We start from the raw sequence: 57,671 nt of genomic DNA, 5'->3' as shown, positions 1-57,671 counted from the left end.
GCTGTGAAAAAATTCTTTACAGCAAATCCCTCTGCCAGCGACCCGCGTAAATATATGACTCCGGGAAAAGAAGCTATGGCGAAGATTGCAGCACATAAAATAAAAGTGTGCGGCAGTGAAAATCGTTATTGAAACGAGAGGAATATATTTATGATACTTGTCATCAACCTTAACCCATCATTGGATAAAATTTATACTATAGAAAAACTGCAATATGGACAGGCTATGCGCACCTCACAAGTACAAAATACTGCCGGCGGAAAGGGTACTCATGTAGCAAATATCATTAATATTCTTGGTGAAAAATGTATGGTGTCTGGTTTTTTAGGCGGATATATTGGTGATTTTATTGCCGGTAAACTCAGGAAGGATAATATTCGCAACGAATGTATCCGCATCCAGTCTGAAACCCGCAGCTGCTTGAATATCGCAACATCAGATGGCAGGCAGACTGAAATCTTAGAGCCCGGGCCATCAGTTACCCCGGATGAACGTGATGCTTTTCTTTTTCACTATAAAAAATTACTGCAGGAAGCTTCGCTTGTTGTGGCTTCCGGTAGTTTACCGCAGAATCTTGGTGATGATTTTTACTGCCTGCTTATTAATTTGGCACATGATGCCGATAAACGTTTTTTACTGGATACCAGCGGTTCTGCTCTTAAAAAGGGGCTTTGCGCAAGGCCGTTTTTTATCAAGCCAAACAAAGATGAGATCGAAGCTCTTACCGGCAGGAAAATTAATAATCTGGAAGATGCCGTATGCGAATTAAAGAATTTTCTTGAGGCGGGAATAACTATGCCGGTTATCTCACTTGGCAAACAAGGCTCTGTTCTGGCATATAAAGACAAAATATATCATGCCGTCCCCCCGGTATTAAATGTCACTAATGCCGTCGGATCCGGTGATTCATATGTGGCCGGACTTGCGGTATCGCTTAACAATAAGATGCCAATTGAAGAAACTATCCGATTTGCTTCTGCGTGTGGAACGGCCAATGTTCTTGAACCGGAAAGCGGTTTCATCAGAAAAGAAAATGTTATGAATATTAAACAGCTTATAAAAATAGATTATTTATAACGGAGGCTTGCCTAAAATATTTTATATGTCAAAAAATGATATCATTCGCATCACTGTGAGGTCATAGTGCAGAACTCAGAGCTATAACCCAAAATCTGATAAGACAGACTATCTCAGGAATTTTTAGTCTATCTATATTATATAAAGTGATTTGTAGTTAATAAATTTAAGAAACCCCGTAGCGAATCTGCGGGGTTTCTTAGCATGATATCGACATAAGGCAGCGAGGCTCCTCATGCCATACTCTTCTTTAAAACAGTTTCTGAATTTTATGGTAAGCATTCAAAAAAACACGCTGCATAAAATCTCCGTATTATTATAAACGAAATTTAGCTATTTGTGTTTTCAGTTCTTCGGCTAATTTTGCAAGGGTTTGGCTGGAACTGGCTATTTCTTCCATTGAGGCAAGCTGTTCCTGTGTGGCGGCGGAAATGCCTTGTGTTCCGTCAGCCAGTTCTTTGCTGTTGAGATCGATCTTTTCAAAGGCTTTGGCAATATGGCCGCTGTCAGAGAGCATTTTCTGTATTTCTGAAGATATTTCTTTCATTTGGTCGGAGACATTTTCCACTGAAGTTATGATTTCTTTGAAGGCAGTGCCTGCCAGGTCTACTACTTCAGCTCCTGTTTGTACTTCCTGAGTGCCGGACTGCATTACAGATACGGCTTTTTCTGTGTCTGACTGGATTTCCCCGACCAGCTGGGCGATTTTCTTGGCTTCGTTTTCTGACTGCTCCGCCAGTTTTCTGACTTCTTCGGCAACAACGGCGAAGCCTTTGCCTTGTTCACCGGCCCGTGCGGCTTCGATCGCGGCATTAAGCGCCAGCAGGTTTGTCTGTCCGGCAATTCCGGAAATGGCGTCCACTATAATGCTTATTTCTTTTGATCGGGTTCCAAGTTTTGCTACCGCCTGTGAGGATTCATTGACAGCTGCGGCTATCTGATTCATTTGCAGGACGGCTTTGTCTGCTGATTGACCGCCGTTTTTGGCTTTTTCCGAAGCGTTGGCAGATTGTTCGGCGATATGGCCGGCATTGTCAGCGATTTTTTTTATTCTTGCTAATAGCTGATCAACGGTTTTAGTGGTGTCATTTACTTCTTTTGTCTGAACAGATGCGTTGTTTGCGATTTCAGCTACCAAAGACGCAACCTGATCGGCAGCCTGCGCCGACTGGCCGGAACTGGCAGTCAGCTGTTCGCTTGAAGCCGCGGCCGACTGCGAGGTGTCAGCTACACGGGAAATAACGCTGCGCAGGTCTTCTGTCATACGGCTGAGACTTTTGCCCAATCTTCCCATTTCATCTTCTGATTTTATATTTATTTTTGTTGATAGATCTCCTCCGGCTATCTGTTCCGCACAATGCATCAGATATTCGATCGGTCTGCCGATCTTTCTGTTGAAAATCATGATTATGAAGCTTACCAGCAGCAGGACAACTGCGATAAAGATAATTATGCTTATGATCATTACTTTGTTGACATTCTGATAGGCTTCCGCAGTAGGATATACCAGTACCATATGCATTCCTGTTTCGGCGATCGGTGCGGCTATGACAAAGCTGTTTTCGCCAAAGGCTGAGGATTCGGTCAAAAATGTATCTGCCGATTTTAAGATTTCCGTTCCAAGCTGCTGTACTGCGGGATTTTGGTCATCTACGATTTTTTCCTTAAGATTTTTATTGTCATCCTTGTCACCAAGATAATATCCCTGAGGACTTATAACAAAAGCATATCCGGTCTGGCCTATTTTTATATTGCGGACGAAGTCTATAAACGCTCTCAAGTCTATATCCACCGTAGTTACACCAATAATTTTATCATCTTTTTTTATAGGACAGCTTACCGTGATCATTGCGACCTTGCTTACAGCATCTTCATAAGGTTCACTCCAATAACCGCTGTTTTTTGCTTTCACCCCATCTTTATACCAATCATATTTGAAATAGTCATCAACACCATTGCTGTAATCCCAGCTCACATCAATTTTGCCGTCATTTTTGAATACATATGGTCCGTAATTTGTTATACCCTGCTGATATATATTTGGCTCAAGCCAAAAACCACTGCCAGCAATAAGCACCTCTGATGAAATATATTTATTCATAGTATTCAGCAATAAATCAGTATCGATATGTGACATAGTGCTGACATTATACGACAAAAGCTCCGCATATTTGGCTGTCGCTGCCAACGGAATTGATAAACTGTTTGTTATTTCGCCAGACTGATATCGCAAATTATTCTGAACTTCACTTTCCATATTCTGCTTAAACTGATAAATGCTATAGGCGCTTTGAATACCACTGACCAGAATTACCATTCCTACTGTTCCAATAATAAAAAGTGTCTTAATGCTCTTTGTGATGCCCTTCATTTTCATTTCCCCCTCCGTGGAATATGTTTCATAAGACACAATCGAATCAAAAAATATTTATACGTTCAGTTTAACATTCCATGATGCAGTATATATTATTTTAATGTTACGTTTATGTTAAGGAGCATCTCTTCAGATAGCAGAATTAAACACAACTATCCTGCGCTGCACCTTGGCAAACCTTTCTCATTAAGACCGTTACCCCATCTAATACACTATCATAAAAAAATTTGGTGTTAAATTTATTATAAGGCTGTTACTATTTTCAAAAAGGATTTATAATATCCTTGTTATGTTTATCGGCATGGATCATTTCAAAATACAAGTTATTATATGATATGAGGTTATTATGAAAAAAATTATTTTTTACACACTTATGCTCTCTTTTATAATTATTTCTTTGACAGGTATTTGCCTTTCACTGAAAGTTTATCGCCTTTTCAACTACAAGATAATTCACGAAATCTTCAGCTATATTTTTCTGATAAGCAGTATATTCCATATATACGTCAATAGAAACAGTATCTCGCATTATTTAAAAAACAAATAGTATAAATGATAAAATAAGCCTGCCGCCAAAGAGCTGACAGCATATACCACACCGCAAATAAAATTTGATGGTGCAAAAGCGGAAGACAAATAAATAAATATCAAGTATATTTAAAATACGGATAAGTTCTCTTGTAAAACTGCAGCCGTTTTTTATTACGATCAGGGGATTTTACCGCAAAATCCACCGAGGGGAGGAAAAACCTATGAAATATACGTATTTTATTGAAACAGAGTTAGGAACAATAGGAATATCTGAAACTGACGGTTCTATTACAGAACTTTTTCTTACAAAAAATCGGCAAAAAACAACAGGCGGATCACAAACGCCTATGCTAAAAGAAGCCGAAAAACAGATCACAGAATATTTATCAGGGCAGCGCAGAGAATTTGATCTACCGCTTGCCGCTGAAGGAACAGCCTTTCAAAAAAGTGTATGGGCCGCCCTGCGTAAAATCCCGTATGGAGAAACACGCAGCTATAAGCAAATAGCGGAAATGATCGGTAATCCCAACGCTTCCCGTGCTGTGGGAATGGCAAACAATAAAAATCCTCTCCTGATCGTGACACCATGTCACCGAGTCATTGGTGCGGACGGAAAACTGGTTGGCTATGCGGCTGGTCTTGCGATCAAGGAAAGGTTATTGAAACTGGAACGAGCCAATAAGGAAGAAAAAACGGATGCAAGATAAAATCAGACACCAACTTGAAGCACTGGCAGAAGAAAACTATCGTATTTTTTCTTCAGGACTACTTCCGCATACGAAACATATTCTCGGAGTGCGTCTTCCCTTGCTTCGCAAAATGGCAAAACAGCTTACACGGTCAGACTGGCATCGATATCTGAAAACAGCGCAGGATTCTTCCTTTGAGGAAATCATGCTGCAGGGAATAGTGATAGGTGCTGTAAACTGCCCGCCGGAAGAACGATTTTCCTATATACAGTCATTTATCCCTAAAATCAGCAACTGGTCGGTGTGTGACAGTTTTTGCACCGGCCTTAAGTTTACAAAAGAATGCCCGGTGCAGATGTGGCATTTTTTACAGCCGTATTTAAAATCAAATGAAGAGTTTCAGATTCGCTTCGCGGTAGTCATGTTAATTTTTTACTACATTGATAAAACTCACATTGCAGAAATCATTCATCAGCTTGATATGGTGCGGCATGACGGGTATTATGCAAAGATGGCAGTTGCATGGGCAATTTCCATCTGTTATATTCAGTTCCCTGAAATTACTTTTCAGTATCTGCAGAAGAATTGTTTAGACGATTTTACCTATAATAAGGCTTTGCAGAAGATTACGGAATCATTAAAGGTAGATAAAGATATAAAAAAACAGATACGCGCTATGAAAAGGCATTGACTAAAAAGGTAAAAATTGACGGAAGGACAATCCATGACAGAAGAGGAAAAATGGGAAGCGGTACTAGCTTGTGATGCTTCGTATAATAACAAATTTTTCTACGGTGTAAAAACAACAGGAATTTTTTGCCGTCCCTCTTGTAAATCCAAAAATCCCAAACGAGAAAATATAATTTTCTTTACTGCGGAAGAACAGGCCAGAAAGAGCGGATTTCGCCCTTGCAAGCGATGCCGTCCTGACTTATTGGAATTCCGGCCACATCGAGAGAACGCCGAAAAAATAAGATTGACCTATGATCGTTATTTTGGGGATCATGTTCAATTAAAAAAAGAATTAGAGAAGCTGTGTCTTGGCAGAAATCAAATTATTCAGTTATTTCAACACCATTATAAAAAAACTCCGGTAAAATATTTAAAAGAGCTGCGCATAGCCAATGCAAAAATCTTACTCTCCGATACACAAGATACTATTTTGCAGGTCGCCTTACAAAGCGGATTTAATAGTATTTCCACTTTTTACGCGCAATTTGATCGGTTAGTGGGAATTTCACCGAATGCATATCGAAAAAAATTTTCTGTGAGGAGATAAACCTATGATCGTGAGTGCCAGCCGTCGTACGGATATTCCTGCTTTTTATTCTTCGTGGCTGCTCAATCGTCTGCGGGAAGGATATGTATTAGTTCCCAATCCAAGAAATCTTCTAAACTACAGCCGAGTGGAGCTGCGGCCGGAGACTGTTGACTGCTTTGTCTTTTGGACAAAGAATCCTGCGCCGATGCTTCCGAAATTAAATGAAATTGCTGCGATGGGATATCCGTTTTACTTCCAGTTTACTTTAACACCGTATGATCGGGAAATAGAAAAATATTTGCCGTCTAAAACCATATTGATACAAACTTTTCGTGATCTTAGCAGGCTGATCGGTGCCGAAAAAGTAATATGGCGGTATGATCCCATTATATGCACAAAGCAGATTGATTCCAGCTGGCATTTAGAACAATTTAATAAAATGGCTGCTGCTTTGGAAGGATATACGAGTAGATGTATTTTCAGTTTTTTGGATTTTTATGCAAAAATACGTAAAAACCTGCAAAATGCCGCACTGATTCAAATGCAGGAATCAGCTATGCTGCGAATCGCGGAAGGTTTTTCCAAAATTGCCCGCAAACACAAGATACAGCTGGCAACCTGCTGTGAAGCAATAGAATTGCAGCAGTATGGAATAGAACATGCCGCATGCATTGATGCAAAACTAATTGAAAATATTCTCGGCTGCTCTGTCCGTTCAAAAAAAGATACAAATCAGCGTCCCGGCTGCGGTTGTATGGAAAGTGTGGAAATTGGCACATATGATTCCTGTCCACATGGCTGCATATATTGTTACGCTGCTTCTTCCACGCAAAGCGGACAGTATCGTGCAGCCTTTCATGCCCTAACAGCACCGGTTCTGCTTGGACCTATACCCAAAGCAGCCGTTATCACTAAAAAGAAAATGCTTTCGGTAAAGGAACAATGCCAACGGTTATTTTTCATACCGTGATGTGCAGCAGCTCTGTTACAAAGGCCTGTCCGCCCACTAAAATTTTCCTGATACAATTATCGGCAGCTATGATTTTAGTGATAATCTCCGAAGGCTTATTCATTACGTAGCCCTGCTCAAATTTTAGAATATTATTGCTGAGAGGAACAATCTTATTTCGGTAAAGATAACATGCGAGCGCCCCGTTAGATGTTCCTGTGGCCGACTCTTCCGGAATATCATATAAAGGAGCAAAATTCCGGCAGTGTGCTGTTCCTTCATGCAATGTATCAAGCGTAAACGCATGAATACCAACAGTGCCGTATTTTTCACTGATTTTCTTTATTAACTCAAAATTTGGTTTTACAGAAAGCAGGCTACCCAGATTTTTTATGGGAACTAAAATATCCTTTAGTCCTGTCGAAACGATTTGAATCGGTAAATTATTGAAAATATCATCTTCCGATACATTTAGGCAGGGAGCTATTTCTTTTCTGCAAGGGGCATGTTCATAAAAAACAGGAAGCGCCTGTTCCATAAATACGGTACTTTTTTCGATATGTACTGTCAGCATACCGGCAAGTGTTTTCTGACAGATAACTTTATCATACGGAATTATATTCTTCTCGCGCAGCAAAGTAAATGCAGCAATTGTTGCATGTCCGCAGAGTGATACTTCTTTGTTTGGCGTAAAAAAGCGTGTTCCATAATTTTCAGAAGAAAATTTTCGCAAAAAAGCTGTCTCGGAAAAATTAATTTTTGCAGCAATTTTCAACATACTTTCTTCCGATACCCCATTGCTGTCCAACATAACCGCAGCCGCATTTCCTCCTGTGTCTTTTATGGAAAATGCATTTAATGCATAGAGATCATAAGTATATTGCACGAATAGCATCCTTTCTCCATTATCTAACTATAAGTGATTCAGTATTATTAACTGAATTTCTTCAGCAGCCTTGATTAAGTATAGCATAAGTATATTTACAGAAAAATGAACTTATGCTATACTTGTATTGTTTCCAAGGAAACAATACAACAGGGAGAAATGATATATGGACACAACCATGCAGATCATAAAATCTCTTACAAAATTTCAGGAACGCCCTGACATTTTAAAACAATGCCATGAAAAAATATTTGAAGGTATCCATTTGGCGGAGGCCCACTGTATAGATAATATAGGTAAGACAAAAGATGCTAATGTAACAAAAATAGCCGCTTCTATGAAAATGACCAGAGGAGCAATAAGCAAAATTTGTAAAAAATTGCTGAGAAAAAAATTAATTGACTGTCACAAAAAAGTGGAAAATAATAAAGAGCTGTATTTTTATTTAACAGACACAGGAAAAGAAATTTACGTAACACACAGAATATACCATGATAAGGCTATGCAAAATAAATTAGCACTTTTAAAGGCTTATACATCGGCAGAACAAAATGTCATCTTAAAATTTTTGGAAGATATAAATATTATGTATGATAAGCATTCAAAAGAAATTTTAAAATAGAAAAACGGAGGACTTTTTATGACGCAAAAATACGTGTATGCATTATCTGCCGGACATTTCTTCAATGATATAGGCATGGGTATCTTACCTGCTGTACTGCCTTTTTTCATTGCGAATTATGGCATGAATTATAAGGATGTATCAGGGCTGATGTTTGCGGCATGCTTCTTGTCATCTATCGTTCAGCCTACTTTCGGCTGGCTGGCAGACAGGATTTCCAAAGTGTGGATAATGTCATTAGGGATCTGCCTTTCGGGTGTGGCAATGGGTGCCATTGGTCTTTTTGAAGATTATTGGATTATTTTTGCGGTAGTGACTGTAAGCGGAATCGGCAGTGCTATATTCCATCCAGAGGCAGCGCGCATGGTCAATAAGATCTCGGGTGAAAAAAAAGGAACTGCATTAAGTATCTTTTCTATGGGCGGAAACGCCGGATTTGCTTTTGGACCCGTAATTGTAGTGGCCTTTATAAGTGCTTTTGGCATGAAAGGCACATTAGTTTTCAGTATACTTGCACTGGTGATGTCTATTATCTTATTGTTTATTGTGCCCAATATAAAAAAAGAAATAGAAGCAACCAGTACAAATTTTGAAAAAAGAAATAATAATTCAACGATACCCGACAGAGAAAATCATTGGAGTGCTTTTTCGAGGCTTACTATGCTGATCGTTTGCAGTTCACTTGTTATTTGCGGGTTGAGAAGCTTTATTCCTTTATATCTTGTAGCTCAGATGGGACTTTCTGAGGCTGCAGCTAGTTCTGCGCTGACCATCTTGTTTATGTTCGGCATTGTTACGACGATGATCGGGGGAATGATGGCCGACAAATTTGGCTATTTGAAAATAGTGCAAATAAGCTATGCGCTTCTCGTTCCTATGGTCTTTCTGCTGTCGCGTACGGAAAATGCCGTTATTGGCTATGTACTGATGATACCGATCGGTTTTGCCATCTTCTCTCCATTCAGTTCCATTGTTGTCCTGGGTCAAAATTATTTGGCACGCAGTGTAGGTTTTGCATCCGGTGTCACATTGGGCCTTTACTTCAGTGTAGGCGGTATGGTCATTCCTTTGATGGGTATATTCGCAGACAAGTACGGTCTGACTGCGACCATGGAATTATTGACAGTATTTGCCTTACTGGCGGCAATATGCTCTTTTATTTTAGTGAAACCCTTTGAAGAAAAAACAGATAAGCAAAGTCTGACTGCATAAAAAAAAGAGGCTCCTGTCCGCAGGAACCTCAAAATCCATTGGTATAATAATTATTCTCCCATAATTATTATCTTACATTTTCTGGTGCGTTGTCTGGCTCTGTCGAAATCCACAAAATAAATATAGCCTGTAGTACCGACCCCTAAAGTTCCTTCTTCAACATCGAATATCTGGCTTGATCCTATAAGAGTAGCTTTTAAATGCGCATCGCAGTTTAAGAGTGCATCGCGGTCTCCCCCCGGGAGATAAAATTCTGCTTCAGGCCAGGATTCCACTTCCTGATAATGCTTTTCGCCGGGATAATTATATTGTCCCTGGGCGGTATTATCAGGAATTATTTTTTTCAAAACATTGTTTAAGTCCGTTTGAAGAAATTCATCTCCATTTTTATCGCGATCATGAACAAATTCTTCAAAAAAAACAGCGCAGGTTGTATGCGGTGATATTACGGTGCATATGCCGTTTCGAATATTGCTTTTCGCGATAGTCTCTTTCACCTGAGTTGTTATGTCAATAAATGTCGGCCTCTGTCCGTGAGATTGCAAAGAAATGGTTTCTTTATATACAGTCATTTTTTTGACCTCCTGTTATTATGCTTTTTCTTTGTATGCTTTTAACATGGCATCTGCCATTTCCTGAACGCGGACAACGGGATCCGGTGCTTTCAAAATACCGTTGGTGCCGCCGGTACCGTCAGCACCGAGACGGATAACATTGTAGACATCCTCAGCTGTAGTTATGCCTGATGCAACCATCACAGCAATATCCGGATCAACAGCTTTGATCTGTGACGTGGTCTCTAAAATATAGCTGTTATCAGCTACCTGTCCTGTCCCAATCAAATCAGTGGGTTCACATAATAAAATATCCGGGGAAAACCGGGCAATGGACAATGCTTCCGATAATGAATCCGCACAAGCTATAGTTATCATCGAAAGTTTTTTCGCACGGTCAATAGTCTTGGAAAGTTCGGATAAGGTCAGCTGATTTTCGGCATGATTCAGGAAAACGGCTCCCGCTCCGGCATCCTTTAATGATTCAGGAAGTATATGCCCCATTCCGCGTCCCGGTTTCAATGATTCCATATGCTGTGCCGTAACGACAATGCAGCCGGTGTTTTCTCTGACGTAACGAATATCAGCAAAAGGACAGGTAAAAAAAATCTGCAGACCACTTTCTTGAGCTATTTTATCGACTGCCTGCGCTAACTCGAGAGATTTTTTACCATACAAATACGATTTAGGATTGACAACTAAGAAGGGACTTCTTACTTTTCCCATTTCAATACCTCCAAACTATATATTATTACCATCGGTTATAATATATATTACCATCGGTAATATATATTATCAAGACATAATATTAAAAATATTTTTATTTTTTTAATATATCTATATATCTTATTCTGTCCTGAAATAAATATCTTTGCTTTTATTTCAGTTGATAATGTCTATAGTTTATAATAGAATATAAATTACAAGGTTATAAATAACGGAGAAAATAAATGGAAAATGAAAAAACAAGTCCCTTGCACTTAAAGGTACAGCAGGCTCTTTTAGCCAGTTTTAACGATATGGCTTACTTTTCGCCATTGTCCGGTGAACGTGAATTATGTCAGCAATTTAATGTCAGCCGTCCTACTATACGCAAAGCCCTTGAAAATCTGGAACGGGAAAAAATCATAACAAAAATTCAGGGACGTGGTTCTTTTTATATCGGCAACAAAGTGCCGATTGATTATTCTAATACCAGTGGTCATGGATTGGGGCTTTTCCAGGTTTTAAGTTCTGCCGGTAAATTTACAAAAAGTTACGTTTTGCAACAGGATATTGAATTCCCGCATACTGATATTGCCGCCTCTTTGAATTTAAAAAAGGAAGAGATGGTTTTTCATCTAAAAAGATTGCGCTACGTAAATAACGAACTTTATTCCTTAGCTGACGATTATATTCCGCTGAACATCTGCCCGCATCTTTTGGAAACAGATTTTGCAAATGCTTCTTTATTTAAAACGTTGGAGGAAAATAATGTCATTCCTTATAAAGAGGACAAAACCATAGAAGTGAAACGTTCCGATATGCAGGAGGCTACACACTTAAATTTGAAAAAAGGTGATCCTCTTTCTGTTACCAGAATATTGACATATGACAAAGATTCCAATATTATTCAATATGCAACCTCTAAGGCAGATGCTTACAAAAGCCGTTTCAGAATAATATCGAGTATACAAAATGAAAGGATGTTTGAAAATGCTCAGAGAAATGAGAAGAAAAGACAGGCAGATATCTGACGCAGATGCCGAAAATGTTCTGCAAAAAGCGCAGTTTGCTACCTTATCAATGATTAATGAGGAAAACAAACCTTACGCTATACCGATAAGCTTCGTTTATGAAGACAATACCATATATCTGCACTGCGCTTCAGCAGGTTATAAATTGGAAAATATAGCACGCAATGCAAATGTCTGCCTATCTGCTGTCATAGATATACAGCTCATGCCGCAAAAATTTTCTACCAAATTCAAATCAGCCATTGTTTTCGGTAAAATCACAATGGTCAATGACGAAACAGATAAAAAAAGGGGGCTTTCCGCTCTAATAAAAAAATACAGTCCTGATTTTTACGATGAAGGTCTGAAATATATAGAAAGAGCATTAGCCAAAACAACCGTACTGAAAATAGAAATATCCGCTATTACAGGCAAAGAACACGAATAAATTCCCAGCAAAAAACAGGTCAGCGCATAAAAATAACAGGAAGCTCATTAAAACAAGAGCTTCCTGTTACAAAAGCGCACTTTATCCGATAACCGCAGTCATCTTCATTCATGGATTATTATCCTTTTTACGTTCGTCCTCCGACAGCAGCTTTCGAACAATTAACGCAGCAAACTGTCAGTATAAAATCCCATTACAGCACTTTCATCCGGAGCAATAAGACTTGTATTTATGTTTTTTGCCTTTAGAGCTATCTGTGTATATTTTTGCAATTCGCTTACAGTAAAATCTTCTTTCTTTCCAAGAATTTGATCGATATATTGTCTGAATTGTTCGATATTATTAAATTGCATCGCCGACAGAATAGATGAAACTTTTTCCGGAGCACCGGCTGCAATGAAATGGAGATAACTGGCAATGGTAAGTGCATTGGCCCGCCCGTGATCTATATTACGGAAATATGTAAGAGAATAACCCAGCGAATGAACGATATTGGTTCCCGTATGGGCTATGCAAAGCCCTCCTGCCAAAGAACCATACATAAGTTTAGCACGTATTTCTTCGGTAAATCCGCCTTCTGCCAAAGCAGGCAGGCATTCACCAATCTGCTTGATACCGCTTTGCGCTATCTGGCCAATCAAAGGGTTAATTTTTATTGACAACGCACTTTCGATATTATGAGAAAGCGCATCAAGTGCCGTATTGACTGTTATACTAACAGGCAAATTTTTTTGATAAGCTGGGTCCAACAATGCATATGCCGGAAAAATCAAAGGAGTCGCAATTGTACTTTTGGTCTGCGCCAAATGATTGGATAGAATAGAATAAGGCGTTACTTCACTTCCCGTGCCTGAAGTGGTCGGAATATGTATCATCGGCAGCACTTTTTCGGCATAAGTGCCGGAAAATAAATCATTTTCGGCAATATCCTGACACGCAAGCAATGCGATTCCCTTTGCCGCATCCATAGGTGATCCTCCCCCTATGGCAATAATGAAATCAGCGCCTTCTGCCTTGGCTGCCGCCGCACCCTTGTATACAGTAGGAATATCTGGATTGCTGTCAACTTCGTTAAACACAGCATACGGTATATGATTGCCGCGTAAAACCGCTTCAACATCATCCTGCGAACCGTTTATTTTAGCTGAATGACGTCCCGTTACCAACAGAGCCTTTTTCCCCAGTGTAAAAATATCATGATGTTCTCTTATGCAATTTTTCCCAAAAAATATTTTCGTCGGCATAGCAAATTTCATTGTCTGCATTAAAATGACCTCTTTTTTCGAATTTGCCACTAAGTATAAATGGTATATATTTAATGTCAATAGATATTGAATATATCTGTAACTTTTGCCAAATACCATAGTCTATTTTCGTTAAAATGCACTATGGATATAAAAAAAACAAGAAAAAAATATATACATGTGGTAAAATTTTAAGTGGGAGGAGGAATTCTCATGCCTATTACTTGCAGAAAATTGTTAAGTCTTTCCTTTCTTGATCGCAAAATAAGCTTAAGCGGCGGCAGCGAAGGACTTGACCGTGTAATTCGCTGGTTTCACGCCATAGAAGGAGTAGAAGAAATACAATTTTTGCAGAATAATGAATTGGTGCTGATGACAGGAATATCAATAGGTTCTGATGATAAAAAAATACTGGCAATGCTTAAAGGAATATATGAAAAGCATGGCGCAGGGCTTATCATCAATACAGGACGGTATATTCACAACATCCCCAAAGATGTTATAGACTATGCAAATATGGTGAAAATCCCTGTCTTTTCCGTGCCATGGGATATAAAACTTGGCAATATGACACGCAAGATAGGCGAACTCATATTGGCAGAGCGTTCAAAATATAAAAATGTTCAGGGACTCGTAAAAAAGATGCTTTTTTCTGATACCGGTACCGGAGAGAAAATATTTGACACAGCTTTATTTGACGATCATAAATTGCAGGGTGTAAAGCAGGTCATGCTGGTAGAATTTAAAACAAACCAGTTGGATTGTATTGATGAGCCGGAAGAAAAGCTGTCGGTTCTTTTTCAGGAAATAACTGCGGAATATGGGCAGCCGTGCTTTTTTACATGGAATGGCAATGAAGCTGCATTTATCATAGGAGAATACAGCAAATCCCGGCAATTTCCTTCTGCTCTGCATGAAAAGTTATTTAACAGATTTTCCCTTAATGTATTTATTGGCATTGGCGGATCATATCAGGACTTTTCTGATATGCGCAAAAGTCATAAAGAGGCGCATTTTGCTCTTAATATAGCTAAAAAAAGCAGTGATCGGACATATGTCGCATATAAGGATACAAATATTTTCCGCCTGTTTTATTATATCGACGATGCCGTTTTTATAAAAAATTATTATGAAGAAGTATTGGGCGATCTTTTGCGATATGATAAAAAAAACAGTTCCGAATTCACAAGAACTCTTGAAATCTATCTGGAAGAAAATGAAGATGCTGCGGCAACGATAAAAAGACTTTTCATCCATCGCAACACCCTTACTTACCGCTTGAAAAGGATAGAAGAAATAACAGGCTGCCGCATGGACGATTCTGAAACAAGACTCAACTTTCGCATAGCATTTAAAATGAAAACTTTTCTTAATTTTATTCAATGACTTATGCAGTTTGAATAAATGGGGCAGCGTTTTTTTGTATAAAGGCCACATAGACAATCCCCGCTGGAATGGCGTAAACTTAAGCACGTTAAAGTCTTATAAACAAAGCAATGAAGCTTGCGGCAGGATATCTTTCTTGTGCAGCTTTTTTTGTTTGCCAATTTTGGGGAGGAATATAAATGTCTATATCGGAAGAAATCAAAAAAAAGTCATTGCGCTATAGTATTCAGTCGTGGTCCAAACAGGGAAATCTCAATCCTGTGGTCGCGGAAAAAAGCGATAATATATATTATTGGGATTATGAGGGTAACCGCTATACGGATATGTCCTCTCAACTTGTAAATATGAATCTTGGACATGGGAATCGGGAAATAGCTGCTGCTATAAAAAAACAGGCCGATGAATTTTGTTTTTTATCTCCTGCTATAGCTGTAAAGAGCAGGGCTGATTTGGCAGAAATGATTGTAAAATTGCTGCCCGATAATTTTGGTAAAATCTTTTTTACTAACGCCGGAGCTGACGCAAATGAAAACGCTATAAAAATAGCCAGACTATATACGGGCCGGAAAAAGATATTCAGCCGTTACCGCAGTTATCACGGCTCATCTTTTGGTGCAGGCAATCTTACCGGTGAACCGCGCCGCTATCCTCTTGAGCCGGGTATACCCGGTTTTGTAAAATTTTTTGATCCGTATGTCTATCAGGAAAAAATCAAATTTGCTTCATCAAAAGAAGCCGCTGATTTTTACGTAAGTAAACTGCGTGAACAAATAATCTACGAAAACCCCAATGATGTCGCAGCTATAGTTATGGAAACGATCACCGGATCAAATGGTGTTATAATACCGCCTGATGGATATTTACAGGGTGTGCGGGCGATCTGCGATGAATTTGGTATCATGATGATATGTGATGAAGTTATGGCAGGTTTTGGCAGAACAGGAAAAATGTTTGCGTTTGAACACTGGGGCATAAAACCTGATCTTGTCACTTTTGCCAAAGGAGTTACCTGCGGCTATACACAGTTGGGCGGAGTGGGGATATCCAGTCGTATTGCCGAATATTTCGATGAACATTTTCTTTCTTGCGGACTCACTTACAGCGGACATCCTCTGTCTTGTGCCGCAGGTGTCGCCTGCGTCCAGTACTATCAAGAGCATCATGTGCTTGACAATGTTCAAAAGGTCGGTAAAGTCCTGGGCACTATTTTGGAGAATCTGAAAGAAAAACATCCCTGCGTGGGTGATGTCCGTTATATAGGTCTTTTTTCAGCTATTGAGCTTGTAAAGGACAAGATGACGAGAAAACCGCTTGTCGACTACGGAACTGATCCTAAAGGCATCATGGCATCAATCATCGGTCAGCTGAAAAAGAAATTTTTCATGACCTACTCCCATGAAAATATGCTTCTCGTGGCTCCTCCGCTGATCATAACCGAGGTCCAGCTCGAAGAAGAAATGCAAAAAATGGATGCTGTCCTTTCATGGGTCGATGCGCAGTATATGTAGGCTAATGTCATACTTAACAAATCCACTCAGTCCTTTTTGTTAGTTTTATACATATACAATAAGAAAAATATTTAGTATACTATGACCTGTAATTAAATCAGTGTTGAGCAAAGATGCTTATTCGATTTTATCGGATAGGCATCTTTTTTTATAAGGAGAGATAAGACAAAAATGACACAGCCAGCATGGAAAGATTCGGCAAAAGACGTCATAAAAGACCTGCGGGAATTGGCATCATTGACTTCAGATGCAGATGGTGCGCATCGGGTTGCATGGACACCAACATGGGATAAAGCACAGGATTGGTTCAAGAAGAAAATGAAACTTGAAGGTGCTGAAATAAGTGTTGATTCAGCCAATAATGTTTGGGCAAAAATACAAGGAGAAATAAACGAAGCGATACTGATCGGCAGCCACTTGGATTGTGTCCCAAACGGTGGATGGCTTGATGGTGCTCTAGGTGTAGTAGCAGGCATGGGTGGAATAAAACGTTATGGCAAAAATGGCAAAAAACCCAAAAAGACGTTGTATGTTGTCAGCTGGGCCGATGAAGAGGGTGCACGATTCGGTAGAAGCTGTATAGGTTCTTCAGCAGTGAGCGGTGCACTCGATATAAATGAAGCAGCAAAGCTTAAAGATAATAACGGTATAGCATTTACCGATGCACTGAAAAGATATAATTTAAATATTGAAGCTTTTCCTAATGCACGTAAGGAATTCATGGACAAACATATCAAAAGTTATTTAGAACTGCATATTGAACAGGCTCCCGTATTGGAGAGTCAGGGAAAATCAGCAGCTTGTGTTTACGGAATCACAGGATGTGAACGTCAGTATATTACCTTCAAAGGCCAGCCGGCGCATTCCGGTGCACCGATTTCTATGCGCCGCGATGCATTTTTGGCAGCTGCGCAGGCATCCTTGGCTTTTCGTGAAATAGGACTTAAGCACAATGCCTACTGTACAGTGGGAAAAGTAAAAGTTTTCCCGGATATAGTTACTATCTTTCCCGGAGAATGCATGATATCACTTGACCAACGTTCAATAGATGCAAACATACTCGAAAAAATTTATGAAGAAGCGCGAATCGCTTGTATGAAGGCAGCTGCTGATAATAAAGTAGACGTAGTATTTGAGCCTGTCTGGAGCATTCCTCCAACAATTTTTGATACACACTTGACCGAATTGTGCAGGGAAGCGGTAAAAGAAGAAACAGGAGAAGCTACATCTATTTTTTCAGGTCCACTTCATGATGCTGCCGAAATGGCTAAAATATTGCCATCCATTATGATGTTTACTATGTCTGCAAGCGGATTATCACACTGCAAGGAAGAGAATACTCCTGATAAAGATTTGGAGACAGCCATAGCTGCATTCCTGCGTCTTACAGAAAAAACGATCAACGAATAAGAATATTTTTATTCCAATTATTCTCATCGATCAAGACGGCTGCTTACGGCAGTTGGCAATTTGGGAGGGAACAGACAATGGAGCTGTTAGTATCACAGATAATAAACGGACTTACAAATACGGCTGTTTTATTTTTAGCGGCCAGTGGTCTAGTAATTATATTCGGCCTTTTGGATGTAGTTAATATGGCACATGGAGAATTCATCATGCTGGGAGCTTACAGTGCCTGTGTCTCTATAAATCAATTTCATTTTCCTTTTATAATCGCTGTTCTGACAGCGGCGGTTTTTACAGGAATCATCGGTGCAATTACCGAGAAATTCATCATCAGACGATTATACGGCAGAGTGGCCGAAACACTATTGGCTACTTTCGCTTTAAGTTATATCTTTCAGCAGACCATACGTTCTATCTTCGGCCCGGAAGATCAGTTGATGGCACTTCCTATAAATGCCGCTTTGAATATGGGAAACATAGTTATTCCCATATATAATCTCCTTTTAATTGTTGTATCCATTTTGATATTAGCAGGAACAATGCTAATGCTGACCAAAACAAAATTTGGCATGCAGATCAGAGCCAATGTGCAAAACCGTACTATGGTGCAATGTCTGGGAGTCGATTCGCAAAAAATAGATAATATAACATTTACCTATGGCAGCATGTTAGCCGGTATTGCCGGAGCGCTGATAGCTCCTATTAAAAGTGTGACACCGGATATGGGATTATCTTATATCGTCGATAGTTTCCTTGTTGTTGTTCTTGGAGGATTGAATTCCATATTTGGCAGTTTTTTAGGTTCCTTCGTTATCAGTGAATCTTCAACTGTAATGGCTGGATATATGAGTGAAATAACAGCTAAACTGCTGATTTTCATAATAATAATCATCATTATACGTTTCAAACCGCAGGGACTGTTTTTTGCCAAGGATAAACGTTGAGGAGAAAGAATAATGAGTAAGTTAAAAAATATTACTGTTGATAAATATATAGCTCTGGCAATTTTCATAATGCTGTTGATTATTCCTTTTGTATCATCTTTATACAGTGTGCAAATTTTCGGGAAGTTTATTACATATATTATCCTTGCATTGGGCCTTGATATACTTTGGGGGGAAGCTGGGCTTATGAATCTTGGTTTTGCAATATTCTTTGGCATAGGAAGTTACATCTTCGGCATATCAATGGCTATACAAAAAGGTCTCCCTGCATTTATGTCATTTGGTGGCATAACAGAGCTTCCATGGTTTTTTGCTCCTTTACAAAATCCTGCCTCAGCCATAATTCTCAGTGTGGCTGTTCCCATAATTATAGCGCTGCTGCTGGGTTATTTTATATTCAAAAGTCAAATAAAAGGTGTATTTTACAATATAATTACATTGGCATTTGTAGCCCTTTTTGAACTATTCATAGTCAATCAGCAGACATACACCGGCGGTGCCAGCGGCATTAATGGTATAGCTACAGGTGTTATGACCCTGCGGCTTTTCGGCAGTAAAATCACTATTATTGACTGGTACTATATAGCATTTATTTCACTGATTTTTATCTATTTATTTTGTCTCTGGCTCCATAAAATACGTTTTGGCCAAATTATCCATGCTATCCGGGACAATGAACCTCGAGTACAATTTCTCAGTTATGACCCTGCCGTATTCAAGACTGTTACTTTTGCAATTTCCGCAGCTGTGGCAGGTTATGCAGGAATGTTGTATGTTCCCATAGCCTCCTTCGTATCAATAGACAGTTCAGGTGTCATGTTTTCCACGATGGTGATAATTTGGCTGGCTGTCGGCGGCAGAGGAAATTTTACAGGCGCTATGGTTGGTGCACTGCTGGTAAATTTTTTACAAAATACCTTATCGGGCATTTTCGGCGGAATGTGGCAGATCATTTTGGGAATATGTCTGCTGCTGATTGTTATGCTGATGCCTAAGGGGCTTATAGGAAGCCTGGTAGAATGGCAATATATGCGACGAGTTCACGGCAGTGAAAAAAAGGAAACCAAAATTACTAATCGTGAAGCGGAGGTATAATACATGTTTCTCGAATTAAAAAACCTGACTGCAGAATTCAATGGATTTAAAGCTGTCGACAAAATTAATATGGTAATAGAAAAAGGTGAAACACGTGTAATTATCGGTCCAAATGGTGCCGGAAAAACCACTGTCATAGATATGCTGACAGGAAAAACCAAGCCCGCTGATGGTGAAATACTTTTGGAAGGAAACAATCTGGCAGGTAAAACTCCTTATGAAATTTCGGATAAGTATAAAATAGGCAGAAAATTTCAAGGGCCGAATGTATTCGATAATATGACCGTTTACGAAAATCTTGAGGTGGCACTGTCAGGCCATAATAAACTATTGCAAACATTTTTTTTTCGCAGAACTTCAACGATAAAAAAACGTATTTATAATATTTTAGAAAAAATTAATCTTGTCACTCAAAAAGAAATGCTGCCATGTTTTTTATCACATGGTCAAAGACAATGGTTGGAAATGGGCATGATATTAGCCCAGGACCCTGATATTATAACTCTTGACGAACCGGCAGCGGGCATGACCGATGATGAAACATATAAGACAGGTGAAATGATAAAAGAAATTATGCACGATAAAACAGTTATTGTTGTAGAACATGACATGGATTTTATCAAACAAATAGCAAAAACCGTCACTGTTCTAAATCAAGGGAAAATTTTAGCTGAAGGTACATATGATGAAATATCGCATAACCCTGAAGTTATAAAAGTATACTTAAAAACTGATGATGAAGGACCGGTGTAAAACGATGATGGAAGTAAAAAATATTTCCGTTAGCTATGGTGCAGGAAATATAGTGGCAGATATTTCCTTTTCCGTCAACAAAGACGACCGTCTCTTTATTCTTGGGCGCAACGGAGTGGGGAAAACGACCTTATTGAAAGGCATAATGGGAATTCTGCCAATAAAAGGCACATTATATTTCAAAGAACAGAATATAACAAAATATTCTGCAGCACGGCGCTCTCAAAAGGGCATCGCTTATGTACCGCAGGGAAGGGAAATCTTTCCCGATCTGACGGTAGCTGAAAATCTTGAAATGGGTGCATTATATCATAAAGTGGACTATGAAAAAAAGCTTCGTGAAATACTGGAATATTTCCCGATTCTTACAGAACATATGGTACGAAAAGGCGGTGTGCTTTCAGGAGGACAGCAGCAACAGCTCGCCATAGCCAGAGCACTGATGGGGGAACCGGATATACTTATGCTTGATGAACCGACAGAAGGTATCCAGCCCAATATCGTAACGCATATATCTGATATATTGATGTTATATCATAAAGAAAAACATATTCCGGTCATTATCGTAGAACAAAATTTAAAATTCGCCAAAAAATTGGGCAGCAAATTTGTCATTATTCAAAAGGGAAGCATTGTTAAAGCCGGTAAAATAGAAGAACTGACGGATGAAATAAGTGTAAAATATTTGAGTGTATAAAATCCATTGAATTTTTGTGCCGTTTTTAGTGGATATTTCGGCACTATACAGCAAAGAGAGGAGCGAGACATTGTTTGATATTATAACAGTATCGGTAGTTACTTTTCAGACTGAATGGGGGAATAAAGAAGCTAATTTGAAACGTATGATGAAATTTATAGATCATGCGGCTGCAAAAGGCAGCGACCTTATAGTGATGCCGGAAATGTGTCTCACTGGATATGACGATGAGCCTACTGCAAAAGGCACCGCAAAAATGCAAAAGTGTGCGGCTGAAACAATGAAAGGGCCGTCAGTACAAAAAATTGCAGAAAAGGCTAAAAAAGAAAATATCTACGTGATGTTTGGTATGCCGGAACTTTTTCAAAATAATATCTATAATTCATTGGTGACATGTGCGCCTAATGGAAAAGTTATGGCATATCGGAAAATACATCTGGCGCTGCAAGAAGCAAATTGGGCCAAACACGGCAGCACTCCTCTTATAGTAGACACTCCATGGGGAGGAATAGGCTGCGGCGTCTGCTACGATTCTTATAATTTCCCAGAACTGATAAGATATTATGCCGCTAAAGGGTGCAGACTTTATATTAATGCAACTGCTTTTGCCAAATCCCGCAATACCAATAAACCCCAAATCACTTTAGAAGCTTCAGTCATAATGAATGATATATACATTGCCTCCGCGAATCTTGGAGGAATAGATCTGTATAATGATTTTTCAGGTGGCAGCAACATCATGGGTCCATCCAGCACTTACGGACAGGTAGCTTATTATTGCGGACATCATTTTAATGATCCTGATGCACAGGAAACAGGACTGTATACGGCAACTATAGATTTATCCAAAGCTACCAGGAGTATATATCAAAAAAATGATCATGAAAAAACACCTGATTTTAAACCTGAAATATACGCTGCCATGTATAAGGACTTAGCAAATAGTATTTGATTTTATTTAATTAAAAAGTGAAAACTATAAATTTGATTCAGGAGGATACAATGAAAAAATTTCTATTTCTACTCTTAGCAGCAAGCTTATCCCTATTTTTCGCAGGGTGCACCGGTCCTGGTAAAAGCGATGATGGAAAAAGCAGTCTAGGAGATAATATAAAAATCGGCGTTTTATATTCGACAACAGGACCTTTTTCCATAAGTGAAACACCTATGGCCAATTCCGCTAAAATGGCTATTGAAGAAATTAATGCCAATGGGGGAATAAACGGCAAAAAAATAGAACCGATTTATATGGACTATGCCTCTGATCCCAATCTGGCGGCACAAAAAGCGCAGGAATTGATCATGAAAGACGGTGTAACAGCCATTGTCGGCACAAATTCCTCAGCAACGCGGCTGGCTGTAATTCCAACGATAGAACAAAATGATTCACTGCTCATATATAATACATTTTATGAAGGAGAAAAACCGTCAAACAATGTTTTATATACCAATAGTGTACCCAGTCAGCAGATAGAAGCTTATATACCATGGATCATTAAAAATTTAGGCAAGAAAATCTTTTTTGTTGGCAGTGATTATGAATTTCCTAAAAAGAGTATAGCCTATGCTAAAAAAATTGCCGAAGAAAACGGCGGAGAAATTGTTGGTGAAGAATATGTCCCTATCACCTATACAGACTTTTCATCCGTGATTAACAAAATAAAGGAAGCCAAGCCAGATGTCGTTTTCTCAGGAGTAGCAGGAAATGGTGCCGTCCCCTTCTATAAACAATACAGTCAATATGGCCTTGATCCTAAACAACTTCCTATTTGCGCCATAGCCACCAGTGAAGCCACTGTTAAAGGTATCGGTGAATCTGCTATAGGAACATATTCTTCATTTGATTATTTTAATACCATTGATACTCCCGCCAATAAGGAATTTATTGAAAAATATGAAGCAGAATTCGGTACGGATACCACTGTTACGAATCAGGCAGAAGGCGCTTATCATGGTGTATATATGTTGGCCACCGCAATTGCTAAGGCAAACTCTGGTGCAGCCGCAGATATAATTAAAGCAGCATCAGGATTGAAAATAGATACACCAGCGGGTGAAATAAAAATGGATGAGACTAATCATCATGCTTGGTTGAACAGCTATATCGGCAAAGTAAACAGTAATTTGACTTTTGATATTGTCAATAAATCAGATGGTTTAGTAAAACCAATAGTTGAATAACAAAATATTGCAAAGCTGTCGATGAAGCTGATTTCTGCTTCATCGACAGCTTTTTTATGAATCAGATTTCTCTGATGAAACAATATTTATTATGCAATAACAAAAATCATACCATTTTGTGTTCAATATGTAGTTATTAATCATATCTATTTTACTATATTTAGTGCTTTTCATAAATATAATATTGCTTTTGACGGGATTTTGAATTATAATAACTTATATCAACAGCAAAATATTATTAAATAACATTTCAGGAAGCACTAACCGGCTGATCTTGGCAGATGAAAAACATCTGCATTGAGTGCCTAAAGTTGTCAGCGGTTCTTTTTGTATGTCCAATTACAACCACCTGCTTACAGTTTTGTTTCTGCACAGCCGGGTGGTTATATTTTGCAGCCAAGTTCCTCATAAACTTCAGTCATCCTTACCGATGCATCTGAATTAATAATTTTTGATAAGGAAGCGAATTTTTTGGAAAAATGGTATGAAAGTGATATAGGCAAAAATATCCTGAAATCGAAATACTATCATGTGGGTGAAAAAGATCCGCAGATTTTTATTGATCGTGTGACTTCTATATTTTCTGCTCCCGTGCAAAAGGCTATGCGGCAATATCTTGAAGCCGGATCGGTCTGCCCTGCAGGACGGACTTTATATGCTACGGGTGCCAAGGGAAAATTCAAAGCAAGTCTGAGCAATTGTTATATATTACCGTCTCCCGAGGATAATATTGAATCTATCTTCAAAATTAATACTGAAATTGCAAGAATATTTTCTTACGGAGGAGGTATCGGTGTCAATATCAGCAGGCTGCGCCCCAAAGAAAGTCTTGTCAATAATGCCGCACGTACCTCAACCGGGTCAGTATCTTTTCTGAAAATATTTGATTCTACCGGCGAAGTGATCAGCCAGAACGGACGCCGCGGTGCAATGATGGTCGGACTAAACTGTGATCATCCTGACATTTACGAATTTCTCCATATGAAACAAAATAATGAAAAATTGGCTTCGATGAATATTTCCATACTTTTCAAAGACGATTTTATGAAGGCTGTCCTGAATAACGATGAATACGAATTGAAATTTGATGTTGAAGCTACCGGTGAAAAAATACGAAAAAAAATAAATGCGGCTTCATTTTTTAAAGAATACTGCCGTACTCAATGGGATTGGGGTGACCCTGGTGCCTTATTTGTCGACAAGCTCAATAATTACACACTACTCAGCGGCTATAGTGATTACAATATCGAAATAACTAATCCCTGTGGTGAATTTGGCGGTAATGCCTACAATTCCTGCAATCTCATGAGCATTAATCTTTATAATTTTATTGATGATAAATTTGGCGAAATGCCTCATTTGAACGAAAAACCTTTTCGTTCGGCAATTGATACGGCAGTGCGGGCTCTGGATGAGATTCTCGATTACGGATACGAAACCCAACCTCTTGAAGCCAACAGAAAATGTATAGATGATTGGCGCAGCATAGGTCTCGGTCTCTTCGGAGTTGCCGATGCTCTCATTGCTATGAAACTAAAATACGGCAGCCGGCAAGGCAATCAATTTATTACGGATGTCATCCGTATAATGTTTATTGAATCAGCCCGAGCCTCTTCGCAAATAGCCAAAGAAAAAAATACTTTTGGCCGTTATGAATGGGAAAAAACCAAGGCATCACCCCTGATGGAATTACTATATAAAGAAGCTCCCGATGTATATGACAATATAAAAGAAAACGGTCTGCGAAACGGCACCTTATTGTCTATTGCCCCAACAGGAACGATCTCACTTCTTATGGGAACTTTCTCCGGCGGCTGCGAACCGCTTTATAAAATAAGCTATATGCGCACGACCCATAAAATGGAAGGTGAAAAAAAATCTTTTAAAGTTTATGCGCATGCCATAAAAGAGCTTCTCGAGTACCATAAACTGCCCTATGATATTGATGATGCGGAAATAAAAAAACGCTTCCCCTGGATAATCGAAAGTCATCATATTCCTTATCTTGATCGTGTAAAACTGCAGGCTGCCATGCAAAAATATGTAGACAACTCTATCTCTTCCACAGTCAATCTTCGCCATGATGCAACTCCTGAGGAAATAAAAGATATATACATTGCAGCCTGGAAGTCCGGATGCAAGGGCATAACCGTATTTCGGGACGGCTGCAGGCGCGGCAATATACTGGGTGTTTCAGAACCAAAAACAAAAATAGAATATGACACTATTCAACCTATCAAAAGAGATGACATTGCCCGCCTTGATGGCTGCACCTTAGTCAGACATACCTCATGCGTCGACAAACTTTACATCACGATCAACAAAACATCTGACGGACAGGTATTTGAAGTTTTCACCAATGCCTCCGGCGGATGCTCAAGCAATATAGCAACGATTACCCGGCTGACATCACTCGCTCTCCGGTCCGGCATAAGCGTGAAACATATAATAAAACAGCTTGCCGTAAGCAAATGCTCCGCCTGTCAGGCGCTCATCCGCGGTGGCAGACGTGATATATCTCTTTCCTGTGGTAATGCCATCGCTTCGGCACTGGCAGAAATATATAACGAAACACAGCAAAAAAAACCTGCTGAAAAATACACTAATAGCGCGGAGGATGCCGCTATCAATAAAAAATGCCCCGAATGCAGTCATTATACACTTAAACCAGAAGGCAACTGCGTGACCTGCACATACTGCGGCTGGTCAAAATGCGAATAATAAATTATAAAACAAGATAGTTGAACAAAGCAGGGACGATGCGGATTCCTTTGTATCACCCCTGCTTCTTGTATATCAGTGATTTTTATTCTCGCAGGATAAGCGATTCAATCTGTTTAATGTATTCATATAAGTTAATAAATAGGAGGACTATTTTATGGAAAAATTAAATAATCTTAAGGTAGCCTATAAAATGGCTATTGTAATTTTTGTTGCCGCCGCCGGAATGATTATGGTCGGTTACACCGGATATTCATATCTGAGTAAAGCGCAGTCCGCTATGGGAAGTATTTATTCTCAGAATATGCAGTCTGTCCAATATATCAATGAAACGACAGTGGACAGCCGTGTGGTGCAGAACCGGGTGCTGCAGATGATCATCGAAAAGGATCCCGCAAAATTACAGCAGCGTCAGGCGGATATAAAAAAATTCAGTGATGATTATGAAGCACAATGGAAAAAATATCAGGAAACAGCATCACCGGAGGGCAGAGAAAAAATAGCAGCTGCCCACGAAAACTGGCAAACCTTTAAAAACACTATGCAAAGCATAGTTGACCTCAGCCTTCAGGGGAAAAAAGAGGAAGCCGCTGCACTTTATGAAAACCAAGGAGCTGCCGACACCATAAAATTGCGCGACGCTCTTGATGAATTGAATAAGATCGAAGACATAGCTGTCAAAAATGTTAATGATCAGAATAATCATGATACCCAATCGGCAATATACAGCATGCTCATGAAAACTGTAATCATTATTCTAATATTGCTTGTTTTCTGCGGCTGGTTTTTAAAAGAAATAGTCTCTTCATTAAATGCAATGATCGAAGAATGTCATAAACTGCGCGATGGGGACTATCGTCAACCTGAAAAATCTAAGATGAACCGCAAAGATGAATTTGGACAAATGGCCGATGCGCTTGTTGAAGTTATTGCTAACGTATCTGTTTTTATGAAAAAAATGAATGGTTCTGTAGAGCAGGTCGCTGCATCCTCCGAAGAACTCACGGCAAGCTCTATGCAGGCCTCGCAGACAGCTACACAGGTAGCTCAATCTGCCACTGAAACTGCGGAGGTAGCCGACCAGCATAAAAGTGCAGTCCAAAAAGGAAAATCAGCCGTAGACCATATTACATCATCGATCGAAGATATACGTGCTGAGTCCGATAAAGTCGCCGATCATGCAGCCAGCGTGGCTGACCGCATTACTGCAGGCAATAATTCAATCAATACTTCTGTGGAAAAGATAAAAAAAGTTGAAGATACCGTGCGTTCTTCTGCGGAAATAGTTGAAAAGCTGGGTGAAAACTCGCAGGAAATCGGGCAGATAATAGATACTATTGCCAATATAGCCGGTCAGACAAATTTACTTGCTCTTAATGCTGCCATTGAAGCAGCCAGAGCCGGAGAACATGGAAAAGGGTTTGCAGTGGTGGCTGAAGAGGTCAGAAAACTGGCAGAGCAATCACAAGAAGCAACTGCCAGAATAACTGAACTTATCACCAGTATCCAATCCGATACCGCGGGAGCTGTAACAGCAATGCAGAAAGGCCGCACCGAAGTCATTGAAGGTGCAAAATCAGTTGAAGATCTGCACAATATGTTTGCCGAAATCAACGTTCTTGTCGATAAGGTATCTACTCAGATGAATTCTATGGCATCTGCTGTGGATAAAGTAACCGAAAATGCAAAAAATGTCCGTCATGAAGTTGATACTATTGAAAAACAAGGCGATAATATTACTTCTGAAATGCAGTCTATAGCTGCCGCAACAGAAGAGCAATCAGCCTCTGCGGAAGAAATAGCCTCGGCAAGTGAATCACTGGCAAAATTAGCCCAAGAATCGCAGATAGAGCTGCACAAATTTAAATTCTAAAAAACTTTCAGCGAAGACAGACGAAAAACCATCTGTCTTCGCTGCATTTTTTGATCTATAATTTCTGTAAAAAATACATGGAGTATATGTTGAATATGGATAAAGTAATCTCTTGGTACATAAAAAACAAAGTAGAAAAAACAATCGGCAATCTCGAAAAAAATAATATTTGCGGATTATTTGTAAATAATAATTTCGAATTAAGGGAAAAAATTAAACAACTTATTCCTGATGGTTCCAGAGTGGACATCGGTGATTCTGTGACATTATTCGATACGGGAATAGTTGATTTACTGCGAAATGGCTCATATGATTTTCTCGACAAGTACAAAGACGGGATTACCAGTGAAGAAAAAAAACAATTGTATCAGGCTAATTTCAGTGCAGATACTTTTTTATCCGGGACAAGTGCACTGACAGAACACGGAGAATTGTCAAATATAGACGGAAACGGCAGCAGAGTGGCTCCAATGATATATGTTCCTGCACAAGTTATCATTGTTGTCGGAGTAAACAAAATTGTGAGCGATTTAGCTGAAGCAGAAAAACGAGTGAGAAATTACGCTGCCCCGCTGGATGCAAAACGCTTGAATAAAAATACGCCTTGCGCAACTTTAGGGTATTGTGTCGACTGTAAAAGCCCTGAAAGGATTTGCAACACCTTTGTCGTTATCAAACGTCAATTTACCAAGGACAGAATAAAAGTCATTATTGTCAATGAACAATTAGGCTACTAATACAATTTCCTAAAAATCTGCAAATAATTTTTTCTGATACTCAAACTCATATATTGTCAAAAAAAACGAAAACGATCCAGCAAACAGCTGAATCGTTTAGAAGTTACACACTGATATGAAACAGATCGGCACCGCACAGCCAAATCAAAATCATTTACCTTCATGCAGTGTTTTCAGAACATATTCTACGGGACGACTCCAATCAACATACACATTGGTATTTTCCCATAGCCTGGTCAGCGCAAGCTTAAAATTCTCCAGATTCTCCAATGGCTTTATGGTAATAGATGTAAAATCATGCATTGTTTTATGCGGCACCTGAAGAGTAAGGCTTTTCGAGAAAAATTCTTTAACAGCTGCCACAGCCTGTTCTGATTTTAAAATCACTTCAGCAGCTTTATTTTCTGCACTGTATTCAACATAGCCGACATCATTGTAATCCCCAAGTGTAAAATAGCTTACTGCGACACAAAATTTATTTTCCATTAATTTATGAAACCTCTTTCTACCAAAGAATTATATAAAAATTCTATTTGCTTTATTAAATTATCAAGTACTTAAGCTACACCAATTTTACCAAAAATATTCCTATAGCACAACTAAGTAAACTGCAGGTTTACTCCTTATTATTTGTCAAGTCTTGCACCGCATTTTTATTTATGCTATTATTTATTAAGAAATAACGCATGCGTTATGCCTGCGGTGTACGTAAGCTTTTTAATTATGTCTAACCTTACTCATTTTCAAAAGGAACCTGACTTTGTCATATGGCTGCTGGATCGTCTCCGAACGAATAGCAAAAGTATCGTCTTAAGGTACCGCCCTGCATTATGCAGGTCTAGGCATGTAAGAAGATACGGCATCATGGGCGTAAAAAAACACCATTCTTTTAAGGATGGTGTTTTTTTATTTTCTCTACACAAACAGAGCGATCTGATCCGTTTCATTCATACCGTCCAAGCATCCGTGCTCGCGCAGTATCTCAATAGACGGTGTCGGTACACCTGCTCTTTTTTTCAAATCATCAACAGAAGAAAATTCTCCCTGTTTACGGGCTTCCACAATATTATTTGCCGCAGTTATCCCCACTCCCGGCAATGCAGAAAGAGGCGGCAGCAGCGATTTCTCATGCATAATGAATTTATCTGCCATTGATTCATACAAATCCGCTTTTTCCACGGTATAGCCTCGCAGATACATTTCCCAGGCAAGTTCCAACACTACCTGCAATCCCTTTTCCTTTACCGAAAGTTTTTTTATCTTTTCTTCCTCGGCCAATTCACTCAGACGGTTTTTAACGGCCTGCTGTCCCTGTGCTATAAGATGAGCATCAAATTCATCGGCACGTATGGAAAAATATGCTGCATAAAAAGCCAACGGATAATGCACTTTGCAAAAAGCAATCCGATAAGCCATCATAACATAAGCTGTAGCATGGGCCCGCGGGAAAAGATATTTTATTTTCTGACAGGAATCTATAAACCAATCGGGAATGCCGCCTGCCTTAAGTTCTGCTACCACATCATCTTTGATCCCGCGCCCTTTGCGGACGTTCTCCATAGTTTTAAAAGCCAGAAGTGGTTCTATCCCTTTATGGATCAAATACATCATTATATCGTCGCGGGCAGAAATAGCGTCTGACAGAGAACACACACCATTTTTTATAAGATCCTGTGCATTATTGAGCCAAACATCCGTACCATGGGAGAAACCGCTTATTCGCACAAGATCACTGAACTTTTCCGGTCTCGTATCATCTATCATCTGCCGCGTAAAAGGAGTCCGAAATTCAGGTATGCCAAAAGTCCCCGAAGTGGCGCCAAGTTCTTCCTGTGTCACTCCCAAAGCTTCCGTGGATGAAAAAAGGCTCATGGTGGCCGGATCATCAAAGGGAATGGTTTTTGGATCACGGTGTGTTATATTTTCAAGCATTTTTATGACAGTCGGATCATCATGCCCCAGAATATCCAGCTTTACGAGACGACTGCTGATGGAATGGTAGTCAAAATGAGTCGTAATAGTGGCAGTATCCTTATCATCAGCAGGATGTTGTATGGGCGTGAAATGGTGGACATCCATATTTCTCGGGATAACCATAATACCGCCCGGATGCTGTCCCGTCGTCCTTTTTACTCCCGTGCAGCCGGCGACAAGACTGTTTATATACGCATCGCGTTTTTTCAAACCCTTATCGTTAAAATACCCGCGGACATACCCGTAAGCAGTTTTATCAGCCACTGTTGCTATAGTACCGGCACGAAAAACATTATCTTTACCAAACAATTCTTCTGTATATTTATGAGCGACCGGCTGATAATCTCCCGAAAAATTCAAATCTATATCAGGAACTTTATCGCCGTCAAATCCCATGAATACCGCAAACGGTATATCGTGCCCGTCTTTTATCATTTCTGTGCCGCAATACTGGCATGTCTTATTGGGCAGATCGAATCCGCAGCCATAAGAGCCGTCAGTTATAAATTCGCTATTGCAGCATTTCGGACAGCGCCAATGCGGCGGCAGAGGATTGACCTCAGTAATATCAGTCATCGTCGCTACAAAAGAAGATCCTACAGACCCTCTCGAACCTACAAGATATCCATCGTCAAGTGATTTTTTAACGAGCTTGTGCGCTATCAGATACAGCACGGCAAAGCCGTGTCCGATTATCGATCTCAGTTCCATTTCGAGACGTTCCGACACTATCTGCGGCAAATTCTCGCCATAAAGCAGCTTCGCTTTTGCATAGCTCATATCATGTATCTGCTCGTCCGCTCCCGGTATCATCGGTGAATACAGATCATCCGGTATGGGCTTTATCACATCGATCATTTCGGCTATTTTACGGGGATTTTCCACCACCGCTTTGTATGCCAGATCTTCTCCCAAATATGTGAACTCACCCAGCATCTCTTCCGTTGTACGCAGATACAGCGGCGGCTGCTGGTCTGCATCTTTAAAGCCTTTCCCTGTCATAAGGATAGCCCTGTAAATGCTGTCCTGCGGGTTAAGAAAATGGACATCACATGTGGCAATAAGCATCTTATCCAGCTTTTTTGCCAGCTCAGCCACCTTCAGATTTATTTTTCGCAAATCGTCATCCGTTTTTATATCAGGAAAATTTTCACTGCGTATTAAAAATTCATTGTTGCCGATCGGTTGTATTTCCAGATAGTCGTAAAAAGAAGCTATTTGCAGCAACTCCTCGTCACTCTGTCCGGCGACAATAGCCCTTACTAATTCACCGGCTTCGCAGGCTGAACCTATAATGATGCCCTCGCGGTATTCTGCCAGTATTTTTTTGGGAATTCGCGGCCTTTTTTGCAGATACTTCAAATGAGAGAGAGATACAAGCCTGTATATATTACGCAGACCGATAGCGTTCCTGGCAAGCAGGATAATGTGATTAGCCCTTTTCTGCTGCTCATCATAAATAAGGTAGCCTTCCAGCCCATATATTATTTTTATATCCAATTTTTTATCAGCAACTGTTTTTGCCGCTTCCGGAAAAGCTTGCACGACACCATGGTCAGTAATGGCAATGGCAGGCCAGCCCCATCCCGCTGCCGTACAGATCAAATCTTTCGCGGAAACGACGGCATCCATATTGCTCATATGTGTATGGGCATGCAGTTCTACTCTCTTTTCCTGTGCGTTATCGGCCCTTTTCTTCATTTCGCTTTTATAAATGCTGACAGGCATCATTACAAAATCATTGTTGAAACTGTCAAAACGAATACTCCCCGCCACTTTTATAACCGATCCGTTTGACAGATTTCCCTTAACCTGTTCAAATTCGTCCTTATCCTTAAAAAAGATCTTGCAGTCGATACCGTTGGTCTTATCGGATAGTTCGAAAGTAAGCAGATTATTGCCGGTTTTAAATTCACGGTTATTAATATTGTTAATTTTCCCCAGCATGACAGCCAGCTTCATTTCGCCGTCTATGCCGTCTATTTCCATAGGCTGCCCTGTTATACGCTTGCCGTATATCCAGCCGGGATCTGTGCTGTTCGGCGGCGGTCCCGCTTGTTTTCTGCTGTAACCGCCTGCGTGGGATGAACCCGTGCCATAATTTTTTACAGCCGGTACGTATTTTTCCGCCGGTCTTTCCGTTACCGGCGGCGGAGTATAATCTACCATAACATAATCGCCGCATTCACCGGAAAGCTCTTCGGCATTATCCACAGTATTAAAAGCAACTCTGCATTCAAGCTCAAGCAGTTCGTGTATCGTTTCCTTCAATGCCTTACTTACACTGTGAGCCTGCAGAATCTCACCTGCCAGCTCACCTGCCAGCTCCAATGTCAACAGATTTCCGTCAATATAATATTTGGCGGTGCGCAGCAAAATTTTTACGGTAGGATTGCCATCAGAAGCGGCAGTTATTATTTTCTGCCAGTTTTTATCTATCTGCGCGGCAAAATCAATAATGTCCTGATAAAACGCAACATCACTGACTCCGCAATTTGACGCTATATAATCGGCAGCCTGACCGAGCATGTCTTCCGGCAGATATTGATACGTATGGAGCAGTATCTCCCATGTATTCTTTCTCAGATCTATTTCTACATGCTTTATTGTGCTGGCCTTCAAAAGCATCATAAATTCACTGTCAAGCGGCAGTGAATCAATAAGCCGGCGAAATTTATCACCCGATTGCGGAACAATACGATATTTACCCATAAATCACCTGATGCCTCTTTCAAAAAACCAATAAACTATGCCTGTGCAAATCTGCTGATAATATATCACTGCTTCAGCAGGTGAGATGTGTTATTAATTGTCTGAACATAAAACTTATCAAATTCATCATCATAAGACAATATATTATACGCCGTATTGCTTTGGCCCACTGACCAGACATATTCGAACGGTATATGCACCGCATAAGCCAAGATCGCTCTGTTCACAGCGCCGTGGGCCACTATAGCCAGACTGCCGCCGGAATTCTCTTTTATTGCTGCGCGTATTGCCTGCATTGCCCTGTCCTGTACCTGCTGAAAATTTTCACCTTCAGGTATGGATACCGACTGAGGATTATCAAAAAAATCCTTCATGGCATTCGGCCATTTTTTATTGATATCTTCAAATAGAATACCTTCCCATTGGCCAAAGCTCATTTCCCGCAATTTGCTGACAGGCTTCATCGTCAGCCCAAACCGTTCTGCTATCGGTTTTGCCGTACATTTTGTACGCGAAAGATCACTGCAGTATACTGCATCTATTTTTTGCAGCGGAAACTTCTCCGCCAGCAGCTGAGCCTGTTTTATTCCTTCCGGTATAAGATCAGTATCGGATTGTCCCTGAAACCGTCCCTCCAAGTTCCATGATGTTTGGCCGTGGCGGATAAGTACAATTTTTGTGAGCATAAAATATCTTCCCTCTTATGTATAATTTTATATCAGCCAGATAAAAGCGACTGTCTGTTCAGTGCACCGCAAAAATCAACAATACTAACAATTCGCTGAGTTCCGTGACCGCTCCATAAACATCACCTGTCAATCCGCCCAGCTTCGCTGTGACATGTCTGCAGAAGAGAAGGGCAAAAACGATTACCCCAAGGAGCGCTGCGGCAGCGTGATACATATTTGCGTAAGCCGCCGGCAAGAATACCAGCACAGTAATAAAAACCCAAAAGAGAGATTTTTTACCTGCATAATCAGCAAAAGCTTTACCCAACCCTTCTCTGCGAGCGTAAGGAAACAATGTAATTCCCAGCACCATGGATAACCGCGCGATCACAGGCATCAGGAACAATGCACTGCCTAATGTGTAAAATTCTGTGACTGATGCACCTGCCGAAGGATAGATAGACACGATGACAGAATATTTTCCTAACAGCAGCATGATCAATGATGTAACACCATGTGCTCCGACATGACTGTCCTTCATAATTTCCAGCATCCTGCTTTTCTCGCGTCCTGAAAGTAAACCGTCCATCGTGTCCGTGTATCCGTCACAATGAAGTGCACCGGTAGAAGCTATATTCACCAGCAGGAGCAAAAAAGCTCCTGCCAGAGGAGGTATACTCAGATTAAACACAGGCAGTACCAGCAGAAGGAAAAATGCCGCAAAAACATTTATGATCCCCAAAACAGCGCCGATCAGCGCAAAATACTTTACACTCCTGCCGCGTGCCGCCGGCGTCCATTCGGCGTCATACTTTATGGGCAGGCGTGTTAAAAAAAGCAGCCCTGTAAAAAACGAATTCAATATGTGCTACACACCTTCCCAAATAATATTATTTCTCATAAATAATGCCGAAAATAAAAAGCGTTTATTTTATTTTTACGGGTATCCCCGAAACAACAAAATATACTTCATCAGCCTTTTCAGCTGCATATTGATTACAAAAACCCGCAATATCCCGATATTGGCGGGCCAATGCATTTTCCGGCACTATTCCGGAGCCGACCTCATTTGTCACGAAAACGATAAAACCCGCATGTTTTTTTGCGGCACAGATCAATTTTTCTATCGCGCCAAAAATAATTTTCTGCCTCTGTGCCGCTTTCTTTTTCTCCATCTGCGGCATGCAGATGAGGTTGCTCATATAAACAGTCAAACAATCAAATAAAACAGCATCATATGCTGAACAATCATCAATAGCCAGCTCTGCATCGAAAGGAGCTTCCAGTGTATGCCAGTCCGCCGTCTCTCTGTGCTTCCTGTGCAATAGCACGCGCTGTTTCATTTCCTCATCCAAAATTTGCGCTGTCGCTATATAAGCCGTTTTTTTTCCATGTTTCTGCACATATGTTTCGGCAAAACTGCTTTTCCCCGAACGTGCTCCTCCCGTTACTAAAATTATTTTGCCCATAAATACCTCCAATAATTTGGCTGTTTACCTTTTATCAAATTTATGATACAGTAAATACGATTTAATCCGATTTCGTTTGGTTAGGAGTAATAATAATGCTGGTTTATTCACATATTGCCAATATCGCCGAAAAATACCAAAATAATGTCGTTGTCCTTGGCACCTTTGACGGTGTACATATAGGACACCAAAAAATAATAAAAAGAGCCACCGAGCTTGCAAAAAAAATAAAGGGAAAAAGCATCGTCTTTACCTTTTCCAATCATCCGCTGGAGATTATTGCTCCCCAAAGAGCCCCGAAGAAAATAAGCGACAATACAGAAAAAGAACACGATCTGAAAGCACTCGGCATTGATATCCTCATGAACATTCCTTTTACTGAAAAGCTCGCCAACATATCTCCTGCTGATTTTCTGAAGCTTCTGAAGGACAATCTTGCACCCAAATACATTGTGGTCGGTCCGAATTGCACCTTTGGCTACAAGGGTGAAGGAACTCCTCAATTTCTTGATGACATGGCCGCTGCATACGGTTTCATTGCGGAAATCCCGCAGGCAGCTTATATGCACAACAAGATCATCAGCAGCTCCCGTGTTCGCCATGCGCTCACCGATGGCAAGCTCGAATTGGCCAATGAGCTTCTCGGGCATCCATTCACTATCTCGGGAAAGATAGAACACGGAGAAAATCGCGGACATCAGCTGGGCATTCCTACCGCCAATGTTTATGTTTCCGAAAAATATCTCATGCCGCCTGACGGCGTATATATAGTAACGGTAACTCTAAATAACGAAAAATACGAAGGAATAGCCAATGTCGGAGACAACCCTACATTCAATATCCATTCAAGGCGTGTCGAAGTAAATATTTTTGATTTCAACAAGGATATCTACGGCGAGCATATCCAGATACATTTTTTAAAAAAATTGCGTGATGAAGAAAAATTTTCATCGATTGACACCCTGCTCACACAAATGAATATTGATATAAAAAACGCTAAAGATTATTTTATACGATAATTTCGTTTTAGTAAAATCCGCTCCTAATTGATATTACCATGATTTTTCATAATTAATTCTGATTTTCGCAGCGGCATCCTGCTTTTTAGCAGAAGTAACCGCACTCGTATCGATATCGCCATTATTCAATTCATCTATCTTATCCACATCATCGTCGTACATAGCTGCATCAGCTTCCTCGTCGTCAAGAGGCAGTGTTGTCAGCCGCACACCGACCAGGAAATCTTCCATAGAATCCAATTGCAGCAGCAGACGCTGCTGCGGTGCTGACTGAGAGTTATAGACAAAGTAAATTTTCCCGTCTACAAATTCCTTTTCGCCCTTGCCGAAAACAGACTGCATTTTATAGGGCGTGGCACCGATTTTCACTCCCTGCGGCAAAAAATATTTTCTGTCGGATACTGTTATATCTACAACTTCTCCAGTCTTTTTTGCTATACCGATCACCGTTTTATCATGATATACATAATAGTCAACCGATCTGCCGTAAACACGCCTGTTTTCACTGTACCACGGCTTGCCGAAAGAATTCTCCATTGCCGTATAAGAATCTCCCAGCTTCAGTCCATTGCAGGAAAATTCCGTGTCGGTGGGAATACTCTTCATTCCTGTCAGCAGAGCTGCCGCTGCCAAAAATACTACCGCCAATATGATCCTTATTTTCATTTTATCTGCCTCCGTATAATTTCATTTCTAAAATCAGTATAATTAAAATAAGGTTACCGGTCAATATTTTATCCGATGACTAACCTGCTCTAATGTTCCCGCTTCTGCAAGCGGTGAGTAAAGAGCGGCTAAGTCTCCATTTATTGGTCTGGCAAAGGAGTATGAAGATGTTTTCTAATGAATCAAAAGATAATTTTCCCGTTAAAATATCTGTTATTATCGCTATGAAAAACGCAGAAAAATATATATTAAGAACAATTGACAGCATCATTGTGCAGAGTCTGCCGGAAATAGAAATAATTGTCATAGATGATAACTCCGACGACAGCAGCGTAAACATAGTAAAGCAATATTATGACGGCATCGATAATGTATTCCTGTATCATAACAGAGGTATCGGCGGACCCGGCATCTGCCGCAATATAGGACTGTCCCATGCCAGAGGAGAATTTATTGCTTTTGTTGACAGTGACGACTTTATCGCCACAGAATTTTTGGAAACACTTTATAATATGGCTGTGCAGGATAATGCCGACATTGCCGTATGCGGTTATGATAAAATTACGTCAGATGCTTTTTTGCGCTCGTATGCACCTGATGCCGGAATATATTGCGGCGGCAATGCGTTCATAGAGAAGCTTAATACTATTGAGTTTGTCATCTGGAATAAAATTTACAAACATTCCTTCCTCAAAAAAAATGATATTTCCTTCAGGCTTCCCTGTTATGGTGAGGATTGGCTTTTCTCCTTTGAGGCCATGTTTCTTGCAAAAAAATATACCTGCACAAAAAAATCTCTGTATTATTATTATCAGCATTGTGATTCTGTCAGTCATAAACCCGTTGAAGCCGGCGTATTCAGCTCTATTTATGATTTTTTCATTTTTTTAGATGAATTTACCCAAAAGCAAAAGAGTCTTACTGAGAAAATGATTTCTCAAATAGAAACCAACTTCTTTTTTTCATCAATCACATGTTACATAGCACCTCTTTACGATAAAATGTCTCCTCATGAACGTCTTTTACTAAGAGATAATATTTTTTCCCGGCAGTTCGGACAGGGTGCGCTGCATATGAAAATTCTCCTGGATGCCTTCTTCACACTTTATTCTTATACTGAGCAAAGTCTAAAATATGACCGCCGGCCTGAATCGCATATATAAAAAATTATATTGATATAAGGAAAAACGCCTGTCCGCACGGACAGGCGTTAAAAGTGCTATAAAAATACCACACGGCTTCTCAGAAAAATAAAATAAGCATGCCAATAATCAAGGCACCAAGCATTGGCAAAAGATTTCTTTTGGCAATTTCTATCGGATTGACACCTGCTATACCGGCTACAATAATCGTAGCACCTGCTATAGGCGACATTGTGCGTCCCAATGTTCCAGCCAGAGTTGCAGCACTACCCATCTGCACCGGTGTCATGCCAAAGTCGGCTGCATGCGGCGTGATGGCTTCATTGAATGCAAAGGTAGCAGCATCACCCGACCCCACCAGAATAGCCAGAATAAACGGACCAATTGCGGCACATATTTTTACAATGGCCGGATTATTAAGCATTTCATCAATGAACAGTTTGACCAAGCCTATAGATGTAAGCCCTGCTACAAAAACTCCTGCCGAAATAATTATTCCTATGATGGAACCATATGCCTTGCCCATTCCATCAAAAAATGCCTGCCCTAAATCTGACGGCTTTGTGCGTGTTACGATCAAGGTCAGGATCGCGCCGATAATCATGGCCTGCGGAACTCCCATTTTAAAAATAGGAACAACATGTGTTTCACCAAGAATCAATATAACGATTGGTATTATAGGCATAACTGCAAAAAGAGGATTTACTTTAAATGAGCTGTCAATAGTCAAATTTTCGGATACATATCCTTTATCTTCTTTCATTACATGTGCGATCACTGTGATAATAATAGTAGCCACGGCTAAAGATGCCAGATTTGCCTTATAATGATAGCTTATAACATCCATGACTCCGACCCCGGCAATTTTAGCTACAAATGGGTTGTGCGCCAATCCCGGATTGAGCATGCTGCCATAGGTACCGCATTTCACAGCTGCGGCTGCCATCGCAGGATTAACACCGCCAGCCATAAGCAGAGGAACAAAAATAGCTCCCGCTGCCGCCGCAGTCCCTGCCGCACTCGGCAGTGCTATATTTACTAAATACGTACAGATAACAACTCCCGGTATCAAAAGAGGTCTGAAATTTTTCAATACTGTCGCCATAGCATTTATCAAATGCTTGTCACATCCCGTAAAGCGTACAGCCATGGCAAACCCCATTACTGAACAGACTGCCTCTATAAGCCCTGCATTAGTCATGCTCTTTGCAAACGCATTGAGCGCCGACATGGGAACACCGCCTATACCGCTCATAATAATTCCTGATCCGATCAATACGATGCGGGCATCGTATCCCTTGACGATCAAATACACAACGGCAATAACAATAATAATTCCGAGGATAGACATAAACGCCGCCATTCCCACACTCCCTTTCACCGCAACAACATCATCTAAATAAAAAGCGTGCTGCACAGCAAGCACTTCCACAAAAAGGCATATGCAATGACACGGATCAATATGCGTCATTGCATATGCCTTTAGTATCGCAACATCAACGTGCTTTCAGTCAGCAGTAATATATAACTGATTCCACTGTCAGGGCAGGCATTTTATGCCTGCAGATGATAGCAGAACAATCAGTAATGATAATATCAGTATTTTATATAATAAATAATTACAATTTGTTTGTCAATAAATTTCATATAATTATTCTTCCGTTAGCTATTGCCATTTTACATGCCAAAATATCTGCCGTTTTCAAACTTCTGGCTCTGACAGCCTGCAAAGCGAAGCATACAAAATCTCTATTCCCTGTTCTATATATGCCATTTCTGTCCACTCTGCCGGATTATGGCTGATTCCGTCACGGCAGGGTACAAAAATCATTCCTGTCGGAGCAAACTGCGCCAGATGCATCATATCATGTCCGGCACCGCTTGACATCAAATGATATTCAATATTTTTTCTTCTGCAGGAATCCTCAATGATATCGATTACCGATCTGTCCAGCTTCACCGGTTTTTCATCGGTGAGAAGTTCAAGCTTTGTTTTGATGTTTCGTTTTTTTGCCGTATTTTCTATATATTTTTTGATATGATTTACCGCAGCATCTTTTGCCTCCATATAAATGCTGCGTATATCTATGCCAAGCTCCACCTGTCCGGGGATCACGTTCATAACATTGGGAAAAGCCCTCACGATACCTACCGTTCCTACGACAGGCTGTACAGAAGCTGCCGCCGTTCTTTCCACTTCCAGGATTATTTCTGCTGCGGCACACAAAGCATCATTGCGCAGATGCATAGGCGTCGCTCCCGAATGGTCAGCCTTGCCTGTGAGCTTCAATTTCAACCGTGTCGGTGCTGCAATTCCCGTCACTATACCTATAGATTTTTTCATTGATTCCAAAACTTTTCCCTGCTCTATATGCATCTCAAGACAAGCTTTTATTTTATCCAGTACAAGCGTGTTTTTCATATTTTCCGGATCAAGACCGCGTGCCCGCAATATTTCATACAGAGATATGCCTTCAGCATCTTTGAGCTGTTTCATAGCGTTTATGCCTAGACCGCCGCATATTGCTCTGCTGCCGAGGGTGGCGACGCCGAAACGGCTTGATTCTTCGCACATGAAAACAACGATTTCCAACGGGTTATAATTTTTAAAACCTCTTTTGTCCATCAGCTTCACGGCCTCTATTGCTCCCAATACCCCCAGTACTCCGTCAAAATTCCCGCCATTCGGGACACTATCTATATGCGAGCCGCAGACCACTGCGGGAGCAGCCGCATTCAGGCCCTCTCTTCTGCCGATAATATTGCCAAATCCGTCAACACGTACGGCAAGCTTTTCCTGCTTCATCAGGTCGATTATGAACGCTCTGGCCTGCCAGTCCTCGTCAGAAAAAGCTATCCGTGTTACACCTTCACCCGGCAAAGAAAATTTTCTCATTTCTGCAAAATAAGCTTCTAATACAGTAGTTGAAATTATGTTGTCCGCCTCCCATTAGCAAAAATTTACAGCTTTCCAATAAACAAAGGAAAAAACAAGTTCATTGCTTTGCATATTTCCCCGCATATCATCAGAGGTCCTTCTTTTGCAAAAGCCCTGCCGCACACACAGCAAGTATCTTCGCCGAATAACCGAGCGCCTTTTCATCAAAATCAAAATGAGAATCATGATGGCCTGCCGCCAGATCTGCTCCTACCATCATGTAAGCACCCTCTCCGCCATTTTTCTGAACTTTTTCCATAAAGTATGAAAAATCTTCGCTGGCGCCAAATGCACAATCAGTGACTACATTATCAAAAATTCCCAGAGAATCAGCTTTATTTTTTATGTATTGTGCCAAATTCTGCGAGTTATCGGCTCCTGCAGCTCCTCCCATTTTTTTTATATCTACCTTTACATCATACATGTCCGCCGCTGCTTTAAGGATACGCAGAGCTCCATTTTCCATATAATTATTTATTTCACTGTTCGCACCGCGCGTTTCAAATTGAATCAAAGCCTTGTCACCTATGACATTACGTCCGCTTCCCGCATTAAGAGTCCCTACATTAATACGCGATGCTCCCGCTGAATGACGGGAAATAGCATGCAGATTCAACGCAGCACAGGCTGCTGCCAGAAGAGCATTGCGCCCTTCTTCCGGTGCTGCTCCTGCGTGGGCCGGCATACCGGTGAATTGAGCATCATACTTGCTTGTTGCCAAAAAACCTTTCACATTGCAGGCTATACTGCCTGTCTTTTTCATCTTAAAGCCAAAATGAGCTCCTAAAACGTAATCAACGTCATCTACATCGCCATTTTCCACCATCGCTTTGGCTCCGCGAACACCCTCTTCCGCCGGCTGAAATATCAGCTTTATTTTTCCGTTCAAATCAGCTCTTAATGCTGCAAGTATTGCGGCTACGGCAAGTCCCACTGTTGTATGTCCGTCATGTCCGCAGGCATGCATAGCCTTATCATTGACAGACGAGAAGCCTTCTTCATAAGGGCGGTGTCCTTCTTCTGTTGTCTCCAGAACATCATTTGCATCCATATCGAAGCGCAAAGCAACTGTCGGTCCGTCCTGTGAAAAAACCATTGTCCCGATAACTCCCGTCATACCTCCTTTCATTTTTTTCACCCATTCGGCGGCAGCCCCCTGAGCAACGGCTCTTTTGGCAGCTTCTGCCAATACATTCTCAGAAGGTCGCCCCATCATATAATCCTCATTGATAGCCTCACTGCCAGTTCGTACATCATAGCCAAGCTCAGTCAGTTTTTCAGCAACCAGAGATGCCGTGCGAAATTCAGTCCAGCCAGTTTCAGGATGACGGTGAATATCTCTGCGCATTTTCACCATATCTTTTTGCATTTTATCTGCAAGCTCCAGAATTTTCTCATCTGCTGTATTTCTCATATTATCCTGCTCCCTTCACTCATTACATCCATAATTTCAGTTTAAGTTATCTTTTTCTTAATTATACGCAAAGTTGACAAAAAATCCCCAGCTCAAAAATAATGTTCAGTATATCATAATTTTGAAAAAAAAACACATGCTTATACTGTTTTTTATTTAGAAAGCTATGATAAATAGGCATAATTGCATATCAGATCATTCGCTGCTTGATAGCAGCAATTTTTTTAAAGTGATAAATGTCATTTATTTTTTTGCAAAATAATGACATTATACAGCTGTATTTCTTTTAATATTTTGTTAAATTTATAATTGTAAAAAAATTATAAATGTTGCACTTATCAGAAGGGAAGTGAATAAATGTTTTATGTCATTCTAGTAAGCCACGGCAATTTTGCCTCCGGTTTGCACTCTGCCGCAAAAATGATCGCCGGTGACCGGAATAATGTTCTTTCGATCAGCTTAAAAAGTGATATGTCGGGTGATGAATATACTCATAATTTCAAAAATCTTATTTCAGCGCTCACACCGGCCGACAAAATAATAATTCTGGCAGATATAATAGGAGGCTCTCCGCTGACGATCGCACTAAAAGCATTGTCCGACAGAGGGCTGCTCGGCAGCACAAGGGCATTCGGCGGCATGAACCTGCCTTTGGCTCTTACAGTGATCCTGAGCGGGGAAAACGCTTTTAGTGAAGATCCGCAGGCACTTCTAAATGATGCTAAAGATTCCCTGCAGGAATTTATTCTGGACACTGATCAGGCAGATGAAGATATTTAAGGAGGAACTTACTAATATGTCGATAACATTTATCAGAGTCGATGACCGTATGATACACGGACAAACATGCACACGATGGGCTCTCGAATATCCATGTGACGGTCTTGTCGCAGTAAACGATGCCGCCGCCACAAATCCTGTTTTGAAGGCAGCTTACAAAAGTGCTTCGGGGAAAAAAACTTTTGTCTGGACTATGCAGGACTGGCAGAAAAAATGCCAAAAAGTATTGGACAGTGACAGTCGTTATTTTTTAATTACAAAAAATCCTGTTGATATGAAAAAAATTCTGGTAGATCAAGGATTTGACCCGGGTATAAAAACCCTGATCATAGGTCCGTGCAATGATCGTCCCGGCGCAGTTCAGCTCGGCAACAATCAATCTATAACGCAGGAAGAAGCGCAGGCGCTTGAAGATATCATGCAGGCAGGTTATGAAGTTGAATTTGCTCTGATAAAAGAAAAAGCCATAGGCAATTGGAAAAAATTCCGCGGGCAATTTGGTTTTGTATAAGACCTTTATCTTTATTTCGATACTGTCAATATCATTTTGAGCGTCATTCCTATCCATAAAATAAGACAGTTTCCTTTTCTATTTTTCTTTTATTGAAATTTTCACATTTAAGGAATAATTATATATTTTTAAATGAAAGTGTGGTAATAAAATGGAAATTAATATTCTGCAAGCCGTACTGCTCGGTATTTGCGCATGTTTATCAAGCATGCCCGGACTGGGAGGCACTACTTTCGGCAATTACACTCTCGGCCGTCCTCTTGTGGCAGGTCTCGTGGTCGGACTTATCCTCGGCGATGTCAAGACAGGCATCATCATCGGCGCCGCTATCCAAGTCATCTATATAGCGCTTGTAACCCCCGGTGGAACAGTTTCCGCAGATGTGCGGGCCATAAGTTATATAGGCATACCGCTTGCCATATGTGCCGTAAAAGGCATGGGGCTCGATCCTGATACGGCTCAGGCTCAGTCGATGGCTGCCGCTCTGGGAGCCGCAGTCGGCACACTGGGAACGGTTTTATTCTACGGTACAGCCACAATGAATCTGATTTGGCAGCACATCGGCTGGAAGGCTGTTAAAAACGGGGAATTCAAAAAATTATATCTTGTTGATATGGGACTGCCATGGATATCTCACTTCATTTTCTCTTTTCTGCCGACGGTCCTCATTACTATGGCCGGAGCAGGCATGGTAGATATAATGAAGTCATATCTGCCTATGGACGGTATTGCGATGAAGACCTTGTTCACTGTCGGCAGTCTTCTTCCCGCAGTCGGGGTCGCCATTCTGCTGAAACAGGTCGTAAAAAAAGCCGTCGACTTCATTACCTTTTTCTTTGGCTTTACCTTAGCGGCAAGTATGGGACTGAATTTGATAGCCGCGGCTATTATCGGCTCTTTTTTCGCTGTCATCAATTATAAAATAATGATGCTGCAGAGCAAAAAAACAGCTCCTGCCGGTCCTGCAAATGATGACGAAGATGAGGAGGATATCTGAGCATGAAAAATTTATCGAAAAAAACTTTGAATAAATCTTTTGTTACCTGGTTTTATGGCAATCTCACCTGTTTTTCCCAGGAACATATGCAGACATTCGGGTACTTATGTGCCATGCTGCCTATCGTAGAAGAACTTTATGAAAAAGAAGAAGATAAAAAAAAGGCCATGGATACCTACACGGCATTCTTTAATACCGAACCGCAGATAGGTACACTTGTAGTCGGCATGACAGCCGGTCTGGAAGAAGCCAAAGCCAACGGCCAGCCTATAGACGGAGAGGCTATCAACGGCATACGTGCCGGACTCATGGGCCCGCTGGCAGGGATAGGCGATTCTATGATCGTCGGTACACTTATCCCGATCCTTTTGGGGATAGGCCTGGGACTGTCAAGCGGCGGCAATCCGCTCGGTGCGATTTTTTATATAATAGTATGGAATTTTTTGATGTGGTTCGGCATGAAATTTGCATACTTCAAGGGCTATGAATTAGGCGGAAAAGCCGTTGAAATATTGGTGGGTGAAAAAGCTCAGGCTATCCGCGATTCCATCATCATGATCGGCACTATTGTCATAGGTGCGGTAGCCGCCTCATGGATAAACATTCACACATCACTCATTCTTCCGGGCGGCGGTGAATTGCAAAAGACGCTTGACGGCATTTATCCCAAGATGCTCTCCGGTGCAGCAGTAGTGTTCTGCTGGTGGCTCATGACCAAAAGAAATATTTCACCGACCATGGTAATGCTGCTTCTGGTTGTTATTGCCTTTGTCGGCGTTCTTGCCGGCTTCTTCGACCCCGGTCTTTCCTATTGATCAATCCTCCGGATCATCTTTATTTCCTATTCAGATTTGTTTAAAACTAAAGGGCGGCAGATTTTTCTGCGCCCTTTTAAGCATCTTCTGCTGCTCTCACATTCCCCTTAAAATTAGTGTTCCTTTTGCTTTTTTCAAGTATAATACATTATGAGGGAATTACTATGAAAAAAAAATACAAATTATATTCGTCCGTTTTTTTACTTTTTATCATTCTGCTGTCAATTTTCTGTCTGCGGGAAAATATATTTCTGTCTGCCGATTATTCCGCCGCACATAATGAACAACGCAGAAAATTCGGCGCAGTTTATATGACATTAAATAATCCTTTTTATGAAATAATAGACGATGAAATACGCACCGCGGTTGAAAAAAACGGTGACACGCTTTTGACCCGTGACGCGGCACTCAGCACCAATCGGCAGACAGAAGAGGTCCGGGAGCTTATAAATGACGGCATAAAGGTTCTTTTTCTTAACGCTGTTGACTGGCAGCAAATAGATCCTATTCTTGAAATGGCCCAAAAAGCAAATGTACCTGTAATAGCGGTTGACACAAATGCCGATGACAAGAATGAATCTTCTGTTGCCCTGACCATAGTTTCTGATAATTATCAGGCCGGCGTGGATTGTGCCGAACATATGCTGGCCAATCTGGCAGGTGCCAATATCGTCCTTCTTAAACACTCCCAGGCAAAATCCGCAGTGGACAGAATAAATGGTTTTACCGACACGATCAGAAACCATCCTTCTTTTAGAATCATTGACTCCGCGGAATGCAAGGGACAGCTGGAGCTGGCTATGCCGGCAATGGAAGCGCTTATAAAAAAACACAATGATATCGACGTCGTGATGGCGTTGAACGATCCTGCTGCCATGGGGGCTCTCGCCGCATTGAAAAATGCCGGGCAGCTTTCCCGTGTGAATGTTTACGGCATTGACGGTGCGCCGGAAACAAAAGAAATGATTCTTCGCGGCAATATGACCGCAACCGCAGCACAATCACCGCGCCGCATAGGACAGCTCGCGGCAGAAAAAGCATATGAATTGCTGAGCAATCGCATCGACCAAAGGTATATTAAACTGCCGACAGTATTGCTGACCTCGGAAAACATTTCACAGAATAATATTAACGGGTGGGACTGAATATGACGCAGCCAAAATTATACTCCGCTGCTGCCATGCATTATGTTCTGTATGCATTCAATGCAGCTTCAGTTTTTCTTTTAGCCATATTTATGAGCATCACCCAGACGAAGATCAATACTTCTATGTCGGCACGGCTTTTTCTTGATTCAGTCTCTGCCGTGCCATGGTCGGCAAACAAAATTATACTATTCGCTATCTGTGCCTTTCTTCTTTTACTTTCGCTGAGCATTATATACCGCCGCTGTATTTTAACGCAGAGTAAATATCGCTACATCATTCTTGCCTTGGAAATCTGCTCCTGCCTTATTGTAATGCGCAGCATCAACATGGCCTATGACGGGGTCATTCTCCTGGTGGTCGCTGATCTCATAAGCGGTTACCGCGGCAAAAATCAGCGCATAATTTTAACGGCAGCCATGTTTAGTCTTTATCTTATCGCCAGCTATAATCTGGTCGACCTGCAGCTTAAAATGATCCCTTTTGATGTTTATATTTCTTATTATAATCAATCCGTACAGGGGATTTTAAAAGCCGCCTGTAATATTCTCACTTCATTCAATATGATACTTTTCGTTATATATACGATGCTGCTGGTACAAAACCAGCACCAGGAAAAAGAACGCATACAGTCACTTAACAAGCAGCTCAATGATGCTAACGAAAAACTCAGGAATTATGCCATAGAGGCTGAGCATATGGCGGAGACCAGAGAGAGAAACAGATTGGCAAGGGAGATCCACGATACACTCGGGCATGCCTTGACATCAATTATAGCCGGCCTTGATGCCTGTCTTGCCACAATCGACGCCGCTCCTGACTTTACAAAAAAACAGCTGAAAGTCATCAGCGACACCGCCCGTCACGGTATAAACGACGTCCGGCGCTCAGTCCGCAGACTTCGTCCTGACAATCTGGAAAAACTTCCTCTAAAAAATGCCCTTTCCCAAATGATCGGGGATTTTGCCTCGGCTTCAGGTATGCATATATCACTCAATTATGACTGCTGCCCGCAGAATCTCCGCGCCGATGAGGAAGAAGTTATCTATCGTGTAATTCAGGAAAGTATTACTAATGCTAATCGCCACGGTCATGCCGCTCATATAGAAATCATTTTTTCTCAGACTGATGGATTGCTGAAAATACATATAAAGGACGACGGCACCGGCTGTGAGAATCCCATTGAAGGCTTCGGTCTGCGTCATATGCAGGAAAGACTTTCCCTGCTGCATGGCACATTGAAATATAAAAGCTGCGGCGGATTTATAATACAAGCAGATATTCCATTGAGTCGAGGAGATATTTATAATGATAAAAATAATGATAGCCGATGATCAGGAACTTATACGGGAAAGTCTAAAAATAGTTTTGAATATGAATCCTGACATGAATGTCACTGCCACAGCAGAGAACGGCTGCAAAGTAATGGAACTTCTCAAAAAAAGCCAGCCTGACGTCATACTTATGGATGTCCGTATGCCCAAGTTAAACGGTGTTCAGTGTACTAATCTTATAAAAGAACACTGGCCGAAAATAAAAATTATCATTCTCACAACTTTTGACGATGATGAATATATTTATAACGCACTGAAATTCGGTGCCAGCGGTTATCTTTTAAAAGGCGTTTCCGTTGTTGAGCTGGCAAATGCTGTCCGCACAGTGGTTAACGGCGGTGCCATGATCAATCCCAATCTTATTGCCAAGGTAGTGAAATTATTTTCCGAAATGGCGCAGAGTAATTTTGCCGTACAGGTAGAAGAAAACGGCACAAAAATTTTGACCCGCACTGAAAAAAAGGTAGTATGCCTCGTCGGCCGCGGTTTGTCCAACAGGGAAATAGCAGAAAAGCTCAATTTATCTGAAGGCACTGTCCGCAATAACCTTAGTTTTGTTCTCAGCAAACTTAATTTGCGGGATCGTACCCAGCTTGCCATCTGGGCAGTACAAACCGGTATGAGCCAACAGCTTGATACGGAAAAATGAGGCGATAAGCATGTTTCGCAATATACAGCAGAAAAACGTAAAACTTTTATTATGCATTGCTGCTCTCCTAATACTGTCAGCTCTCTTTTTTTACAATATATATGCTCAAAAACAGGAGCAGCTTGTCATCCGCCTCGGTCTTTTCTCCGGCAGCAATTGGAATGTTCCTTCCGGTGATTCCTACGCAGCTATAGATAATGCAATAAAAAATTTTGAAAATATTCATCCCAATGTAAAAATCACATATGTCAGCGGTATAAGGAAACAGGATTACGCCGAATGGCTCGCAGAAAAAGTTCTTGACGGCAGCGAGCCCGATATTTTTATGGTACTGTCCGATGATTTTAATCTTTACAGTACCATGGGCCTTTTGCAGAATCTTGATACTCTGGCCGAAAGTGATCCTTCTTTTGATACAGACGCCTATTATCCGGCGTCTCTTGATTACGGACAATATAAGCACCGTCAGTATGCTCTGCCTTTTGAAAGTGTTCCCACTCTGATGTTTGTAAATAAAACTTTATTGGCACGGGAAAATATAGCTATTCCCGAAAACGGGTGGACCTGGCAGGATTTTATCGACATATGCCGCCGTGTCACTAAGGATACTGACGATGACGGTGTTCCCGATCAATTTGGCTATTATGATTATACGTGGCAGCAGGCCGCTGCCAGCAATGGTCTGCAATTATTTCGCGATGACGGAAAATTTTCCTACTTTGCCGACAGCAAAATGGCTGAAACTTTGAAATTTATGATCGATCTAAAAAAGACCAACATGGGACATACCGTCACCGCCAAGGATTTCGATATGGGCAATGTAGCCTTCAGACCTTTCACTTTTGCTGAATACCGCACTTATAAGCCATATCCCTGGCGCATAAAAAAATATTCATCCTTTGAATGGGACTGCATTGAGATGCCCGCCGGTCCTTCCGGCAGCAACACTTCAGAGCTTAACACTCTGCTGATAGGAATGAGCAGCCGCAGCTCCCATAAAAAGATGGCCTGGGAATTTCTTAAGGAGCTCTGTTACAGCGGCAAAACACAGCGTTTTTTACCCAGTGTATCTCAGGGAGTTCCCGTAATAAAAGCAGCGGCAGAATCAGATGAAGCCAGACAGGCGCTTCTGTATGATGCTCCCGGAGATGAAAAGATGAACCTTTCCATCATAAGCAACATCATGCAGTCGGCAGTTTCACCACCCAAATTCCAAAAATATTCGCTGGCAATGCTTATGGCTGACAGTGAAATAAAAAAAATTATCGATGAAATAATTCCTTTTAATAATGCCTTGAATAAAATACAGAAAAAAATAAACGATTTTCTGCAAAATTAATATATTGTCAGTCTAAATTTAAAAAGGAGATATGCAGCATGTCATTTAAAATTGTTTTTTCTGATATCGACGGAACGCTTCTGAACTCACAGCATAAATTGCTTTCTTCTACGATAGAGGCAGTCCGGCAGCTGTACAATAACGGCATTATCTTTGTACCTGTTTCTGCACGGATGCCCAAAGCCATTGCACCGCTGATAGACGATCTGAGAATCGCAGCACCCATTATCAGTTATAATGGCGCCCTGATACTTTCTGCCGATCGCAATGTTCTTTTCAGCAAAAAATTATCGGGACAAGACTGCCGGTCTATTCTCAGAAAAATACATTCCCTGTGGCCTCAAACCATTGTCAATTATTATTGTGACGATGATTGGTATGTAGAAGATATAACCGCAGCCCCCGTCAAAGCAGAAATAAGTATTACCGGTGCCATACCTCTTGAAATGTCATTTACTGATCTGCTGACAGGCGGCATTCTTCCTCATAAGCTTTTGTGTATGTGTCCTCCCGCCGTCTGCAGTCAGATGGAAACTGTTCTTTCTGCCGCTTACGAACAGCTTACCATTATCCGCTCATCTCCTACTTTACTGGAAATAATCGATCAATCTATTTCCAAGGCGCATGCGGTAAATTTCTTTCTGAAACTGTGCGGTGTTTCTGCCGATGAGTCTATAGCGTTCGGCGACAATTACAATGACCTTGGCATGCTGGCTTCCGTCGGCACAGGAATTGCAATGGGCAATGCACCGCAGGAAATAAAGGATGCAGCCGCAAAAACAACAGCATCCAACGATGATGACGGCATCTATAATGCCTTGCAGGAACTCGGATTTTTATCCGTCTGATCGAATGCGCCGCAAGTCATTGAAATTGACAAACATAAAAAAACCACATATAATCAAAAGGAGTGTCAAGGCATCTTGACACTCCTTGTCTTATATTCCACCCGACAATATTTACAATTTGAAAACCCGGTAGGGAAACACCTGATTTATTCATAAGGGAGAGCATGATTATGGCAGAAAAACGCAGTATCTTAACTGAAGAAGGCTTAAAAAAAATTGAACAACAGCTGGAGAACTTAAAAAGCGTCCGGCGTATTGAAGTAGCTCAGCGTATAAAACAAGCCATTGATTTTGGTGATATAAGTGAAAACTCGGAATATGATGATGCAAAAAATGAGCAGGCTTTCATAGAGGGCGAAATACTCCGTTTGAGAAAAGTTCTTCGTGAAAGCGATGTAATCCATGAAACCCGGGGAGATGGCAGCGGCATTATCCGTCTTGGCAATAAAGTCGTCATTCGTGATCTCGAATTTGATGAAGATGAAACATACACTATAGTCGGTTCGGCCGAAGCTGATGTAACCGACGGCAAAATATCCAATGAATCACCTGTTGGATCATCTATTTTGGGGCACAAAATCGGCGATACCGTAAATGTAAATGTTCCCGCCGGAGTGCTGAGATACAAAATAATTGAAGTAAAATAAAATGGAGGCTATAAATTGGCTAGACAGCAGACACCAGAAACACCACAGGATATAAATGAACTTGTAAAAGTGCGCCGCGATAAAATGCAGGCGTTTATTGATAAAGGCATAGAACCATTCGGCCGCAAATATTCCGTTACACACCATGCCCAAGATATATTGGCCAATTTTGATGCACTAGAAGAAAAAACCGTACACATCGCCGGACGGCTCACTGCTATACGCGGACACGGCAAAGCCAGTTTTGCCGTACTTGCTGATATTACCGGCGATATACAAGTGTACTTTAAGCTTGATGTTCTTGGTGAAGATCAGTATGCCAATTTCAGACTGCTTGATATAGGCGATATTATCGGTATAGAAGGAACTGTATTTAAGACGCACCGCGGTGAAACCACAGTAAAAGTTACCGGCTTCAGCATAGAGGCAAAATCACTTCGTCCTCTGCCCGAAAAATTTCACGGTCTGAAAGATGTTGAAACACGCTATCGCCAACGATATCTCGATCTGATCGTAAACCCGGATGTAAAACGTACTTTTATATGCCGAACAAAAATCATTCAGGCAGTACGCCGTTTTCTTGACAGCAGAAACTTTCTTGAAGTGGAAACACCCGTTATGAATTCTATTGCAGGCGGTGCCAATGCGCGCCCTTTCATAACGCATCATAATGCTTTGGACATGGATATGTATCTTCGCATCGCAACGGAACTATATCTTAAGAGGCTCATTGTCGGCGGTCTTGAAAGAGTATACGAAATCGGCCGCATATTCAGGAATGAAGGTGTTGACAATCGCCACAGTCCTGAATTTACCACTGTTGAAACATATCAGTCCTTCGCTGATTACAATGAAGTTATGGATATGACCGAAGCTTTGATTGCAAAGGTAGCAGAAGATGTACTTGGCACGACATCAATTACATATCAGGGGGCTGAAATTGATCTTAGCAGTATTCGCCGCGTTACTATGGCAGATGTGGTCAAAGAGGCTACCGGCAAAGACTTTTCATCAGTAACTGCCATCGAACAGGCACGTTCCTTCGCGGAAGAATTAAAAGTTCCGTATGAACAGCATCATGGTATCGGTGAAATAATGTATCAAATATTTGATGAAAAGGTTGAGGAAACACTGATTGCTCCTACATTTGTCACTCAATATCCGACCGCTGTATCTCCGCTTTCCAAACGCAATAAAGAAAATCCCGACTTCGTCGATCGTTTTGAGCTGTTTATCTGCGGACGTGAACTTGCCAATGGGTTCTCCGAACTAAATGATCCCATCGATCAGAAAAAACGTTTTGTCGACCAGCAGAATCAGCGCGAACATGGTGATGATGAAGCACATATGATGGATGAAGACTTCATTACCGCACTGGAATACGGACTTGCTCCTACCGGTGGACTCGGCATCGGCATTGACCGTCTGGTGATGCTGCTTACCGACAGTCCTTCAATACGTGATGTTATCTTATTTCCTCATATGAAAACTAAGCCGTCAGAACAATAAATAAAAAAGGGGCTGTGACAAAATGAGAAATCATTTTGTCCACAGCCTCTTTTTCTACACAGTTTGAGGCAACAAGCGGGCAATTACTGAAAAAAGGGCATACAACCCCTTTCCCCATAAAAACTGCTTTTCTACAGTTTATGCGGCTTTCTTCAAACGTAGTCTTTTATTGTGGTATTTATAAAGATTGTGCCCGATGGAAACCAGGAAAATCTCTAAACGTACTTGTTTCATGCCTTTTCGAACGATTCTTTTATACCAGCGGTTATTTTTCATGATGCCAAAAGTGCCTTCAGATTGAATCGAGCGATTCATTCGAAGAAGCGCGCCTTGAATGCTTTCTAGGTTATCCACAACTTCTTGGTGTATAGAAGTTAGTTCCTGATTAACTCGTATCGTCCTATTTTTATCTGTCTTCTTGCACTCGGAGGCATACGGACAGTCCCTGCAATTTTCACACTGGTAAACTTCTTCCTGACGTCCGTATCGATTCCCTTTTACATTTTGTCTGTATTGCAGATGAAATGCCTGTCCGGCCGGACAACGCAGTGTGCCTTTTTCGTCAATCTTGAAATTCACTGCCCGAAACGGATTATCTCGATACTTTGCGTCAGTAGTTTCTTTCTTGTACATAGTAAATTTCATATACTTTTCCATACCGTGTTGCTCACAGTAAATATAATTGTTGTATGAACCATATCCTGCATCAGCAACTGGATACTTTGGATAAAATCCGTAGGTATTATGAAATTTCTCCAGTAAGGGAACAAAACAATCCATGTCTGCACGGTATTGATTTACATCAGCTACAGCTATGTATTCATCTGCAATACCAAATTGAATGTTGTAGGCTGGCAGGAGCTGGTCGTTGCCCATATAATCTGTCTTGATCCGCATGAATGTCGCACAGTGATCTGTTTTGGAATAACTGTTCCGGTCTGGACCACAAATGGTTATCTTTTCAACATATTCTTTGAGTTTCGCTGTATATTCCTGAAGCCGTTCGTAATAGCTCTGCTGGGGTGTTTTTCGATGGCCTTTTCCATGGACAAATTTTGTTTCATCTATTTCATAGATTTTGGCATACCGATCCGTTACTTCACTTAGGTACTCAGGAACGTATTCGGAATTCGTATCAATTTTGATGCCAAAGCTGGCAAGATCGTCGTTGATTTCATCGAGTAATCCCGTGACTTTTTCAAAAAGTCTATATCTAGATTTTTCAGTCGCTTTCTTCCATACCCAGCTATATTTATTAGCATTTGCCTCAAATTTCGAACCGTCAATATACAGATGGCTCAAATCCACATGATCTTTGGCAAAAATTTTATTGTTGATCTCGCTGAACAATTCCTCAACCGATGGTTTGAGCATAGTTTCGATAAAATAGCCGAACGTGCGATAAGATGGAGTCTCGTGTTCCATGAGATACATAAAGCGAAGATTGACTTTACAGCAATCTTCGAGTTCGCGAAGCGAGATATATCCATTTGTCATAAATCCAAATAAGATTGTTTTCAACATGCTGGTCGGGTTGTACCTGATGCGTCCGGTAACGTGTTCCGGAACATTTTTCAGGTACTTCTCCAAGTCGATTCCCTCCATGAATCTGTCGAAAACCAGCACAGGATCACAAATATCCAGAAAATCCGAAATAAATAGTGGCAAAACTGCCTGTTTTGTTTTAAAATAATTGATGGTTGAATTTTTCATTAGACACGTAAAATTTTACCACAAAAAGAGGATCACCGGCTCTTTCGAGCCAGCGATCCTCTTTTGTTTTTATAGGAGTGTTATTTCACAGCCCCTTTTTTATTGCACATATTGCTTTAAATCAGCCTTTGCCAACAGGGAAGCCATTAGATCTTTCGTCAATGCATCCACTGTTCCCTGCAGTGAATAAGTATCATTATAAAACTTCTGCCCGCTGTACTTGATATATCTGTCGGTCTGCCGATCATAAATAAAAAGCTGCACTCCCACACGGCTCATCAGATAAGGACCGTCTTCAAAGAAATACGTTGTGTCCTGAGAAATAAAATTTACTCTGGCGCCGATTAAAACGTCAGCATCCAGTATATTGGACAGCTGTATCATCCCCTGCTTCTGCAGCGCATCCGATCTCGTTTCCGGCATTTCCTGAAGAGCACCGGCAATTTCGTTCACATTGAGGTACACCGCCTTTTTCAGAATACCATTAAGCGGAATATGCAAAGCATTATTAATGCTTTTATAAATATACCTGCTGCTTTCCTGATATTCGCTGATATCACCGAATGCAGGCATAACAGCTATTCTCACCGGCGGCTTTTCTTCTGCCGATGCATCTCCCCGCCAAAACAGGATCAATATTAAAAGAATCGGTAATGTAACAACAACCATACATTTTTTCATAAACCCACCTCGGCTCCGAAAGCATCATCAAAAGCCGAATAGCTGCCGATATATTCGTTAAAATAACACTTTCAGTTTATTAATTTCTTCTAAAATAAATATTTTTTCTTAAAAAGTATTGCAATATAGTCATCTATATGTTATTATAATATCCGTTGCTGATGCTGACCCTGCATTATGTGAAATGCATATAGGTTTTATGGGGCAAGTATACAGTATAGTGGCGCCTTCGTCAAGCGGTTAAGACACCGCCCTTTCACGGCGGGTTCATGGGTTCGAATCCCATAGGCGTCACCAATAATATGGGCGATTAGCTCAGCTGGGAGAGCGCTTGCCTTACAAGCAAGATGTCAGCAGTTCGATCCTGTTATCGCCCACCAACGGCCCGGTAGTTTAGCTGGTTAGAATGCCGCCCTGTCACGGCGGAGGTCAGGGGTTCAAATCCCCTTCGGGTCGCCATTTTTTGTTATCCCCTTTTAAGCTAAAAAGCTTAAAGCAGATATATAGGATGCCTCGGTAGCTCAGTCGGTAGAGCAGGGGACTGAAAATCCCCGTGTCAGTGGTTCGATTCCGCTCTGAGGCACCATTTTTATTTTGGTGTTTTAAAATCAATTTTATCTGATTTGATCAACATGCGGGTGTAGCTCAATGGTAGAGCCCTAGCCTTCCAAGCTAGTCACGTGGGTCCGATTCCCATCACCCGCTCCATATAAAGATATTCGCCGGGGTGGCGGAACTGGCAGACGCACGGGACTTAAAATCCCGCGAATAGTAATATTCGTACCGGTTCGATTCCGGTCCTCGGCACCATCTTTTACTTTAATATGCGGCCGTGGCGAAACGGCAGACGCGCTAGCTTCAGGTGCTAGTAGGGGCAACTCTATGGTGGTTCAAATCCACTCGGCCGCACCAATAATATTTTATACCCTTTCCACTTTTGTTTTATATGCGGTCGTGGCGGAATTGGCAGACGCGCTACTTTGAGGGGGTAGTGATCACAAGTCATATGGGTTCAAGTCCCATCGACCGCACCAATATTTGACTATACACTGAAATCTTATGATTTCGGTTTTTTTTATGTTTATTTTTTTATATTTCAACCTATTATTGCAAAATCAATATCAATATACTAAAATATAAGGAGCTGTAAAAAGACCATATATTATTGGGGAGGTTTTATTATGAAAAAATGGATTTGTTCCGTTTGCGGATGGATTTATGACGAAGAAAAGGGCGATCCTGATTATGATTTGGCACCTGGTGTTCTGTTTGCTGATTTGCCCGATGATTTTGTCTGCCCGTTATGCGGTGTAGGCAAGGATCAGTTTGAGGAAGAACAATAACACTATCTGCAACGTATCATTCTTATATAAACACCTAAAGCTGTTTAACTACACTTCAGGTGTTTTTTTATTAGGCAAAAACTTCTCAGCTGTGTTATAATTAAAAAGTGTATCAAAAATTTATGAGGTGAGTGCTGAAATGGCAATACAAGTAAAAAATTGTATGGAAGATTTCGTAACGGATCTGCTTCAGCAGGTGATAAAATCATACCCAAACATATGCACCTGTGACCAATGTCTCAGCGATATAGCTGCGTGGGCATTGAATCATCTTCCGGCAAGATATGTCGGTACCGATATAGGTGATGCATACACCAGGCTGGATATTTATAAACAGGAGCATTATGCCCACATAATAAAAATAATAGCACAGGCTATAGAAGTTGTCAGTCAAAATCCTCATCACACTATAAAAAAATAAGCAGGAATTAACATATGCGTATTACGCAAAAAATAAAATCAGAAATGCTCCGCCGTTTGGAAAAAACTTATCA

The 57,671-nt window shown here is 40.9% G+C and carries 55 protein-coding genes, 8 tRNA genes and 1 other RNA gene (2 of these 64 cut by a window edge); 48 read left to right on the top strand and 16 right to left on the bottom strand.

What is annotated here, in order from left to right; genetic code table 11:
• Together I6758_RS02570 and I6758_RS02565 are read left to right on the top strand one after the other, a co-directional pair.
• Positions 1-132, top strand: the final stretch of a protein-coding gene (locus I6758_RS02570) for a tagatose bisphosphate family class II aldolase (protein WP_196603638.1). 726 nt of this gene lie to the left of the window's left edge; 132 of the gene's 858 nt are visible here — the last part of the coding sequence; the start codon falls outside the window, past its left edge; its stop codon occupies positions 130-132.
• Between the two features lie 18 nt (positions 133-150).
• Positions 151-1,077: a 1-phosphofructokinase family hexose kinase gene (locus I6758_RS02565; RefSeq protein ID WP_196603637.1), complete on the top strand. Its 927-nt coding sequence runs from the start codon at positions 151-153 to the stop codon at positions 1,075-1,077.
• Positions 1,078-1,393: 316 nt separating this feature from the next.
• On the opposite strand, the gene I6758_RS02560 is transcribed toward I6758_RS02565, so the two are convergent.
• On the bottom strand, positions 1,394-3,448 hold the full coding sequence (locus tag I6758_RS02560; protein WP_196603636.1) for a methyl-accepting chemotaxis protein: 2,055 nt from the start codon (positions 3,446-3,448) through the stop codon (positions 1,394-1,396).
• 349 nt (positions 3,449-3,797) lie between these two features.
• On the opposite strand from I6758_RS02560, the gene I6758_RS15185 reads away from it, so the two are divergent.
• From I6758_RS15185 to I6758_RS02535, 5 genes are all read left to right on the top strand, one after another.
• Positions 3,798-3,998 (top strand): DUF4405 domain-containing protein, encoded by a 201-nt coding sequence (locus I6758_RS15185; RefSeq protein ID WP_196603635.1) that lies wholly within the window; start codon positions 3,798-3,800, stop codon positions 3,996-3,998.
• 205 nt (positions 3,999-4,203) lie between these two features.
• Complete coding sequence (locus I6758_RS02550; protein ID WP_196603634.1) at positions 4,204-4,689, top strand: methylated-DNA--[protein]-cysteine S-methyltransferase; 486 nt, start codon at positions 4,204-4,206, stop codon at positions 4,687-4,689.
• A complete protein-coding gene (locus tag I6758_RS02545; protein WP_196603633.1) occupies positions 4,679-5,362 on the top strand; it encodes a DNA alkylation repair protein in 684 nt (227 codons plus the stop codon). Before I6758_RS02550 ends, I6758_RS02545 begins: the two co-directional genes overlap by 11 nt.
• A 33-nt stretch (positions 5,363-5,395) precedes the next feature.
• Entirely contained in the window at positions 5,396-5,950 is a 555-nt protein-coding gene (locus I6758_RS02540) for a bifunctional transcriptional activator/DNA repair enzyme AdaA (protein ID WP_196603632.1), read from the top strand.
• A 4-nt stretch (positions 5,951-5,954) separates the two neighbouring features.
• A complete protein-coding gene (locus I6758_RS02535; protein ID WP_196603631.1) occupies positions 5,955-6,902 on the top strand; it encodes a DUF1848 domain-containing protein in 948 nt (315 codons plus the stop codon).
• On the opposite strand, the gene I6758_RS02530 is transcribed toward I6758_RS02535, so the two are convergent.
• Entirely contained in the window at positions 6,892-7,767 is an 876-nt protein-coding gene (locus tag I6758_RS02530; protein ID WP_330998009.1) for a PhzF family phenazine biosynthesis protein, read from the bottom strand. The genes I6758_RS02535 and I6758_RS02530 overlap by 11 nt on opposite strands.
• A gap of 166 nt (positions 7,768-7,933) precedes the next feature.
• Here I6758_RS02530 and I6758_RS02525 point away from each other — a divergent pair, with 166 nt between their 5' ends.
• Positions 7,934-8,389 carry a MarR family winged helix-turn-helix transcriptional regulator gene (locus tag I6758_RS02525; RefSeq protein ID WP_196603629.1) on the top strand — a complete coding sequence of 152 codons (456 nt, stop codon included), beginning with the start codon at positions 7,934-7,936 and terminating at the stop codon, positions 8,387-8,389.
• 18 nt (positions 8,390-8,407) lie between these two features.
• A complete protein-coding gene (locus I6758_RS02520; protein ID WP_196603628.1) occupies positions 8,408-9,601 on the top strand; it encodes an MFS transporter in 1,194 nt (397 codons plus the stop codon).
• A 50-nt stretch (positions 9,602-9,651) separates the two neighbouring features.
• Here the strand turns inward: I6758_RS02520 and I6758_RS02515 are convergent, their stop codons facing one another.
• Positions 9,652-10,173, bottom strand: a complete 522-nt coding sequence (locus I6758_RS02515) for a YjbQ family protein (RefSeq protein WP_196603627.1) — start codon at positions 10,171-10,173, stop codon at positions 9,652-9,654.
• An 18-nt stretch (positions 10,174-10,191) separates the two neighbouring features.
• Positions 10,192-10,881, bottom strand: coding sequence for a triose-phosphate isomerase (locus I6758_RS02510; protein ID WP_196603626.1), 690 nt, complete (start codon positions 10,879-10,881; stop codon positions 10,192-10,194).
• Between the two features lie 224 nt (positions 10,882-11,105).
• On the opposite strand from I6758_RS02510, the gene I6758_RS02505 reads away from it, so the two are divergent.
• Both I6758_RS02505 and I6758_RS02500 read left to right on the top strand, forming a co-directional pair.
• A complete protein-coding gene (locus I6758_RS02505; RefSeq protein WP_196603625.1) occupies positions 11,106-11,891 on the top strand; it encodes a GntR family transcriptional regulator in 786 nt (261 codons plus the stop codon).
• On the top strand, positions 11,851-12,318 hold the full coding sequence (locus I6758_RS02500) for a pyridoxamine 5'-phosphate oxidase family protein (protein WP_196603624.1): 468 nt from the start codon (positions 11,851-11,853) through the stop codon (positions 12,316-12,318). Before I6758_RS02505 ends, I6758_RS02500 begins: the two co-directional genes overlap by 41 nt.
• 161 nt (positions 12,319-12,479) lie before the next feature.
• On the opposite strand, the gene I6758_RS02495 is transcribed toward I6758_RS02500, so the two are convergent.
• Complete coding sequence (locus tag I6758_RS02495) at positions 12,480-13,583, bottom strand: iron-containing alcohol dehydrogenase family protein (RefSeq protein ID WP_196603623.1); 1,104 nt, start codon at positions 13,581-13,583, stop codon at positions 12,480-12,482.
• Positions 13,584-13,775: 192 nt separating this feature from the next.
• Between I6758_RS02495 and I6758_RS02490 the strand changes: the two genes are divergently transcribed.
• The 12 genes from I6758_RS02490 to I6758_RS02435 all read left to right on the top strand — a co-directional run bounded on the left by I6758_RS02490 (position 13,776) and on the right by I6758_RS02435 (position 28,864).
• Positions 13,776-14,948 carry a PucR family transcriptional regulator gene (locus I6758_RS02490; RefSeq protein ID WP_196603622.1) on the top strand — a complete coding sequence of 391 codons (1,173 nt, stop codon included), beginning with the start codon at positions 13,776-13,778 and terminating at the stop codon, positions 14,946-14,948.
• Between the two features lie 179 nt (positions 14,949-15,127).
• The gene (locus tag I6758_RS02485; protein ID WP_196603621.1) at positions 15,128-16,456 is read left to right on the top strand and encodes an aminotransferase class III-fold pyridoxal phosphate-dependent enzyme; all 1,329 of its coding nucleotides are present in this window, start codon (positions 15,128-15,130) and stop codon (positions 16,454-16,456) included.
• Positions 16,457-16,627: 171 nt separating this feature from the next.
• A complete protein-coding gene (locus I6758_RS02480; RefSeq protein ID WP_196603620.1) occupies positions 16,628-17,866 on the top strand; it encodes a Zn-dependent hydrolase in 1,239 nt (412 codons plus the stop codon).
• Positions 17,867-17,943: 77 nt separating this feature from the next.
• Positions 17,944-18,807, top strand: a complete 864-nt coding sequence (urtB, locus tag I6758_RS02475) for an urea ABC transporter permease subunit UrtB (RefSeq protein ID WP_196603619.1) — start codon at positions 17,944-17,946, stop codon at positions 18,805-18,807.
• Between the two features lie 12 nt (positions 18,808-18,819).
• The gene (locus I6758_RS02470; RefSeq protein ID WP_196603618.1) at positions 18,820-19,902 is read left to right on the top strand and encodes an ABC transporter permease subunit; all 1,083 of its coding nucleotides are present in this window, start codon (positions 18,820-18,822) and stop codon (positions 19,900-19,902) included.
• A gap of 3 nt (positions 19,903-19,905) precedes the next feature.
• Complete coding sequence (gene urtD, locus I6758_RS02465; RefSeq protein ID WP_196603617.1) at positions 19,906-20,655, top strand: urea ABC transporter ATP-binding protein UrtD; 750 nt, start codon at positions 19,906-19,908, stop codon at positions 20,653-20,655.
• Positions 20,656-20,659: 4 nt separating this feature from the next.
• Entirely contained in the window at positions 20,660-21,352 is a 693-nt protein-coding gene (locus I6758_RS02460; RefSeq protein WP_196603616.1) for an ATP-binding cassette domain-containing protein, read from the top strand.
• A 70-nt stretch (positions 21,353-21,422) separates the two neighbouring features.
• Complete coding sequence (locus tag I6758_RS02455) at positions 21,423-22,304, top strand: carbon-nitrogen hydrolase family protein (RefSeq protein WP_196603615.1); 882 nt, start codon at positions 21,423-21,425, stop codon at positions 22,302-22,304.
• Positions 22,305-22,354: 50 nt separating this feature from the next.
• Positions 22,355-23,533, top strand: coding sequence for a transporter substrate-binding domain-containing protein (locus tag I6758_RS02450; protein WP_196603614.1), 1,179 nt, complete (start codon positions 22,355-22,357; stop codon positions 23,531-23,533).
• A gap of 471 nt (positions 23,534-24,004) precedes the next feature.
• On the top strand, positions 24,005-26,254 hold the full coding sequence (locus I6758_RS02445) for an adenosylcobalamin-dependent ribonucleoside-diphosphate reductase (protein WP_196603613.1): 2,250 nt from the start codon (positions 24,005-24,007) through the stop codon (positions 26,252-26,254).
• Between the two features lie 157 nt (positions 26,255-26,411).
• The gene (locus I6758_RS02440; RefSeq protein WP_196603612.1) at positions 26,412-28,127 is read left to right on the top strand and encodes a methyl-accepting chemotaxis protein; all 1,716 of its coding nucleotides are present in this window, start codon (positions 26,412-26,414) and stop codon (positions 28,125-28,127) included.
• A 95-nt stretch (positions 28,128-28,222) separates the two neighbouring features.
• A complete protein-coding gene (locus I6758_RS02435) occupies positions 28,223-28,864 on the top strand; it encodes a lactate utilization protein (RefSeq protein ID WP_196603611.1) in 642 nt (213 codons plus the stop codon).
• A gap of 150 nt (positions 28,865-29,014) precedes the next feature.
• Here I6758_RS02435 and I6758_RS02430 read toward each other — a convergent pair whose 3' ends face one another.
• Positions 29,015-29,350 (bottom strand): hypothetical protein, encoded by a 336-nt coding sequence (locus I6758_RS02430; RefSeq protein WP_196603610.1) that lies wholly within the window; start codon positions 29,348-29,350, stop codon positions 29,015-29,017.
• A gap of 205 nt (positions 29,351-29,555) precedes the next feature.
• On the opposite strand from I6758_RS02430, the gene ssrS reads away from it, so the two are divergent.
• A non-coding RNA gene (gene ssrS / locus I6758_RS02425) (6S RNA) lies at positions 29,556-29,739 on the top strand.
• A gap of 40 nt (positions 29,740-29,779) precedes the next feature.
• Here ssrS and I6758_RS02420 read toward each other — a convergent pair.
• From I6758_RS02420 to cobU, 4 genes are all read right to left on the bottom strand, one after another.
• Positions 29,780-33,550 (bottom strand): PolC-type DNA polymerase III, encoded by a 3,771-nt coding sequence (locus I6758_RS02420; protein WP_196603609.1) that lies wholly within the window; start codon positions 33,548-33,550, stop codon positions 29,780-29,782.
• Positions 33,551-33,615: 65 nt separating this feature from the next.
• A complete protein-coding gene (locus I6758_RS02415; protein ID WP_196603608.1) occupies positions 33,616-34,236 on the bottom strand; it encodes a histidine phosphatase family protein in 621 nt (206 codons plus the stop codon).
• A gap of 58 nt (positions 34,237-34,294) precedes the next feature.
• On the bottom strand, positions 34,295-35,080 hold the full coding sequence (gene cobS / locus I6758_RS02410) for an adenosylcobinamide-GDP ribazoletransferase (RefSeq protein ID WP_196603607.1): 786 nt from the start codon (positions 35,078-35,080) through the stop codon (positions 34,295-34,297).
• A 64-nt stretch (positions 35,081-35,144) separates the two neighbouring features.
• Positions 35,145-35,687 carry a bifunctional adenosylcobinamide kinase/adenosylcobinamide-phosphate guanylyltransferase gene (gene cobU / locus I6758_RS02405; protein ID WP_196603606.1) on the bottom strand — a complete coding sequence of 181 codons (543 nt, stop codon included), beginning with the start codon at positions 35,685-35,687 and terminating at the stop codon, positions 35,145-35,147.
• Positions 35,688-35,782: 95 nt separating this feature from the next.
• Between cobU and I6758_RS02400 the strand changes: the two genes are divergently transcribed.
• Positions 35,783-36,706, top strand: coding sequence for a bifunctional riboflavin kinase/FAD synthetase (locus I6758_RS02400; protein ID WP_196603605.1), 924 nt, complete (start codon positions 35,783-35,785; stop codon positions 36,704-36,706).
• Positions 36,707-36,739: 33 nt separating this feature from the next.
• Here I6758_RS02400 and I6758_RS02395 read toward each other — a convergent pair whose 3' ends face one another.
• Positions 36,740-37,372, bottom strand: a complete 633-nt coding sequence (locus tag I6758_RS02395) for a hypothetical protein (RefSeq protein ID WP_196603604.1) — start codon at positions 37,370-37,372, stop codon at positions 36,740-36,742.
• 167 nt (positions 37,373-37,539) lie between these two features.
• Between I6758_RS02395 and I6758_RS02390 the strand changes: the two genes are divergently transcribed.
• Positions 37,540-38,535: a glycosyltransferase gene (locus I6758_RS02390; RefSeq protein WP_196603603.1), complete on the top strand. Its 996-nt coding sequence runs from the start codon at positions 37,540-37,542 to the stop codon at positions 38,533-38,535.
• A 79-nt stretch (positions 38,536-38,614) separates the two neighbouring features.
• Here the strand turns inward: I6758_RS02390 and dcuC are convergent, their stop codons facing one another.
• From dcuC to I6758_RS02375, 3 genes are all read right to left on the bottom strand, one after another.
• Positions 38,615-39,865: a C4-dicarboxylate transporter DcuC gene (dcuC, locus tag I6758_RS02385; RefSeq protein WP_196603807.1), complete on the bottom strand. Its 1,251-nt coding sequence runs from the start codon at positions 39,863-39,865 to the stop codon at positions 38,615-38,617.
• Positions 39,866-40,216: 351 nt separating this feature from the next.
• Positions 40,217-41,446 (bottom strand): M20 family metallo-hydrolase, encoded by a 1,230-nt coding sequence (locus tag I6758_RS02380; RefSeq protein ID WP_330998015.1) that lies wholly within the window; start codon positions 41,444-41,446, stop codon positions 40,217-40,219.
• 94 nt (positions 41,447-41,540) lie between these two features.
• A complete protein-coding gene (locus tag I6758_RS02375) occupies positions 41,541-42,866 on the bottom strand; it encodes an amidohydrolase (RefSeq protein ID WP_196603601.1) in 1,326 nt (441 codons plus the stop codon).
• 357 nt (positions 42,867-43,223) lie between these two features.
• Here I6758_RS02375 and I6758_RS02370 point away from each other — a divergent pair, with 357 nt between their 5' ends.
• The 11 genes from I6758_RS02370 (at position 43,224) to lysS (ending at position 53,440) form a co-directional block, all read left to right on the top strand.
• A complete protein-coding gene (locus I6758_RS02370; RefSeq protein ID WP_196603600.1) occupies positions 43,224-43,646 on the top strand; it encodes a PTS sugar transporter subunit IIA in 423 nt (140 codons plus the stop codon).
• A 16-nt stretch (positions 43,647-43,662) separates the two neighbouring features.
• Positions 43,663-44,157 carry a PTS system mannose/fructose/N-acetylgalactosamine-transporter subunit IIB gene (locus I6758_RS02365; protein WP_196603599.1) on the top strand — a complete coding sequence of 165 codons (495 nt, stop codon included), beginning with the start codon at positions 43,663-43,665 and terminating at the stop codon, positions 44,155-44,157.
• Positions 44,158-44,308: 151 nt separating this feature from the next.
• Positions 44,309-45,154: a PTS mannose/fructose/sorbose/N-acetylgalactosamine transporter subunit IIC gene (locus I6758_RS02360; RefSeq protein WP_196603598.1), complete on the top strand. Its 846-nt coding sequence runs from the start codon at positions 44,309-44,311 to the stop codon at positions 45,152-45,154.
• A 2-nt stretch (positions 45,155-45,156) separates the two neighbouring features.
• Positions 45,157-45,969, top strand: a complete 813-nt coding sequence (locus I6758_RS02355) for a PTS system mannose/fructose/sorbose family transporter subunit IID (RefSeq protein WP_196603597.1) — start codon at positions 45,157-45,159, stop codon at positions 45,967-45,969.
• A 164-nt stretch (positions 45,970-46,133) separates the two neighbouring features.
• Positions 46,134-47,114, top strand: a complete 981-nt coding sequence (locus I6758_RS02350; RefSeq protein WP_196603596.1) for a sugar ABC transporter substrate-binding protein — start codon at positions 46,134-46,136, stop codon at positions 47,112-47,114.
• Between the two features lie 2 nt (positions 47,115-47,116).
• Positions 47,117-48,448: a sensor histidine kinase gene (locus I6758_RS02345; RefSeq protein ID WP_231038467.1), complete on the top strand. Its 1,332-nt coding sequence runs from the start codon at positions 47,117-47,119 to the stop codon at positions 48,446-48,448.
• The gene (locus I6758_RS02340) at positions 48,423-49,097 is read left to right on the top strand and encodes a response regulator transcription factor (protein WP_196603595.1); all 675 of its coding nucleotides are present in this window, start codon (positions 48,423-48,425) and stop codon (positions 49,095-49,097) included. The genes I6758_RS02345 and I6758_RS02340 overlap by 26 nt, the downstream gene beginning before the upstream one ends.
• A gap of 10 nt (positions 49,098-49,107) precedes the next feature.
• Positions 49,108-50,436, top strand: coding sequence for an ABC transporter substrate-binding protein (locus tag I6758_RS02335; RefSeq protein ID WP_231038466.1), 1,329 nt, complete (start codon positions 49,108-49,110; stop codon positions 50,434-50,436).
• 38 nt (positions 50,437-50,474) lie between these two features.
• Positions 50,475-51,284 carry a Cof-type HAD-IIB family hydrolase gene (locus tag I6758_RS02330; protein ID WP_196603594.1) on the top strand — a complete coding sequence of 270 codons (810 nt, stop codon included), beginning with the start codon at positions 50,475-50,477 and terminating at the stop codon, positions 51,282-51,284.
• 170 nt (positions 51,285-51,454) lie between these two features.
• Entirely contained in the window at positions 51,455-51,931 is a 477-nt protein-coding gene (greA, locus tag I6758_RS02325; protein ID WP_196603593.1) for a transcription elongation factor GreA, read from the top strand.
• A 15-nt stretch (positions 51,932-51,946) separates the two neighbouring features.
• Positions 51,947-53,440, top strand: a complete 1,494-nt coding sequence (gene lysS / locus I6758_RS02320) for a lysine--tRNA ligase (protein WP_196603592.1) — start codon at positions 51,947-51,949, stop codon at positions 53,438-53,440.
• A gap of 138 nt (positions 53,441-53,578) precedes the next feature.
• Here the strand turns inward: lysS and I6758_RS02315 are convergent, their stop codons facing one another.
• Complete coding sequence (locus I6758_RS02315; protein WP_196603591.1) at positions 53,579-55,108, bottom strand: transposase; 1,530 nt, start codon at positions 55,106-55,108, stop codon at positions 53,579-53,581.
• Between the two features lie 144 nt (positions 55,109-55,252).
• Entirely contained in the window at positions 55,253-55,834 is a 582-nt protein-coding gene (locus I6758_RS02310) for a hypothetical protein (protein ID WP_196603590.1), read from the bottom strand.
• A gap of 222 nt (positions 55,835-56,056) precedes the next feature.
• On the opposite strand from I6758_RS02310, the gene I6758_RS02305 reads away from it, so the two are divergent.
• From I6758_RS02305 to nth, 11 genes are all read left to right on the top strand, one after another.
• Positions 56,057-56,131, top strand: a tRNA-Glu gene (locus tag I6758_RS02305).
• Positions 56,132-56,138: 7 nt separating this feature from the next.
• Positions 56,139-56,214: transfer RNA gene (locus I6758_RS02300), tRNA-Val, on the top strand.
• Positions 56,215-56,216: 2 nt separating this feature from the next.
• Positions 56,217-56,293, top strand: a tRNA-Asp gene (locus tag I6758_RS02295).
• A gap of 51 nt (positions 56,294-56,344) precedes the next feature.
• Positions 56,345-56,420, top strand: a tRNA-Phe gene (locus I6758_RS02290).
• Positions 56,421-56,468: 48 nt separating this feature from the next.
• A tRNA-Gly gene (locus I6758_RS02285) sits at positions 56,469-56,542 on the top strand.
• Positions 56,543-56,555: 13 nt separating this feature from the next.
• A tRNA-Leu gene (locus I6758_RS02280) sits at positions 56,556-56,644 on the top strand.
• 16 nt (positions 56,645-56,660) lie between these two features.
• Positions 56,661-56,746, top strand: a tRNA-Leu gene (locus I6758_RS02275).
• 36 nt (positions 56,747-56,782) lie between these two features.
• A tRNA-Leu gene (locus I6758_RS02270) sits at positions 56,783-56,868 on the top strand.
• 147 nt (positions 56,869-57,015) lie between these two features.
• The gene (gene rd, locus I6758_RS02265) at positions 57,016-57,177 is read left to right on the top strand and encodes a rubredoxin (protein ID WP_196603589.1); all 162 of its coding nucleotides are present in this window, start codon (positions 57,016-57,018) and stop codon (positions 57,175-57,177) included.
• Between the two features lie 139 nt (positions 57,178-57,316).
• Positions 57,317-57,598 carry a late competence development ComFB family protein gene (locus I6758_RS02260; RefSeq protein ID WP_231038465.1) on the top strand — a complete coding sequence of 94 codons (282 nt, stop codon included), beginning with the start codon at positions 57,317-57,319 and terminating at the stop codon, positions 57,596-57,598.
• Positions 57,599-57,612: 14 nt separating this feature from the next.
• Positions 57,613-57,671, top strand: partial view of an endonuclease III gene (gene nth, locus I6758_RS02255; protein ID WP_196603588.1) — the start only. The gene runs 586 nt beyond the window's last position; 59 of the gene's 645 nt are visible here — the first part of the coding sequence; it begins with the start codon at positions 57,613-57,615; its stop codon lies off the right edge, out of view.

Source organism: Pectinatus haikarae (assembly GCF_015732185.1).
Lineage (GTDB): Bacteria > Bacillota > Negativicutes > Selenomonadales > Selenomonadaceae > Pectinatus > Pectinatus haikarae.
This window is presented reverse-complemented; position numbering and strand designations above follow the sequence as displayed.

Bases quoted from the DNA above. Each gene is read 5' to 3' on its own strand.
- I6758_RS02565 (WP_196603637.1), top strand. From the start codon at position 151: ATGATACTTGTCATCAACCTTAACCCATCATTGGATAAAATTTATACT.
- I6758_RS02560 (WP_196603636.1), bottom strand. From the start codon at position 3,448: ATGAAGGGCATCACAAAGAGCATTAAGACACTTTTTATTATTGGAACA.
- I6758_RS15185 (WP_196603635.1), top strand. From the start codon at position 3,798: ATGAAAAAAATTATTTTTTACACACTTATGCTCTCTTTTATAATTATT.
- I6758_RS02550 (WP_196603634.1), top strand. From the start codon at position 4,204: ATGAAATATACGTATTTTATTGAAACAGAGTTAGGAACAATAGGAATA.
- I6758_RS02545 (WP_196603633.1), top strand. From the start codon at position 4,679: ATGCAAGATAAAATCAGACACCAACTTGAAGCACTGGCAGAAGAAAAC.
- I6758_RS02540 (WP_196603632.1), top strand. From the start codon at position 5,396: ATGACAGAAGAGGAAAAATGGGAAGCGGTACTAGCTTGTGATGCTTCG.
- I6758_RS02535 (WP_196603631.1), top strand. From the start codon at position 5,955: ATGATCGTGAGTGCCAGCCGTCGTACGGATATTCCTGCTTTTTATTCT.
- I6758_RS02525 (WP_196603629.1), top strand. From the start codon at position 7,934: ATGGACACAACCATGCAGATCATAAAATCTCTTACAAAATTTCAGGAA.
- I6758_RS02520 (WP_196603628.1), top strand. From the start codon at position 8,408: ATGACGCAAAAATACGTGTATGCATTATCTGCCGGACATTTCTTCAAT.
- I6758_RS02515 (WP_196603627.1), bottom strand. From the start codon at position 10,173: ATGACTGTATATAAAGAAACCATTTCTTTGCAATCTCACGGACAGAGG.
- I6758_RS02510 (WP_196603626.1), bottom strand. From the start codon at position 10,881: ATGGGAAAAGTAAGAAGTCCCTTCTTAGTTGTCAATCCTAAATCGTAT.
- I6758_RS02505 (WP_196603625.1), top strand. From the start codon at position 11,106: ATGGAAAATGAAAAAACAAGTCCCTTGCACTTAAAGGTACAGCAGGCT.
- I6758_RS02500 (WP_196603624.1), top strand. From the start codon at position 11,851: ATGCTCAGAGAAATGAGAAGAAAAGACAGGCAGATATCTGACGCAGAT.
- I6758_RS02495 (WP_196603623.1), bottom strand. From the start codon at position 13,583: ATGCAGACAATGAAATTTGCTATGCCGACGAAAATATTTTTTGGGAAA.
- I6758_RS02490 (WP_196603622.1), top strand. From the start codon at position 13,776: ATGCCTATTACTTGCAGAAAATTGTTAAGTCTTTCCTTTCTTGATCGC.
- I6758_RS02485 (WP_196603621.1), top strand. From the start codon at position 15,128: ATGTCTATATCGGAAGAAATCAAAAAAAAGTCATTGCGCTATAGTATT.
- I6758_RS02480 (WP_196603620.1), top strand. From the start codon at position 16,628: ATGACACAGCCAGCATGGAAAGATTCGGCAAAAGACGTCATAAAAGAC.
- urtB (WP_196603619.1), top strand. From the start codon at position 17,944: ATGGAGCTGTTAGTATCACAGATAATAAACGGACTTACAAATACGGCT.
- I6758_RS02470 (WP_196603618.1), top strand. From the start codon at position 18,820: ATGAGTAAGTTAAAAAATATTACTGTTGATAAATATATAGCTCTGGCA.
- urtD (WP_196603617.1), top strand. From the start codon at position 19,906: ATGTTTCTCGAATTAAAAAACCTGACTGCAGAATTCAATGGATTTAAA.
- I6758_RS02460 (WP_196603616.1), top strand. From the start codon at position 20,660: ATGATGGAAGTAAAAAATATTTCCGTTAGCTATGGTGCAGGAAATATA.
- I6758_RS02450 (WP_196603614.1), top strand. From the start codon at position 22,355: ATGAAAAAATTTCTATTTCTACTCTTAGCAGCAAGCTTATCCCTATTT.
- I6758_RS02440 (WP_196603612.1), top strand. From the start codon at position 26,412: ATGGAAAAATTAAATAATCTTAAGGTAGCCTATAAAATGGCTATTGTA.
- I6758_RS02435 (WP_196603611.1), top strand. From the start codon at position 28,223: ATGGATAAAGTAATCTCTTGGTACATAAAAAACAAAGTAGAAAAAACA.
- I6758_RS02430 (WP_196603610.1), bottom strand. From the start codon at position 29,350: ATGGAAAATAAATTTTGTGTCGCAGTAAGCTATTTTACACTTGGGGAT.
- I6758_RS02420 (WP_196603609.1), bottom strand. From the start codon at position 33,550: ATGGGTAAATATCGTATTGTTCCGCAATCGGGTGATAAATTTCGCCGG.
- I6758_RS02415 (WP_196603608.1), bottom strand. From the start codon at position 34,236: ATGCTCACAAAAATTGTACTTATCCGCCACGGCCAAACATCATGGAAC.
- cobU (WP_196603606.1), bottom strand. From the start codon at position 35,687: ATGGGCAAAATAATTTTAGTAACGGGAGGAGCACGTTCGGGGAAAAGC.
- I6758_RS02400 (WP_196603605.1), top strand. From the start codon at position 35,783: ATGCTGGTTTATTCACATATTGCCAATATCGCCGAAAAATACCAAAAT.
- I6758_RS02395 (WP_196603604.1), bottom strand. From the start codon at position 37,372: ATGAAAATAAGGATCATATTGGCGGTAGTATTTTTGGCAGCGGCAGCT.
- I6758_RS02390 (WP_196603603.1), top strand. From the start codon at position 37,540: ATGTTTTCTAATGAATCAAAAGATAATTTTCCCGTTAAAATATCTGTT.
- dcuC (WP_196603807.1), bottom strand. From the start codon at position 39,865: ATGTCTATCCTCGGAATTATTATTGTTATTGCCGTTGTGTATTTGATC.
- I6758_RS02375 (WP_196603601.1), bottom strand. From the start codon at position 42,866: ATGAGAAATACAGCAGATGAGAAAATTCTGGAGCTTGCAGATAAAATG.
- I6758_RS02370 (WP_196603600.1), top strand. From the start codon at position 43,224: ATGTTTTATGTCATTCTAGTAAGCCACGGCAATTTTGCCTCCGGTTTG.
- I6758_RS02365 (WP_196603599.1), top strand. From the start codon at position 43,663: ATGTCGATAACATTTATCAGAGTCGATGACCGTATGATACACGGACAA.
- I6758_RS02360 (WP_196603598.1), top strand. From the start codon at position 44,309: ATGGAAATTAATATTCTGCAAGCCGTACTGCTCGGTATTTGCGCATGT.
- I6758_RS02355 (WP_196603597.1), top strand. From the start codon at position 45,157: ATGAAAAATTTATCGAAAAAAACTTTGAATAAATCTTTTGTTACCTGG.
- I6758_RS02350 (WP_196603596.1), top strand. From the start codon at position 46,134: ATGAAAAAAAAATACAAATTATATTCGTCCGTTTTTTTACTTTTTATC.
- I6758_RS02345 (WP_231038467.1), top strand. From the start codon at position 47,117: ATGACGCAGCCAAAATTATACTCCGCTGCTGCCATGCATTATGTTCTG.
- I6758_RS02340 (WP_196603595.1), top strand. From the start codon at position 48,423: ATGATAAAAATAATGATAGCCGATGATCAGGAACTTATACGGGAAAGT.
- I6758_RS02335 (WP_231038466.1), top strand. From the start codon at position 49,108: ATGTTTCGCAATATACAGCAGAAAAACGTAAAACTTTTATTATGCATT.
- I6758_RS02330 (WP_196603594.1), top strand. From the start codon at position 50,475: ATGTCATTTAAAATTGTTTTTTCTGATATCGACGGAACGCTTCTGAAC.
- greA (WP_196603593.1), top strand. From the start codon at position 51,455: ATGGCAGAAAAACGCAGTATCTTAACTGAAGAAGGCTTAAAAAAAATT.
- I6758_RS02310 (WP_196603590.1), bottom strand. From the start codon at position 55,834: ATGAAAAAATGTATGGTTGTTGTTACATTACCGATTCTTTTAATATTG.
- rd (WP_196603589.1), top strand. From the start codon at position 57,016: ATGAAAAAATGGATTTGTTCCGTTTGCGGATGGATTTATGACGAAGAA.
- I6758_RS02260 (WP_231038465.1), top strand. From the start codon at position 57,317: ATGGCAATACAAGTAAAAAATTGTATGGAAGATTTCGTAACGGATCTG.